Genomic DNA, 57,671 nt, shown 5'->3' on the forward strand with positions numbered 1-57,671 from the left:
CGTCGGGGCCCTGCAGCGTGCTGGAGTACCGGTGGCCCGTGGTGGCCAGCCGGATGAGCGGCGCGCTCTGGTTCATGCTCGCCGCCATCACCTTCACCGCGCTGCTGGCCGCGGCCTCCACGTTCGCCGTCATCTCCCCGCTGCTCAAGCGCGTCCGGCGGCTCCACGCGGCGGCCAGCGGCCTGGGCGGCAAGGCCTACGCCTCCACGAACGACGCCGCGCGCGACGAGCTGGGAGACTTGTCACGCGTCCTGGACGTGGCCCAGGCGCGGGTCCAATCGGATGCGGCGCGCATCCTGGGACAGCAGCAGGCCTTGGAGCGCTTCCTGTCGAACGTGGCGCATGACCTGAAGACGCCCATCGCGTCGCTGCAGCTCGCCCTGGAGCTGGCGTCGAGCGCACCCGCGGAGGAGCTGCCCGAGCTGCTGGTGCGCGGCCTCGAGGACACCGTCTATCTCACCGCCCTGGTCGACAACCTGCGGCTGGCCTGCCAGCTGGGCGAGGGTGTGGATCCACTGGACGGCGAGCCTCGCGCGGCGCTGGGGATGCTGGTGGAGCGCGTGGCGCGCCGACTGTCGCTGCTGGCCCGCCGCAAGCAGCTCACGCTGGAGGTCGCTCGCCCGGACCACGAGCTGTGGGCGCGCTGCCATCCGACGATGCTGGAGCAGGCGGTGAGCAACCTGGTCCACAACGCCATCGCCCACGGCACGCCGGGCGGCCACGTGGTGGCCGTGCTCGAGGAGCCGGCCCCGGAGCGCTTCCGCCTCACCGTGTTGGATGACGGCCCGGGCGTGCCCCCCGAGGACCTGGGGCGGCTCGGCGAGCGGTTGTTCCGGGCGAGCGGCGCCCGGGAGCGGGACCCGCGCGGCAGCGGGCTGGGGGTCGCCATTGCCCGCGAGCTGTGTCAGCGCGCCCACCTCACCCTGGACTTCAGCCGGAACGAGCCGTGTGGACTGAAGGTCGTGCTCGAAGGCGCCCGCGTCCCGGCGCCCTCGTGACGCCACGCGCGACGGCTCAGCCGCCCGCGACGAGCCCCGTGAGGTCCCGCACGATTCGTCCGTCGACGATGGGCAGACACTCCGGGGGACACTCCTGGGTGAACCGCACGCCTCGCTCCCGGGCCCGGTGGAGGAACCCGTCGAGCCCGTCCAGACAGGCCTCCGGGATGTCGTGCAACACCATCAGCGTGTGAGGCCTCGCGGCGCAGTCCTCGAGCGCCTTCTCGGGCCAGCCCTTCGCATCCAGCCAGTCCCCGGGCACGCTGTTCCAGAGCGCGCACGTGTACTGGTGACGGACCAGGTGCTCGACGGCGCGAGGGCTCAGCAGGTGAGGCCCCAGCTTGCCGCCGCCGCCGAACGGACGGAACCACTTCGCCGTGGAGACCAGGGGCGAGAGCAGCGCGTCCGTGGCGGCAATCTCCGCCTCCACCGCGTCAGGACGGGTGTCCTCGCCGAGCGGCGTGGCGTGCGAGAAGGAGTGGTTGCCCACCCGGTGGCCCTCGTCCCGCGCGCGGACCACGAGCCGGCGTCCCTCATCCGTCCCCAGGTGCTTGCCCAGCACGAAGAACCACGCGGGGATGGCGTGCGACGCCAGCAGGTCGAGCACCCGGGGCGTCACCACGGGGTCGGGCCCGTTGTCGAACGACAGCGTGAGCAGGCTCACCGGAACACGTTGTTGGACGTGCGGTCCCCGGACAGCCAGCGCTTCAGCTCCTGGTGGGCCTTCGCGCGGCGCGCCTGGAGCAGGTCCTGGGTGATGGCCTGGGGGCTGTCGTGGGTGAACTCGACGATCATCCCGTTGGGGTCCTTCACGTACAGCGAGCGGCAATAGCCATGCTCGAGCACATACGTGTCCGGCTCCTTGTAGCCCGCCGCGCGCAGGCGCTGCTCGATGCCCTGCTGCGTCTCCACGTCGACGTTCAGCGCGATGTGGTGGAACGGCGAGGACGGAATCTCCGGCCCGAAGAGCTGCTGGTCCTCGGGCTTCTCGAACTGGAAGAACGCGAGCGCGCTGCCGTCCGCGAGCTCGAAGAAGGTGTGACAGTAGGTGCGCATGGCGCCGAACAGCTCGTCGGACTCGCACCAGGTCGCCACCAGCGGAAGTCCAATCAGGTCCTCGTAGAACCTCCGCGTCGCCTCCAGGTCCTTGGTCACATAGGCCGTGTGGTGAAGACGGCTCGGCAGCTTCGCTTGCGTGGACATGGGTCCTCCCAGGGGTTGGTCCTCAACGACTCGAGCTCACGGCGCGCGGACGACGGGGTTCTTGAGCACGCCCACGCCTTCGACGATGACCTCACACACGTCACCCTCGCGCAGGAAGCGAGGAGGGTTGCGCGCGGCGCCCACCCCGCTCGGCGTGCCCATGGCGATGACGTCGCCAGGCTGGAGCGTCATGGCCACGGAGAGGTCCGCGAGGACGGTGGCGACGTCGAAGATCATGTCCGACGTGCTCGCGTCCTGGAGGACCTCGCCGTTGACGCACATCTGGATGCGCAGGCCCCGCGCGCCCGCGGGCAGCTCGTCGGGGGTGACGAGCTCGGGCCCCAGCGGGCCGGTGGCGTCGAAGTTCTTGCCCACGGTCCACTGGTGGGTGCGCTTCTGGTAGTCGCGAATCGAGCCGTCGTTGAAGAGCGTGTAGCCCGCGACCCACTCCAGCGCGCGCTCCTTGGGGATGTGCCGCCCCGGGCGCCCCACCACCACCGCCAGCTCCGCCTCGTAGTCGAGCTGGCTCGAACAGGTGGGCACCACCATCGGCTCGCCGTGGCCCAGCAGGCCCGAGGCCACGCGGGAGAAGACCACCGGGTGCTTCGGGGCCTCGTACGTGGCCTCCGCCGCGTGGGCGACGTAGTTGAGCCCCAGGCACAGGAACTTGCTCGGCTCCGGGACGAGCGGCCGATAGGTGAACTCCTCGTCGGAGAGCACCGGCGCTCTCGCGACGTGCCGGGCCAGGTCCGCCAGCACGTCCGGCCCCCGCTCGAGCAGCCCTCGCAGCGAGGTGCCGACCCCCGCGTCGAGCGCCGTCGCGTTGAGCATTCCCCGGGGCGTGCGCACACCCAGCGCGGGCTCCCCCTTCACCAGAATCGATGCAATCCGCATGGTCGCCGGTCTCCCTCGTGCGAGCGCAAGGCTAGCCAGATGGGAGGCCTCGCTCAACCGATTGTCGACAAAATGCGCTTTGCATCCAGCTTGACACCTTGTGTCAAATCCGCGGCGTGACGTATAGGTCGCCTGTCCGTGAGGAAATTGATGGCCGCCCCGTCCCGCATCCGGGTTCCCGTGTCGGAACCCACGCTCGCATCGACCGTGGTGGACCGGTTGCGAGCGGACATCCTGCAAGGTGGCCTCGCGCCGGGAGAGAAGCTGCGGCTGGAGCACCTGGCGCCGCGCTATGGCGTGGGGCGCACGCCGCTGCGCGAGGCGTGTTGCCGACTGGCCTCGGAGGGGCTGGTCACCATCGAGGACCAGCGTGGCTTCCGGGTGGCGCCCATCTCGCGGGCGGACCTGTTGGACCTGACGCGGACGCGGCAGCAGATCGAGACGCTCGCGCTGCGGGGCGCCATCGCCCAGGGGGACATCACCTGGGAGGGAGAGGTGACAGCGGCGCTCCATCGATTGCAGCGCCGCGCTCCGGCGTCCGGCAGCGGCGTGCTGGATGACACCTGGGAGCTCGAGCATGCGCGCTTCCACGCGACGCTGCTGAGCGCCTGCCAGTCGCCCTGGCTGCTGAAGTTCCACGCGATGCTGTTCGACCAGACGGAGCGCTACCGGCGCCTCTCCCTGGCCCATGGCAAGGCGGGACGGAACGTGGAGGACGAGCACGCCGCCCTGGTGAAGGCCACGCTGGACCGGGACGCGGAGCGGGCGTGCGCGCTCTTGACGGAGCACATCGCCAGGACGACCGAGCGGGTGCTCGCGAGCCACCCCGGGCTGCGCGCGGTGTCCGTCCCGGCCCAGAAGCCTTTGCCGACAAAAACCCGGCGGCCTCGCGCGAGGGATTGACGCCAGGCGCGGCCGCGCGTACTGGCCGGAGGCACATGGTACGCACGCGCTTCGTCGAGGGTTCAGGAGGGATTCGGCTCGCGGTGGATGAGTCGGGCCCGGCATCGGGTGCGCCGAGCATCCTCTTCGTGCATGGGCTCGCCCAGGGCCGTGGGAGCTGGGACGAGGTGCTGCGGGGGCGGTTGGCGGAGCGTCATCGCCTGGTCGCCATCGACCTGCGAGGGCACGGGGACTCCGACAAGCCCGAGGGCGATGGGCCCTATGTGGACGGGGTCCACTTCGCTGGGGATCTCGAAGCGGTCATCCAGCAGCTCGGGTTGGTACGGCCCGTGGTCGTGGCCTGGTCCTACGGCGGTGTCGTCGTCGGCGACTACCTGCGGCGCCATGGTGACGACGCGCTGGGCGGCCTGTTCTTCGTGGCGGCGTCGCTCAAGACGGGCAAGCCGGCGCGCGCGCTGTTCGGCCCGGGGATGATGTCCAACGCGCGGGGGCTGATGTCGGAGGACGGCGCGACCTATGAAAGCTCCGCGAGGGCCTTCGTCGAGGCGTGCGCGGCGGGCACGCTCGACGCATCGCGAGTCGACGCGAGCGTGCGAGCCATGCAGCGCGTGCCGGTGAATGTCCGACGCGCGCTGCTATCCCGGGCGGAGGACTACTCCGTGGAGCTCGAGCGCTGCCGTCGACCGGTGGCCACGCTCCACGGAGAGCTGGACCAGGTGGTGCTCCCCGCCATGAGCCGCGAGGTGGTGCTGGCGTGCGCCCGCTCGGGTCAGGGCACGTGGTTGCCCGGCGTGGGCCACGTGCCCTTCATGGAGGCGACACCCCGGTTCGAGGACGCGCTGGCGTCCTTCGTGGCTCAGGCGTCGAGCTGAGCCAGGACGGTCGGCTCCAGGAACGTCAGCGTCTGGAGCGTCGGCGCCGTCCTCCGGGCGAGGGACGAGACGACCTTGCTGTCCCCCACCTCCAGCACGCGTGTCACGCCCTGCTCGACGAGCGCCTGCATGCACTGCGTCCACAGCACCGGCCCCGTGATTTGGGTCAGCAGCGAGCGCCGGATGCAGACCAGCGTCTTCACCGGCTTCGCGGTCGTGTTGAGCAGCACGGGACATCGAGGCATCCGGAGTTGCAGGCCCGCCACCACGGACTTCCACGCCTCCTCCACCTGCCCCATCAGCGGCGAGTGGAACGCATGGCTCACGTCCAACAACACGCACTCCGTCGCCCCCGCCGACAGGGCCACGTCCTTGAACCGCTCCAGGACACTCCGGTCCCCGGACAACACGAACTGCCTCGGGCTGTTGTGGATGGCCATCACCACCACGCCCTCTCTCGCCGCGTCGTGACACAGCTCCGCCAGCCTCACCCCGTCCAGCCCCATCACGGCCAGCATCCCGCCCGGCGTCGTCACGCTCGCCATCAACTGCCCACGCTTGCGCACCGCGCGAACGGCCGCGGTCAACGGCAGGCACCCCGCCGCCACCAGCGCGGAGAACTCCCCCACGCTGTGCCCCACCACCACCGAGGGCCTCAGCCCCCGCTCCTCCAGCTCCGCCAGGCACGCCACGCTCACCGTCACGATGGCGGGCTGCGCGTTCTCGGTCGCTGTCAGCCGCTCGAACGGCCCCTCCAGGCACAGCCGCTTCAGGTCCTCGCCGATGGCGTCCGAGGCCTCCTCGAACACCCGCCGGGCCGCGACGGAGCGCTCCAGCATCTTCCGCCCCATCCCCACCTTCTGGGAGCCCTGCCCCGGGAACAGCCACGCCCACGCCGTGTCGCTCATGTCAGCCCACCGCCGCCGTGACACCAGGGCCCACCGCCATCCGCTCCACCTCCGCCACCCAGCGCTCGGCGAACTCACGCGCCGTCTCGTCGCGGACCGTCGGCGAGAGGTACTCGAGCACGCCGTGCACCTCGCCCCCCGAGTGGATGATGACGACACCGAAGCAGGGTCGACCCGTCAGGGAGCCACGCACCAGCACCCGCTCCGTCTCGACACCTTCGGGCAGGGCCAGCTCCTCGGGCTGACGGATGGTGCTCACGAGCAGCGAGTAGTTGAACGCGGAGGGGTCCGCGTCGTTGCTCCGAAGCCCCGCCCGGAACATCCCCGGGGGCATCAGCGTCAGCAGCCCCATGTTCACCATGAAGCTCACGGCCTCGTCCGGCTCCCTCAGCTTCCGGATGGACTCCGAGAGCGTCTTCTCCAGCGCGGGTGAGCGCAGGTCCTCGGGGCTCGCCACCACCTGCAACATCCCCAGGTAATTCCCCAAACCAGACGGCACCCCCAACGCGCTCCGCAGGTTCGTGGGAACGAAGGTCCTGAAGCGCAGCTCCGCCTGGCCCCGCTCGCGGCGCAGCGCGCTGGCGGCCCGGAAGACCGCGCCCACCAGCAGGTCATTGCGGCTCACGCCCTCCGCCGTGGAGACCGCCTTGAGTCGCCGCCACGTGTCCGCCGGAATCCGCAGCAGGTGGTGCCGCGTGTGCCTGGGCCGCGCGGCCGCGTCATCGGCGAGCACCGCGGAGGCCCCCTTGTCCGTGTCCCCCATGGAGAAGTGACGGCGCACCAGCCTCCACATCCCCGCGAAGCCCCGAGGCCGCAACAGCTCCCGCAGCCGCTGTCCCCCATGCACGGGAAGCCGCGGCGACAGGGGCCGCCCCGCGCGCAGCTCGTTGTATCGACGCACGAGCAGGTCCAGCATCAGCAACCCACCCTCGCCGTCGACCGCGCAGTGGTGCACCGTGAGGCACAGCCGGTAACCCCCTTCGGGCCGTGGCGCATGAATCACCCGCCACGGCGGCAGCCTCCTCAAGTCCATGGGCGCATCCAGCAGGCGTGAGTCCTCCGCCTCCACCGGCGCGTCGGACCAGCACAGCAGCCGCGAAGGCTCCACCCAGGGACGACGGGCGACGAACCTCGCCACGCCCAGCGTCGCCTCACGCACGAACGAGCGCGCCAACGGGAGCTCGCTCAACACCGCCGCGACCGCGCGCTCCAGCGACTCGCGCTCCAGCGGCGTGGCCGTGTCCACGAAGTGGTGCGAGTTCATCCGCGAGCCAGGGCCATCCTGCAGGTAGAAGTACCGGTCCAGGCCGTTGAGCCTCAGCGCCCCCGACTCGGGCGCGAGCGGAATCACCAGCAGCATCAAGGCGGCGGCCACCAGCGGAGGCCACGCGGGCATCACCAGCCACAACAACGCCGAGGCGACCGCCAGCTCCACGAGCAGCCCCCGCCGAGGCACGCGCAACAAGCTCAGCGCGCCCACCGCGAAGCCGAGCCAGGCCCACCCACCGAGCCACGCGGAGAGCCCACACAACAACAGCCCCGCCGCGCGGGTACCCACGACGAACGGCGTCTGAAAGAACGAAGAGGAGGACATGGGGCGAGTCATGACGGAGCCGAAGGGCTACACCCGTCCCGACATTCCTTTCTGGCGACCATCGAGGAGGGGCTTGAGCACCGGACCCAGATGTCCCAGCACACTGAAGCGCAGCCCCTCGACCTCGACGTAGACCTGACGCGTCCGGGGGTGGAAGGCCACGACGCGAAGCCTGGCGATTCCATCCTGCATCCCCAGGTACGTGCTGAGGACGGCGACCTCCTCACCCTGTGGGAGCGGAGCATGGAGCCGCAGGCTGTCGGCCCCCTCCGGGAGCACGAGCGACTCCAGCGAGTAATACGCCGTCATCCCCGCCGCGTGGTTGATGGCATCGAGCGCGAGCGGTGACACCCGCAGGCGCGGTGTGCTCGTGAACGAGAAGAGGTCGCGCGTCCCCATCTCCTTCACCCACGCCGCTTGCTGCGTGGCCGACACGAACCGGAGCTGACGGCAGCCCTGCATGCGAGGCCCCAGGTAGGCCTCCTCGCCCTGGTTGTAGAATGGACCGAAGTCCTGACGTCCCTCCGCCGTGAAGAGCGCCGCCGTGCTGGCCTCCACCGTCACGTCGCCCCCGTCCCGCCGCGCGCCGAGCAGCACCGTCCCCGTGTAGAGCTTGCGTCGCAGGGGCGGCAGGTCCGCGCGCGGCCGCAGCTCCATGTCCACCTGCACCGTCACCGCCACGCGTCCGAGCGCATCCGCGCCCCCTGCCCGCGCATCGACGAGCAGCCGCGTGCTCCGGCCCTCCCAAACCTTCGCGGCCTGGTGGTAGCGGACCGACTCCAGTCCCCTCACCTGGAGCCCTGGCCTCAGCAACAAGGCCGCCTCGGCCATCAGCTCCATTCCGAAGGTGCCCGGCAGCACGGCGACGCCATTCACCTTGTGCTCGCGAAGGTACGGGTCCGTCTCCAGACGCAGCTCACGCAGCGCGGTCAGCGACGTCTGGGTGCGCTCCAGCACGGCGCCCACCATCGGGAAGGTCTCGGGGCTCAGCGCCTCGTCGTCCTGGCGCCCCCGGTACTCCTCCACCACGAGGTGGTAGTTCGTGCCGCCCATGCCGAAGGCGCTGACGCCCGCCCGACGCGGCCCTCCATCCGCGGGAGGAGCCCAGGCGCGAGGCTCGGTGATGACCTCGAACGGCACCGTGTCCCAGGCGATGTCCGGGTTGGGGCGCTCACAGTGGAGCTGCGGCGGCATCACCTTGTGCTCCAGGCTCTTCAAGACCTTGACCAGGTTGATGACCCCCGCGGCCGAGTGCAGATGGCCAATCATCGACTTCACCGAGCCGATGCCCACCGAGCCCGGCGCGCGCCCCTGCATCACCTGCGAGTAGGTGGAGATCTCCGTGAAGTCCCCCACCGGCGTCGCCGTGCCGTGGCACTCGATGTACTGGATGGACGCAGGGGAGACGTCGGCGCGCTCCAGCGCACGGCGGACCGCCAGCTCCTGGCCCACGGGGTTGGGCGCGAGCAGCGACTTGCCCTTGCCGTCGCTGGAGGAGCCGATGCCCTTGATGAGCCCGAGGATGGTGTCCCCATCCCGCTCCGCGTCCTTCAGTCGCTTGAGCACGACGACGCCCGCGCCCTCACCCGGGATGAAGCCGGACGCGTCCGCGTCGAAGGGACGGCTCCCGGTTCCACTCATGCCCCGGAAGGTGCAGTTGATGGCATACAGCTCCGGCGCCAGGTCCGCGAAGGAGCCGCCCGCGAGCACGACGTCGGCCAGATCCAACTGAAGGTTCGCCACCCCCGCCTCGATGGCCGCCAGCGAGGACGCGCAGGTGCTCTCGTAGATGCCGGTGGCGCCCTTGAACCCATACACGTGCGCGATGAGCGTGGCCTCCGAGCTGCCCGCGTATCCCGCGTGCGTATACGGCGTCATGGGCGCCATGTGCGCCTTGAAGTTCCCCTCCGCGCGACGGGCGAGCCCATCGACGGCGCCAGCGGCCAGCCCGCTCTCCTCGAGCACGCGGCGGAACAACCCATCCATCTCCGTGTAGGCGATGCGCAGCTCCACCTCGCGCTCGCGCAGCCGGCCCGGCATGTCCGCCATGAAGACGGCCGTCCTCTTCGGGGCCTTCTGGGGCGCCGTCGTCTTGCGGAGCGCCTCCGCCGCGGCCGTCAGCGCGAAGACGTGTGAACGGTCCAGCTGGACGGCCAGCGTCGGCGGGATGAGGAACGCCTTCTCGTCGAAGGTGAAGTCCTCGACGAAGCCGCCGAGCGGGCAATAGATCTTCCCTGTCACGCCCTCCGGTCCGAAGTACCGGTCGATGTCGAAGCGCTCCTTCGGAATCCGGATGATGGAGTCCTGCTTCGCCATCACGTTCTCGAAGAACGTGTCGCTGTCGCGCGCACCGGGCGCGAGGGCGCCGTACGCGACGACGGCGACGGGCTCCCGCTTCGGCGGAGGACCGAGGCTCGCGACGAGCTGGGCGTGGTACTCGGGCAGGTACTCCTCCAGTGTGAGGTGGTAGGCCTGTCCTCCCATCGCCAGGGAGTTGATTCCGGCGCGACGCGGGACTCCGCCGGCGGGCGCCTCCCACGGCGCGGGCCGCGAGCGCACCTGGAACGGCGCGCCCTCCACGCGCAGCTCGTCCCGGAGCTCGCGCACGTGCGCCTGGGCCGGCAGCGTCTGGTGCTTGAGCGCCATCAACGTGCGGACGATGCCGGGCAGCGTGGAGGCCGACAGCAGGTAGCCCACCATGTTCTTCGTCGACCCCAGCGTGAGTCCACCCGGCGCATGGCCGTTGAACACCTTGCCCATGGCGGTCAGCTCGGAGGCCTCCAGGAACTCCACGCCGTTGGCGTGGCACTCCAGGTACTGCACGGACTCGGGCGCGTATCCCGCGAGTTCATAGGCGCGCTGGGCCGCGGTGACCTGCGCCTCCACGGGCGGGCTGATCAACGCGCCCCGGCGGCCGTCGTTCGCGCCGCTGATTCCGCGGATGACGCCGAGGATGGAGTCGCCCTGCTTGAGCGCATCATCCAGACGCCGCAGCACGAAGAAGCCCGTGCCCTCGCCCAGCAGCGTCCCGGAGGCGTTGGCGTCGAAGGGCCGGGGCTGCGCCTCGCGGGTGAGCAGGCGCATGCGCTCGAAGGTGACGAAGGGCGCGGGCGTCAGGTACGGGCTGGTGCCGCCCACCAGCGCGACGTCGTAGTCCCCCAGCGAGAGCCCGTTGACCGCGCTCTCCAACCCCAGGAGCACGGACGAGCACGCCGAGTTCACCACGAAGTGCGGGCCCTTCAAGTCGAACAGCGAGCAGGCGCGCCCCAGGGCCAGGCTCATGCCCGACACGGTGCCTCGGGTGAACTCGCGGTGGCTGACCTCGCGGAACGTCTTCTCCGAGGACTCCAGGATGCGACGGCGCGCCTCCTCGGGGAGCCCGGAGTCCTCGACGGCCTTCTGGATGGCCTCCATCAACTGCGGCAGGTGCCAGAGGAACGGATGGGTGATGCGCGAGTCGTAGCCCATCTCCGAACCACCCATGATGACGGCGGTCCGCTCCCGGGCGAACTCACGCTCCAGCAGGCGCGCATCCGCCAGCGCGCGACGGATGGCCTCCACGGTGTACAGCTCGCACCGGTGCAGCTCGTCGAGCATCTTCGGCCCGACCTTGTACTCACGCCAGGGCAGCTCCAGCTCGCCGAAGAAGGACGCCCTCCAGACCTCGCCCTTCTCCGTGTCGGACGCGTCCTGGCTGTAGAAGCTCTCCCACCGGAAGCGCGACTCGGGCACCTGCGCGAACCGGGGCGTCCCGGCGACGATGTATTGCCAGAGCTGCTCGGGCGTTTCGGTCCCCGCCACCATGCACGAGGCCCCGATGATGGCGATGGGCGTGGACTTCCGGTTGGCGGACTGCGGATGCGAAGTCATCTCACGGACTCGTTGAGCAAGCGGTGGACATCACTGAACGCCAGGAGGCGATGGAAGCGCGCGACTTCACCCGTCGAGGCCGGGTGCCCCAGTCGGACCACGTCCGGAAGCGCCTGGAGACATGCCCCGAGCGTCTCGCCAGTGCCGGCCTCGAGGAAGACCCGGACGCCGTCGTCGTGGAGGCGGCGCACGTGCGGGCCCAAGCGGGACGGCTGCGTGTCCAGCAGGGCGAGGTGCCGCGCGAGGAACGCCTCGGGCAGCGGTGCCTCGTAGTACCGACCATGGATGGCGGAGAGCACCGCGACCTCGGGAGCCCTCCACGTGAAGCGGGTCAGCTCCGAGCGGAGCTGCGGGAGGCCCTCGATGGCGTGGGCGGACGCGCCGAGGCTGGAGCGCAGACGCAGCGCGCTCAGCGCGTCCTTCGCGGAGAGCATCCCGCTCGCGACCAGCGCGCTGTACTCGCCCGTCCCCTCCCCCAGCAGGACATCGACACGCAGTCCGTACGAGCGCAGGAGGCGGTAGTACGCCACGCCCGCGAGCACCTCGGCCACGTCGGCGACGAAGGCGTCTTCGGCCCGCGAGGCCGCGTGGAGAGGCTGCCCCGTCAGCGACTCGAAGGCGGAGCCGACCTCCGTGAGCGTCTGCTTCACGGAAGCAAACCGCGCGGACAGCTCGCGCAGCATCGCCGCACTGCGTGCGCCTCGATGTGGAAACACCCACGCGACCCGACGCGCGAGCAGCCCGTCCCGCGGACGCGGCATCGACTCGCGCGGGGAGAACTCCTCCACCACGGCGTGGTAGCTGGTGCCTCCCAGGCCCAGCGAGGTGACCCCGGCGCGACGCGGCCCCTCGTCCGAGGCCGCCCAGGGCTCGATGTCCGTCGGCACCCGGAAGGGCAGCTCCCGCCAGGGGATGGCCGGGTTGGGCGTCGCGAAGCCCACGTTGGGTGGGACCTGTCCACGGTGCAGCGCGAGCGCGACCTTGAGCAGCGACACCGCGCCGGCCCCCGAGTTCAGGTGGCCCAGGTTCGACTTGATGGAGCCCAGCAGCACCGGCCCCCCGACGCGTCCCTGTCCGTAGACGGCGCGGTACGTCTCCACCTCGACGGGGTCTCCCACGGGTGTCCCCGTGCCGTGGCCCTCCAGGTACTGGAGCTCGTCTGGCGAGACGCCCGCCTTCTCCACGGCCCGGCGCACGGCCTGGACCTGTCCCTCCGAGGACGGCGCCCAGATGGAGGCGCTCTTCGGGTCCGTCGCTCCCGCCACCGCGCGAATCACGGCATAGACGCGGTCCCCAGCGGCCTCCGCGTCGGAGAGCCGCTTCAGCGCGAGCATCGCGGCGCCCTCGCTCGTCACGTAGCCATCCGCGCGCGCATCGAAGGGGAACGAGCCGCTCTGGGACAGTCCTCCGAATGAGCACCACTGGACCAGCCCATCCACCCCGAGCGACGCATACATGCCGCCCGCGAGTACCAGGTCACACTCCCCCGTGCTCAGCCACTGAGCGCCCAGCTCCACCGCCGCGAGGCTGGAGGCACACGCGGACTCCACCATCATCGCCGGGCCCTGGAAGTCCCGGTGGTGCGCGACGCGTCCCACCGCGAGGCTGCCCAGGTAACCGGGCAGCGTCTGGTCGGTGATGGGGGGCAGGTCCTTCTTGTAGTCCCGCTCCACCTCGCCCCGGATGAGCGCAGCCGTCGCGTCGTCGACGCCGCGCTGGCGCAGATGCTCGGCCAGGCGTCCGTCGAACTCGGCGTGGTACACGCGCGCCTGCGTCTGGAACTCGCGCTCCAGGGGAGGCATGTAGCCCATCGCGAGACCCACGCGCTTCGCGTCGACCGTCCCCGAGTCCTGGAGCGCCTGCAGCGCGGCCCGCATCGTCCAGCTCTGCCCCCGGTCGATCTGCGCCGCGACCTCGTCGGGGATGCGGACCTGTTCCTGGGGCCAGCTCCCGTCGACGATGGTGCCCACGAGGTTCGTGTAGGGCCGGGCCTTGCTCTTGCGCGTGGGGTCCAGGTAGCGCGCGGTCTCCGCCCGCTCCGGCGGCATGGCGCCAATCGCGCAGTGCTTCGCCAGCAGGTTGCTCCACAGCTGCTCCACGTTCGCGGCGCCAGGGAACACACCGCCCAGGCCCACGATGGCCACCGGCTCGGAGGGCCGAGGAGGCGGCAGCGTGCGCGCCAGTCTCGAGTGGGTCTCGGAGGAGAACTCCTCGAGCGTCAGGTGGAAGCTCAGCCCGCCGAAGCCGAACGCGCTGACGGAGGCCCGTCGCAGTCCGCCCGCTACCGCCGGCCAGGGCGTGCCCTGCTTCGCGAAGTAGAAGGGAGTGCCTTCCAGCGAGATTCCTTCCGCGCCCGCCGCGAAGGAGCGCTGCGCAGGCAGCACCTGACGGCTCAGCGCCAGCGTGGCCTTGAGCAGCCCCGCCGCACCCGAAGCGGCCTGGAGGTGGCCCGTCAGCTCCTTGACCCCTCCCAGCATGACGGGAGCGGCACCCGCTTCCTCTCTCCAGAGCGTGCGCAGGCTCTGGAACTCCGTCGCGTCCTCGCTGGGAATCCCCGCCGCATGGCACTCGACGTACTGCACGTCACGGGGCCCGTAACCCGCCTGGGCGTAGGCCCGGCGCATCGCGAGCACCTGCCCCTTCGACTCCGGCACCACCAACGATGGGCCCTGTCCCTCCGAGGCCGCGCCGATGCCGCGGATGACCGCGTGGACCTTCGCCTCCGCGGACACCGCGTCGTCCAGGCGGCGCAGGACGAACACCCCGACGCCCTCGCCCAGCAGCGTGCCGCTCGAACGACGGTCGAACGGCGCCAACACGGTCGTGCCCAGGCCGCCCAGCTTGCTGAACGCGACCAGGTCATGCGGCGTCAGCAGCTGGCTGCATCCCGCCACCACCACCGCGTCACAGTCACCGGCGTTGAGCTGCAGACTGGCGCTCTGGAGCGCCGCGAGCGAGGAGGCATACCCCGCGTCCACGGCGAAGTGCGGGCCACGCAGGTCGAAGAGCTTGGCGGCCCTCCCTGCCCAGATGCTGCTGAAGGACGCGGTCGCCTCCGTCTCACTGGTGCCGCCCAGCTCCGCGTCGAGCTGCCGGGTGAGCACCTCCGCGAGCTCGGAGGCGAGCCCTGGGTGACGCGCGCTCAACGTCGTCGACGCAGCCAGCGAGCGCAGCATGTCCACCAGCCGGGCCTGCACCCGCGAGCCCGGGCGAAGGCCACCGCCCAGAGAACCCAACACCAGGCCGATGCGCTCCGGAGCCACCGCGCCGAGCCCATCGCGCGCATCGTCGAGCGCCTGCGCCGTGGCCTCGATGAACGCCAGCTGCATCCGGTGCATGTCCCGGAGCACCTTGGGCGGAATCCGGTACTTCTTCGCGTCCAGCCGGGGCTCCTCCACGAGCGCGCCGTGGAGGCTGTGCGTGCGGTCCGGGGCCGAGCGCTCGGCCGCGAAGTACCACTCCGACGGGAACTCCCGAGCGTCCAGCGGGCCCAGCGCCGAGGCCCCCGTCATCACCTGCGTCCAGAAGGACTCGACGTCGTTCGCGCGCGGGAGGACACAGCCGACTCCCACGATGGCGACAGGCCTGAAGCGAGGGGTGCTCATGGCACCTCCCGCACGGAGAACCCGCGGAAGAGCGCGACCCGTCGTCCCTGCTCGTCCCACGCGACGACGTGGAAGGTCTGCAGGTCATCGTGGGCCGAGGTCCTCCGCGCGAACACCTGGACCTCTCCGCGCGGAATCGCGTGCAGTTCGCCGGACGCGAGTTCCAGCGGGAGCACCGTCCGCTCGCGGCACAGCACCCCCAGCGAGAAGGCGACGTGCAGGATGGCGTTGAGCAGGGCCGCGGGCCAACCCGGCGCCCTCGGGTCCTCCTGCCAGCCGGACTTGGAGTGGCCCGGCGGCGCGACCACGGCGAGGAGCTGGTCTTGCGCGGGACGCCGATACCGCAGGCCCGCCAGGAACGTGGGCCCGTGCTGAATCTCACGAGGCAGCCGGTACAGCGCCTCGTAGCTCTCCGCACCCGTGAAGTCCAAAGGCCGGAAGCGCGCGGGCGATTCGGCGCGCTCCCCCATCCGCACCTCGCCCGAGGCATGCGTCCTGTGGATGCGCGGGAAGCCCTCGCGAGGCGGCGCCATGCTGGAGGAGATGCCCACCGTGACGCGGTTCGCCTCCGCGGCCTCCGCCGTGACGGAGAACTGCAGCGCCCGGGTGTCCTTGAAGCGCGCGGCCTGCACGAAGCGCACGTCGCGCACGCCGAGCACCTGCCGCTCCGGTTGCATCCGGTGCGCCGCCTGCGTCATCAGCCCCACCAGATACGCGGCGGGGAACACCGGTGCGCCCTCGACGACATGGTCCAGGAGATAGGGGTCCGTGCGGATGTCGACCCCGCGCTCGAAGCGCCAGCTCCCGTCGGTGGCGCTCACCTCCCCCAGCGTCGGCCCCTGCGCGCTCATGTCGAGGCCGCTCCCGGGGCCAGCCGCCACCCCTGCCCCACCCGACGCCAGTCCTCGCGCGTGTCGTGGAGGACCGCCAGCGCATAGCCCTGCCCCGCCACGAGCACTCCGGAGACGGCCTGCTCCCGCCGCCCTGGGACGTCCAGATGGATGGAGCGGACGAGCGCATCCGCCCCGCCCGTCAGCGGCGCGAGCCGGAGCTCCTCCACCTCGGCCTCCCTCCAGCCGGAGAACGTCACCTGCTGCAGCGCCGCCCTCAGCCCTTGTCCCGTGCACTTCACCAGCGCCTCCTTGAGGCACCAGCCCAGGTTCCACAGCTCATCCGGCGACCGTTGCCAGAGCCGGGCCCGCGCCTCGAGCCACACGCGCTCATCCCGGGTGAACACCTCGTCCTGGAACGCCGCGCCCCGAGGCACGACGCGCTCCAGGTCCAACCCCACGCGGCCATGGCTCGTCACCACCGCCATCGCGAGCTCGCGCGAGTGGGTGATGGACACGTCACACGCGGGCACGCCAGGGGGCAGCTGCGCCACGGGGCGCCCCTGCTCCGGCCCGGCCAGCATCTGCGTGAGGCCCACGTCCTGGGGTGACACGCCGTGTCCCTGCGCGTCCAGATGCGCGCACAGCGCCAGCTTCGCGGCGATGCGGCCCGCCAGGTGCGCCACCCGCCGCGCGAGCACCACATGCATCCCGCTCACCGCCAGCTCCGCCGGAGTGAGGACGCGGGAGATGAGCCCATCGGGCCGCGCGGGCCAGGCACGGCGCACGTGCGCCAGCGGCACCACCATCAACGTGACGCGCTGCCCACCCGGCAGCACCACGGCGACAGGGCCACTCGCGGGCTCCCAGTCGAGGTCAGGGAGCGTCACGGTACTCCTCGAGGATGAGGTGGTAGTTCGTGCCACCGAACCCGTACGCATTGACGGCCGCGCGTCGGGGCGCGTCGCCCACCTGCCAGGGGCTGGCGTCGCGAGCGAAGGACAAGGGCCCCTCGCACGAGGCCAGCCGCGCGTTCAGCTCGGCCCCCGTGAGGAGCGGAGGGAACACGCCTCGCTGGAGCGCGAGCACCGCGCGGAGGACACCTGCTCCAGCGGACGCGATGTACGAATGTCCGATGTGCGGCTTGATGGCGCCAATCCGCACCGGCCGGGCCTCGCGGCCGTAGACCTCCACCAGCGCGCCCGCCTCGGGCAGGTCTCCCTCCAGCATCCCCGTCGCATGCGCCTCGACATACTGGATGCTCTCCGCGCCGACGCCGCTGTCCCGCAGGGCCCGACGCATCGCCAGCGCCTGGCCGCGAGCCTGGCTCGCGAAGATGGACTTGCCGCGACCGTCCGTCGAACCGCCGACGCCGCGAATCAAGGCGTGGATGCGGCTGCCGTCCCGCTTCGCATCCGAGAGCCGCTTCAGCACGAAGATGCCGCAGCCCTCGCCGTGCACGAACCCGTCCGCCTCTTGCGAGAACGGCCGCATCCGCCCCTTCGGGGAGATGGCGCCGACGAAGCACATGTTCACGCAGTAGGGCGCGGTGATCTGCGACCACACGCCGCCCACCACGGCCACGTCCCACCGGCCATCGCGCAGCCCCTGGATGGCCAGGCTCAGCGCGGTGAGCGTCGACGCACAGGCGGACTCCACCGTGAACGCGGGGCCTCGGACATCCAGGGCCCGGGCCACGCGGGTGGCCGGCGCGCTGTTGAGGATGCCCGGCAGCGAATCGGAGGAGATGGGCGGCTGCTGTCCCTGGAAGGCCTCGCGCGCCTGCGTGATGAAGCGCTCCACGCGGTCCGTGGGCAATCCCGAGCGCGACATCACCTGTCGGTAGACGCCCGCGAGCTCCGGGAACGCCAGCCGCGTCTCCACGGCGATCTCCTGCAGGTTGCCCGGCGTGGTGGCCACGATGACGGCCGTGCGCTCCGAGGGCAACGCACGACCCGCGTCGGCGACAGCGGCCTTCGCGACCTCCAGCGTCCAGCGCTGCGCCGGGTCCATGCGCGCCACCGCGTTCGGAGGAATGCCGAACTCCGTGAAGCGGAACGGCGCCTCCGCCACCAGCGCGGCCCTGGGCGCGTACACGCGGAAGAACGTCTCCCGACTCGTCCCACCCCAGGCCCGCGAGGCGTCGTGGTAGAGCGACACCGGCCAGCGCGACTCGGGGATCTCGCCCACCGCGCAGTGCCCCTTCAGCGCGTTCTCCCAGAGGGCCTCGGGGCTCGGCGCGTCGGGGTATTTGCACGCGAAGCCCACCATCGCGATGGGCTCCGCCGGAGCACGCGGCGCGCGGCCACGGACCTGGGGCGCCTGTGCGTCATACGCCTCCACCACCGCGTGCCACGCGACACCTCCGAAGCCCGCCGCATGGACGGCCGCCCGGCGTGGACCTCGCGTCAGCGCGGCCTGCTCCGTGAGGACCCGCGGCGACGTGCCACCTGGCGCGACGTCCGGATGGAGCGTCCGGAAGGAGCGCTGCGGAACGAGGGTCCGCTCACGCAAGCCCAACAGGACCTTGAGCATCGCGGCGAGGCTCGACGCCGTCTGCAGGTCCCCCACCGACTCGGAGATGGCGCCGAGCGACACACCGTTGGAGCCCCTGTATGCGTCCGACAGGCCCTCGACGAGGTGGGCATCCCACGAGGGGACACCCGTGGCGCCCGTCTCCACGAAACAGACCGAGTCGGCCGCCACCGCCGCGCGGCGGAGCGCCTCTTCGGCCGCCCTGCGATGCGCCTGCGCGTCCGTGGCCGTCATCGAAGGGCCCGCGCCCCGGTTCACTCCGCCCACGCCTCGGAGCACGCCCTGGATGGGGTCACCATCCCTGCGCGCGACCTCCAGCGGCTTGAGCAGGAACATCACCGCGCCTTCTCCCAGCGCGGTGCCATCCGCCCGAGCGTCCAGCGGAAACACGCCGCGCTTCGACAGCCGGCGCAGCTTGTCGTGCAGCACATACTCCATGGGCGACAGTGCGGGGCTGGCCGCGCCCACCAGCGCCATGTCCCACTCCCCGCTCATCAGCCCCTGCACCGCCGTCTCCAGCGCGGCGAGCCCCGACGCGGCGTGGGCATCCACGCAGAAGTGCGGCCCGTGCAAGTCGAAGAGGCTGCACACGCGCCCCAGCACCGGGCTCATGAAGCCCCAGAACGCCCAGTCGTCCGAGCCGTCGATGTGCTGCCGGACGAGCTCCTCCTGGACCTGCCGAGCGACGAGTCCGGCCTGCTCCGGGGAGAGCTCCTTCCAGGCCTCCGTCTGGCTCGCGGCGCGCAGCAGCTCGGGCAGCCGCCACTTGGTGTTGAAGCCCAGGTTGCTCTTGCGCCCCATGCCGCTGGAGCCGGCAATCACCGCGACCCGGTCCCGCGCGAACTCGCGCTCCGGGGTGTAGCCCGCGCTCGTCATCGCCTGGACGGCGGACTCCAGCACCATCATCTCGATGGTGTGCAGCAGGCGCGTCTCGATGGGCGGGACCTTGAACTTCTTCCAGTCGAACTTCAGCCCCTCGACGGGCGCGCCGAGGAAGGACGTCGTCCGGTCGACCGCGTTCGGGTCGTCGCTGCCATACGCGCTCCAGTCCCAGCGCGCGCCGGTGAGCGGCCGCACCGCCACGTGTCCCGCCAGGAGGTTCTGCCAGAACGTGGGCACGTCATGGGCGTCCGGGAGGACACACCCCATGCCGATGATGGCGATGGGCGCCTGAGCTTCAGCTGGCATGCGCGCGCACCTTCGGCTCGGAGGAATGCAGCCCACCGGAAGGGTCCAGGGACGTGCGCAGGTACACCTTCTGCTCGGGGGTGTACGCGTCCACGCTGATGGAGCAGTAGTCGTGCGCCTCCAGGCAGATGCGTCCCGCCTCGTCCCAGACGGTGAAGTCGTAGAACAGCAGCTCGCCCACCTCGCGGTTCAGCCGCGCGCGAACGCCGAGCCGCTCACCCGCCCCAGGCGTGCGCCCAAGCACCAGCCGGTGCACGCCCTTGGGGACCGGAGCCCGGAGGTTGTGGAGGATGCCCAGCGTCCCCGCGAGCTGGAAGCAACCGTCCAGGACGAAGGGGTCCAACCAGAAGCGGGCCCTCGGCACGGAGGCGAAGTAGCCCGTCGGCTCGGGGACCCGCAGGCTCGCGACGGCGTCGCGCGGCCCGGGGTAGCTGATCCAATCCACGATGCGGAACGGCGCCCCGACGTGGAAGTAGGCGTCCTTCACGTAGGAGCGGCTGAAGGGCAGCTCCCCTTCCGCGCCGCGCGCCTTGGCGAAGCCGGGAGGAATCACCCGCGGGTGGCGAGCCCCCAGTCGCACCTGGGCGCGGTAGTGCAGCACGTCCGAGCGCAACACCGCGCCTCGGGGGTTGAGCAGGTCCGCGTACGCACAGACCTCCCACACCTCGTCGCGGCGCACGGCCCGGACACAGGCCTCGGTCGGACGCTCGGGCCGGACGCGGATGAACTTCTCCAGCGACACGTCGCGCACTTCGCACACGTCGCCCTCACCCGCGACCGCGGCCACCTCCGCGAGCCACTCGATGGCCGCGGCGCCGGGCAACACGGGGATGCCGTTGACCCGATGCTCCTCCAGGTACACGTCCTCCTGGAGCGCGAACGTCCGAGCCCAGCAGCCCTGCTCCCGCGCGCTCCCGAGCATCGGGAAGCCGCCCTGCTCCCGAGCCTCGGGCGCGGCGCCCTGGAACAAGGGCCCCAGTTGCAAGCGTCGCCGCGTGGCCAGCGCGGCCGGGATGGCCCCCGCCGCGAAGTCCAGCGTCAGCGACTCCGGCTCGTACGCCATGCTCAGCGCGTTGTCCGCCCGGCAGATGGACTTCATCGACGGGGTGGCGCCCTCGCTGTCGCGCAGGAAGTCGACGGCGGTGTCGAGCGTGAGGTCTCCGCGCCGCTCACGGACCAGGTGCTCCAGGCGCCGATAGCGATGGAGCGAGTCCTCCTGCATGTCCTGGAGCATCTCCAGCGCCACGGCCTCGTGGCCCCGAGCCGCCTTGTGCGCGACGCGCAGGTGGTTGGTGGAGACGACGAAGTCCTGCTCCGGCGGCGCCGTGTACTGGCCGGAGTGCGCCCCCACCTGCTCCCAGACCATCGCCTGTCCCGAGCGATGGGTGAGCATCAGGTTCCAGCTCCCACCGCGCGCAGTCGCCTCCAGCACGGCGCGGGCCTCTTCGAGCGAGTGCGCGCGCGACAGCACCTCCCGGTTCTGGAACGTGAGCGGATAGAACACGCGCGGGTCCAGCGGCGCGACGGGGACGTTGACGCCCAGGCTCAAGCCCGCCGCGTTCATCCCCGAGCACACGCCCAGCGCCGCGGGCCAGAACGTGACGGACACGTACGGGATGCGCCCCTCCAGGCGGTACACGACACACGTGGGGCGCAGGAACTTCGCCAGCGACGGGTACGGCACATCCAGGTTGTGACCGTGGAGGACCTTCCCGCCCGTCGTCGCGCGCCCGAAGGCCGCGAACTGCGAGCAGCCGATGGGCGCGCCCGAGAGGATGTCGAGCACGAGCGTGTGGTAGAGGATGGTCTCCCTCGGGAAGCCGCTCGCGTCCGAGACGCCTCGGACCTCCTCGTGGATGTCCTCGGGCAACAGCGCCGCGAGCGCCGCCATGCGCTCCCGCATGGCCTGCTCCGTCACACCAAGCTTCTCCAGCATGGGACGGATGGACTCGTCCTCGATGGAGACGGCGTGGGCGATCTCCTCCCGCATGAGAGCGCCGTACTGCCGGCCGACCTCATGGGGCCGGCCCGACAGCACCACCAACGGGAGGGATGCGGACGAATCAGATGGCATAGCGGGTTCCGCCAGCCTCCTTGCCGACGACGCGGAGCGCCTCCTTGTCGTGGCGGGGCAGGTTCAGCGTCTCGAAGGTGCGCTCGTCCGCGATGACGACCTCGCCCGCCGAGCCGCCGTACAGCAGCTCCCCGACGAACCAGTACGCGCCCTCGTCGACGTGGATGACGCAGATGCCCATGGCGCGCAGGCGCTCCAGGTAGTCCGCGTTGTTCTCCACGATTCCGGCGCCCACCCACACCGGCCAGTCGACCGTCACGCTCCGCACGCCGGGCCGCAGCGTGGAGTAGACGAGCCCCGCCTTGGCGACGAGGTAGTTGGCCAGCGAGTAGTCCGTCTGCCCCTTGTTGCCGTAGCGACCGCTGCCCGAGCCGAAGTTGATGAAGAACTGGAGGTCGTCGTTCCAGGTCTCCTGCGCGAGCACCTGCCACAGGTGCGCCTTCGACGCGAGCGTCCGGACGAACGCGTCCGAGGACTTCATCGGCAGGCTCTTGGACTCCTCGATGGTGGCGCCGTGGACGATACCGTCGATGCGGCCGTGCTCGCGGCGCACGTCGGCCAGCAGGGCCCGCACCGCGCCCACGTCGGTCATGTCGCAGACCTTGTACTCGAGCGAGATGCCCTGGCTCCGGCAGTCCTCGAGGTTGCGGTGCAGCTCACGCCGGTTGGCGATGTCGGAGTCGAAGACACGCCGCGCCTGCACCGGCGTCTTCCCCGGGTGCTCCGCGAGGTAGCGTTTGATGAAGGACATCCGATAGGCGGGCAGCTCCGCCTCGGGCACCTTCAGCCACTCCTCGCTGCCGCTCGGCGGCACGGTGCGGCCCGTGATGATGACGCGGGCGCCGGTGGACTTCGCGAGCAGCTTCGCGCACGGGTAGACGACGCCGCGGCCTCCACCCGAGACGACCACCACCGAGCCGGTCCGGAGCGACACCGGCGCGGACTCCTTCGGGAAGGACGTCTCGATGTCACGGAAGACGTAGCGACGGCCGCCGGTGTAGCCGACCTCGACATCGAGGTCCGCGCTGACCAGCTCGTTCCAGACCTGCCGCGCCCACTGCGACGCGTCCTGGCCATCCAGGTCCACGACCTTGCAGCGCGAGCCGGGCAGCTCCCGCCGCAGGCACTTGACGAAGCCGCCCGCCGCGCCGGCCAGCGGGATGCGGCCCTGCGCATTGGCGTGACCGAAGAGGCCTCCGCCCGCCGTGGCCACCAGGTACCAGCCGCCCCCGGGCAGCGCGCCAATGCGGTCGTAGACGGCGAGCGCGCTCTGGTACAGCCCCAGGGAGAAGGTGTTGACGGTGGACGCCCAGGCCGAGGCCTCCTGCTCGTCCAGCTTCGCGGTGGGCGCCGTGGTGTGCAGGAGGATGAGGCCATCCAGCGGCTGCTTCTCCTGGAGCTCCTTCAGCGCGCGGCCGGCGCTCTCGGGGTGACGCCAGTCCAGGGACACGCCCTGCTCCGGCGCGGGGCCGGAGGACAGGATGACGACCCGCGCGCCCGCGGCTTCCAGCATCTGCGCCAGGGCCTTGTAGGCGCCATGCGCGTCCGTGGAGATGCCGAGCGTCTTGCCCTTCAGGTGCGCGACGCTCGGGGCATCGACCTGCGGGGCCAGCTCCACGGGGTGGACCTCGTAGCGCTTGCCCGCGAGCTGGGCCGGCGGCGACACCGACTGCGACGCGGACTTCAAGCGCCCCTCGAGGTGCTCGGCCAGTCGCCGCAGCGACGCGGTGTCCCCGCTCGCCTCGCAGCGGGCGATGAAGCGACGGACGTCATCCAGACCGAGCGTGCCCTGCTTCGCGGCGGGAGCCGCCTCCGCTAACGCGGGCGCCACCACGGCGTTGGCGACCAGGTACTCCGACATCTTCCGCACGGTGTTGTAGTTGCGGACCCGGAACTTCTCGTTGCGCGCCACGCCGAACTTCTCGCGGGCCATGGCGAACGCTTCAATCTGCGTGACGGTGTCCACGCCCAGGTCGACCTCCAGGTCGAGGTCGGGCTGGATGAGCTCGATGTTGTAGCCCGTCTTTCCCTGGAGCACGGAGACCAGGAAGGACTGCACCTCCTGCACCGTGAGGCCCGGGGTGGGAGCGGCGGTCGCCACGGGAGCCTGGGGCGCGGGGGCCGCCGCGGCGGGCGCCCTGCTCGTCAGGTACTCCACCATCTTCCGCAGCGTGTTGTGGTCCCGCAGCCGGAAGTTCTCGTCCTTCTCCACGTTCAGGTACACCCTCGCCATCGCGAAGGCCTCCACCTGTTTCACCGTGTCGATGCCCAGGTCCGCCTCGAGGTCCAGCTCCGCCTCGAGCATCTCCGCCGGGTATCCCGTCCGCTCCACCAACGCACCCACCAGCAGCTTCATCACCGAGTCAGCATCCACGGTGCTCGCCTTCGGCGCCGGAGACGCCACCGGCTGGGACACGGCGGAAGCGGACGCAGCGACCACGGGCGCTCGCGCAGCCTCGGTCACGAAGGCGGAGGGCTTCACGTCCTCGGTCGACGACCTCGCAGCCTGCACCGGCGGCGATGAGCCGACGGATTCCCCCCACGCGGCGCGCGGCGCCCCGGAGACGGACGCAGCGGGCGACCGCGAGGCGTCGGGCGAAGCCTTCGCGGCTTCTCCCACCGGCGCGGAGGCCGCCCCCGTGGAGGCAGCGGGCACCCGCGAGGTGTCGGACGAAGCCTTGAGGGCCCCGCCCTCCAGCGCGGATGCCGTCACGGTGGAGGCCACGGAGGACCGCGAGGAATCAGGCGAAGCCTTCGCGGCTTCTCCCACCGGCGCGGGTGGCACCACGACGGAAGCACTCGTCGCGACAGGCGTGGTCTTCGCAGGCACAGGCCCCGCGACCGCGGCGGCCCTGCCCGCCAGGTACTCCGCCATCTTCTGCAGCGTGTTGTAGTGACGCACGCGGAACTTGTCATCCCGCTCCACCCCGTAGGACATGCGCGCGTGGGCGAAGACCTCGACCTGGGTGATGGTGTCGATGCCCAGGTCCACCTCCAGGTCCAGCTGCGGCTGGAGGATGTCCAGGCTGTAGCCGGTCTTCGCGGCCATCGCGTCGCGCAACAGCTGCAGGATGGCGTCCGCGCTCGGCGCACTCGAAGCCGGAGCAACAGCCGCCACGGGAGCCTGGGGCGCGGGGGCCGCCGCGGCGGGCGCCCTGCTCGTCAGGTACTCCACCATCTTCCGCAGCGTGTTGTGGTCCCGCAGCCGGAAGTTCTCGTCCTTCTCCACGTTCAGGTACACCCTCGCCATCGCGAAGGCCTCCACCTGCTTCACCGTGTCGATGCCCAGGTCCGCCTCGAGGTCCAGCTCCGCCTCCAGCATCTCCGCCGGGTATCCCGTCCGCTCCACCAACGCCCCCACCAGCAGCTTCATCACCGCCTCACCATCCACTCCGCCCGCCTGCTTCACGGGCTCGGCGGCGGCGATGGCGAGCGCGGGACGCGCGGACGCGGCATCGAGCCGGGCGAGCGCCCCTCGCGTCTCCACGAGGACCGTCTCCAGGACGGGCCGGTCGCTTCGAGCCGCGCAGTCATCGACGAAGGCCAGCACCTGCTCCAACGAGACTTCCACGTCCCTCTCCACGGTCGTTCCTTTGTCCAGGTGCTTCGAGAGTCCCTTGGCGAGCAGCGCCACCGTCGTGCCGTCCACGCGCGCGCCGACCGGGACCTGCAACTTGCGCTCGACGGAGGACACCGCGTCCTGGACCTCCGAGGGCGTCAGCCCGAGGTCCTCCACGAGTCCGACATGGGGCGCGAAGAGCTCCGGCACATACCCGGTCCTCTCCACCAACGCGGCCACGAGCTGCTGTTGAACTGCTTCCTGATGGGAGACGTTCATCTCGAGAGACCTATTCGCGGAGCAGATGGTGGGCGTAGCTGAAGGCGAGGAGGCGGTGGAACTGCTCGACCTCGCCCAGCTTGGGGTGATTGCTGGCCTGAGCCAGGTACGGCAGACCCTTCAACGTGGACTGGATGAACGCCGTCAGCGACCACTTGGGCCCGGCTTCGATGAACAGCCGCGTGCCCTCGTCGTGCAACCGCCGCACGTGCTGACCGAAGTGGACCGGCAGCACGTATTGCAGCGCGAGGTGCCGGGCCATGAAGCGCGCGTCCGTCTCGGGCGCGTAGTAGCGCCCATGGACGCTGGAGAGGACCGGGAGCTGGGGAGCATTCCAGGTGAGCCGCTCCAGCTCCGCGCGCAGCAGCGGCACCGCGCCGGCGATGATGCGTGAGTGGTACGCGTGCGACACGGGGAGCACGCGGACCTCGAACCCGTTCGCGCGGCACCAGCGCGCGACGAACTCGACGGCCTCGACCTCGCCCGCGACGATTCCCTGCCCCGGAGCATTCTCCGCGGCCACCGTCACGTAGCCGCCCGCCTCGGGCAACACCCGGCGCAGCCGGTCGAAGTCCCCGCTGACGCTGAGCATCCTCCCGGGGGACTCCACGCGCAGCCCGGTCACCGCGCGGGTGCGCCGGTACACCGCGCGCAGCGCCTCTTCGAAGGAGAGCACCCCGCTCGCGGCCAGCGCCGCGTACTCCCCCGCGCTCTGTCCCAACAGCACATCCACCCGGATGCCCTGCGCGCGGATGAGCCGGTAGAGCGCCACGTTCGCCACGAAGACGGCGGCGTGCACGGTGTCGTCGTCCTGGCGATAGCCCTCCTCCGTGCCAGGAGGCACCCAGAAGGTGCTCGAGAGCGACTGCCCCGTCATCGCCGAGAATGCGGCATCCGCCTGCGCGAGCGTGCTCGCGACCAGCGGGTACTCCACCGCGAGCTCGCGCAGCATGTTCGCGTACTGCGGCCCCTGTCCCGGGAACACCGCCGCCACCTTCCCCGTGTGGAGCTGGCGCGCGTCGCGCACGTCGTAGAAGAAGAGGCCCTGCTCCGGAAGGCTCGGCGAGCCCGTGCCCGCCAGCAACGTCCGGGCGCGCTCCAGCGCCTTGCGAGCCTCCTGCCCCCGAGGCAGCGTCATCGCCAGTCGGCACGGCAGGGCCGCATCCGCCCTGGGTCCACCCCGCGGGTCCCACCCCGGCTCGCGCACCAGCGCCTGGAGCAGCCGCTCCACCTGCCGCCCCAGGTCCTCGCGGCTCGCGCCGGAGAGCGCGAGGAAGGGAGGCCGTGACGGCTCCGCGCTCGTCACCTCCACCGGGGCGCGCTCGGGCTTGGGCGAGTACTCCTCCAGCACGGCGTGGAAGCTCGTCCCACCCAGGCCGAAGGACGTCACGCCCGCGCGACGAAGCCCCGGCCCATCCATCACCCAGGGCTGGACCTCCGTGGGCACCTCGAAGGACACCTGCGACCAGGGGATGCGCGGGTTGGGCGTCTCGAAGCCGATGTTCGGCGGCACCTGCTGGTGGTGCAGCGCCAGGGCGACCTTCGTCAGCGCCACGGCGCCGGCGCCCGAGTTCAGGTGGCCGACGTTCGACTTCACCGAGCCCAGCAACAGCTTCCCCTCGGAGGCGGCCCGGCCGTAGACGGCCTGATACGTCTGGACCTCGATGGGGTCACCGACGGGCGTCCCCGTGCCGTGGCCCTCCACGTACTGGACATCGGTGGCGCGGATGCCCGCCTTCTCCACCGCCCTGCGGACCGCCTGGACCTGTCCTTCCGAGGAAGGCGCCCAGATGGAGGCGTTCTTCGGGTCCGTGGCCCCGGCCACCGAGCGCACCACGGCGTAGATGCGGTCCCCCGCTCCTTCCGCGTCCGACAGGCGCTTCACGGCGATGAGCGCCGCGCCCTCGCTCGTGATGTAGCCGTCCGCCCTGGCGTCGAACGGGAACGAGCCCTTCTGCGACAGACCGCCGAAGGAGCAGCACTGGCTCAGCGCATCCACGCCGAGCGACGCGTACATCCCCCCCACCAGCACCAGGTCGCACTGCCGGGTGCGCAGCTGGTTCATCGCGATGTCGAGCGCCGCGAGGCTGGAGGCACATGCGGACTCCACCATGAGCATCGGCCCCTGGAAGTCCAGGTGGTGCGCGACGCGTCCCACGGCCAGGCTGCCCAGGTACCCGAGCAGCGTGTCCTCGGTGATGGGCGGCAGCTCGCTCTTGTAGCGCGCCTCGGCGGACGCGCGGAGCTTCGTGGCCGTGGCCGCGTCGACCCCGTGGCGCTCCAGCTGCTCGGCCAGGCGCGCGTCGAACTCGGCGTAGTACACGCGGGCCTGGGTCTGGAACTCCCGCTCGAGCGGCGGCAGGTAGCCCATCACCACGCCCACGCGCGACGGGTCGACCTGCTGCCGCGTCGCCCCGGCGTCCTCGAGCGCCTGGAGCGCGGCCTTCATCGTCCAGCTGTGTCCCCGGTCGATCTGCGAGGACATCTTGGGCGGCACGCGGATGCGCGCCTGGGGCCAGGCGCCGTCGACGATGTAGCCGGCGAGGTTGGTGTAGGGCCGCACCTTGCTCTGCCGCGTGGGGTCCAGGTAGCGGTCGATGGGCGCGCGCTCGTCCGGAATCTCACCGATGGCGCAGCGCTTCTGGAGCAGGTTCTCCCAGAACGCTGCGGGGTTCTCCGCCTGCGGGAAGACGCCGCCCAGGCCGACGATGGCGATGGGCTCGGCCACCTGCGGCGCCCGGAGCGTGCGCGCCAGCGCCTGGTGGTACGCGGGCGAGAACTCCTCCAGGGTCAGGTGGTAGTTGATGCCGCCGAAGCTGAACGCGCTGACCGAGGCACGACGCGGCCCCTCCTGGACCTCCGGCCACGGCCGCCCCTGGTTGGAGATGTGGAAGGCGGAGCGCGAAAGGTCGATGCCCTCCGCGGCCTCCCGGAACGAGTGCTGCGGCGGCAGGAACTTGTGGTGCAGCGCCAGGGCCGTCTTCATGAGCCCCGCCGCGCCCGAGGCCGCCTGCAGGTGGCCCGTCAGCTCCTTCACGCCGCCCAGTCGGATGGCGCCCCGCGGGGCGCTTGCGCCGAATACCTCCTGGAGGCTCTGGAACTCCGTGAGGTCGCCCAGGTTGGTGCCCGTGGCGTGGCACTCCACGTATTGGACGTCCTGGGGCGCATAGCCGGCCTGCGCGTAGGCCCGGCGCATCGCGAGCACCTGGCCCCGCGAGTTGGGCGCCATGAGCGACTTGCCCTTGCCATCCGAGGCCGCGCCGAGGCCGCGCAGCACCGCGTAGACCTTCTCGCCGCGCGCGAGCGCGTCATCCAGGCGCCGGAGCGCGAAGACCCCCACGCCCTCCCCCAGGAGCGTCCCGTTGGCGCGGCGGTCGAACGGAGCCAGCGTGGAGTCGGACAGCCCTCCCAGCTTGCTGAACGCGATGAGGTCATGCGGGGTGAGCAGTTGGCTGCAGCCCGCCGCGAGCGCGACGTCGCAGTCGCCCGCGTTGAGCTGGTCGCACGCCGTCTGGATGGCGGCCAGCGCGGAGGCGTAGCCCGCGTCGACCGTCGCGTGAGGCCCCCGGAGGTTGAAGAGCTTGGCGGCCCGCCCCACCCAGACGCTGCTGAAGGAGGCGATGGCCTCGTCCTCGGTGATGCCCGCCAGCTCGCGCTCGACCTGCTGGGACGTGGCCTCGAGCAGCTCGGAGGCCAGGGACGCCGGGAGCGCCGCCTCGGCGAGGGCCCGGGAGAGACACTCCCGCATGTCCAGCAAGCGGGTGCGCACGCGCGTGTCCGGACGAAGCCCTCCGCCCAGGGAGCCCAGGGTGAAGCCGACGCGCTCGGGCGCCACCGTGTCCATCACGCCCCGCGCATCCTCGAGCGCCTGCGCCGTCGCCTCCAGGAACGCGAGCTGCGTGCGGTGCATGTCCTGCGCGACCTTCGGAGGGATGCGGTACTTCCGATAGTCGAGCGTCAGCTCGTCCAACGGCGCGGCGTGCCTGCAATAGGTGCGGTCCGCGGCCGTGCGGTCCGCCGCGTAGTACCCGTCCAACCGCAGCTCACGCCCGGTCAGCTCCCGAATGGCCGTGGGCCCCGTCAGCACCCGCTCCCAGAACGCCTGGGGATTGGATGCCTTTGGGAATACGGCACCGATGCCGACAATGGCAATCGGCCGAAAAAGGCGCTCCTCCATGAATACCCTCTGACGTCCCCAATGGATGCGCTCGGCGAGCGCCGGGCCAATGCCTTGTCGCAAGCGCACGGGCCCTCCCCTCGATTACAAGGTAGACGAGATTGTTCAGGCAGATCAATCCCTCCGTTCATTTCCTCCCCTCGGACAAATGGCCTTTCACGAGGGTGGAATTTGTAGCGCGGAGAGACACACGCGTTTCAACTTCCCTGAGAATGTCACGGCTCGGCGAGCACTCGAGGTGACATCAATGACACATCAGACACCATCCAGGTCGACCCAACCCGCGCGTGCGGCCCCACCCCTGGCATCGGCCCCTCCTCGGAGAAGCCAGACACCGCGAGGTCACCGCGCGGGGACGTCATGGATTGTGTCCGCCCCACCTTGGAGCCCCACGCGGCTCAGGGCTGGGTTTCGGCGGAGCCCGGCGCGGCGGGCGCCTGGGGCAGCTTCTTGAGCAGGTCGATGTTCGGCCCGCCGATGGCCAGCAGGGTTCCGGCGATGTACTTGCTGGCATGCCGCCGGGGCAGGCCGCGCATCCACGTCGGCTGCTCGGGCATGGCGCCGCCGGTGGACTGGCGGTCGTCGATGGTGACGCCGCGCTCCCAGAGCATCGTCAGCATGGAGGTGGGACAGGGCGTGGCCAGCTCCTGCTGGAGCTCCGCGTAGGCCGCGCGATACGACGGCTCGGCGATGGGCTGGAGGTATCTCGCCGAGTTGCTGGCCTCGACCAGTCCCGTGCAGCGGGTGATGGCCGAGCCGCAGCTTCGGGCCCTGCGGGCCACGTCCACGGGCGCGACGATGCTGGAGAACGACGTGCTCGCCCAGAACACGGCGCGCATGCGGTCGCCCTGCGCCTGGCTCATCGGGGTCCACTCGGCGGGAGGCTGCTTCATCAACGCGTGCGCCTGGCGCTCCTGCCCCAGCAGGGCGTTGCCAATCATCGCGCCGATGAGGGTGTCCGTCCGATACGACAGCCACGCCAGGTGGCGCACGTCCCGGGCGGCCTCCAGGGGCTGCCCTGTCTTCACGCCGTGGAGGAGCCGGAGCTTGGACCACTCCAACAGCGCGATGAAGTGGGGCACCGGGGCCGTCATCATGTTGTACGGCTCCTCATGCCGGAACGGGAGGTTGCGCGCGAGGTCCCACCGGTCGAAGCGCTGGAGCTCGCGCATCCACTCGAAGCGCAGCGAGGACAGGTCCGGGTCCGCGGCGAACCACTCCTCCAGCGTCTTCTTCTCCTTGAGGTGCGCGGGAAGCTGGAGCGGTGAGTCCGCGGGCATCGCGGGGCCCGGGCTCTCCCAGTGCACCCAGGCGTTGAGCACGGGGCCCGCGTCCCCGTCAGGGCGTGGCTCGCGGAACCACGGGTCGGCGGCGAGCTTCTCCTGCTCCCGGCAGAACAGGTCCAGGTGCGCGACGACGTCCTGCCGCTGCGCGTCCAGCGTGGGCTCGTATCGCGAGCGCATGAACAGGTCGAACGCGACCAGGGCCACGACGATGAGCACGACGAGGAGACTGACGAACCAGACCAGCACTCGCGACACGCTTCCCCGGGACCACCGCACGCTCGGACGCATGTCTCGACTCTAGCAATCCCTCGCACCTCCCCGAGAATCCAATATTCAACTTAATCAATTTTTACAGCTATTTACTGTTTATGCCGGAGAGATGCTCCCGGAGCGTCGCCCGGTGGCATGGGACTCCAGGCCGGCGGCGCGCTCCCCGCGGTCAGAGATGAGAGGGCCCCATGTTCAAGAAGGCAGCAGTCCTCGCTGTCAGCTGTGGTGCGTTGTGGGTCGGCTGCGGTGTCGACCCGGAGATGGAGAACGAGGAGATCGTCTCCAACCTGGTGGAGGCCGGCTTCCGCGTCGACGACCTCCTCATCGCCGACGGCAAGGTGTACGTCGGTCGTGACGCGCACGTCACGCTGGAGGCCTCCCGGGAGATGCTCCAGTCCCTGGACGAGAGCTCGGAGCAGTACCGCACGACGAACCAGGTGGGCACGGGCGTGACGAAGATCTGCGTCAACCCCACGCCCGATTTCAACACCTACAGCATGCTGAGCCAGGGCCTGGACCTGGCCATCGCCAACTACAACGAGCGGGGGCTGCGCCTCACCTTCGCGCGTGGACCGACCACCGGCTGCACGGCGAACATCACCGCGCAGACGACGACGGGCACGGGCGGCTCGGCGGGCTTCCCCTCGGGGGGCCTGCCCTATGGAATCATCAACATCGGCACCGGCCTGCAGGCCTACAGCGCGGACGTGAACGAGCACGTCATCACGCACGAGCTGGGGCATGCCATCGGCTTCCGCCACACGGACTACTACAACCGCAGCATCAGCTGCGGCGCAGGCGGTGACGAGGGCGACGCGGGCGTGGGCGCCATCCACATCCCGGGCACGCCGACCACGGCCACCGTGGGCGGCTCCGTCATGAACTCCTGCTTCCGCTCGACGGAGACGGGCGAGTGGACCAGCTCCGACATCACCGCGCTGGACGCCCTCTACGGCACTGGCGGCGTCGCGGCCTGCTCCACCTACAGCTTCACGTCCTACCGCGGGCAGAACGGGACGCAGATCCGCTGCAGCTGCCCCGCCACCAGCAGCGGGACGGTGTGGGGCACGGACATCTACACGGACGACTCGAATGCCTGCGCGGCCGCGGTGCACGCGGGGGCGATTGCCTCCAGCGGCGGCACGGTGACGGTCGTCATCCAGCCGGGCCAGGGCAGCTACGCGGCCAGCACCCGCAATGGCATCACCACGCTCTCCTACGGCGCCTGGCCGGGGAGCTTCACGTTCACGAACACGACGCCGGTGCAGGCCTGCTCCACCTACGACTTCACGTCCTACCGCGGGCAGAACGGGACGCAGATCCGCTGCAGCTGCCCCGCCACGAGCAGCGGGACGGTGTGGGGCACGGACATCTACACGGATGACTCGAACGCCTGCGCGGCCGGCGTGCACGCGGGGGCGATTGCCTCCAGCGGCGGCACGATGACGGTCACCATCCGACCCGGGCAGAGCAGCTACACGGCCAGCACCCGCAACGGCATCACCACGTTGTCCTACGGGGCCTGGGCGGGGAGCTTCTCCACCAGTCCGTAGTCGTCACAGCGGCCCGATGCGCCGTGGCCCGGGGGTGGCTCGATGATGAGCGCCTCCGGGCCCTGCCCGGTTGGGAGTTCTCCGCCCGCCCGCCGGAGTCGAGCGCGCCCGGTGAGGAGCGAGCCGGAGGTGGCTCGCTGAAGCGCCCCTCGGTCCATCGGGAGTCGAGACTCCTGGATGACCGCGTGCACGGCGCCAGCGAGTCACTCCACCGGCGTGACCGTCCTTCCCGCACACGAAGCGTTCAACGTGGCGCCCTTGGGACAGGGAGACCTCGCGGCCTTCGTCGGGGGCGGCTTCGAGAAGACAGAGCCCGCGGAACGCGGCGAGATGCGCTGATACCGCGCATACGCCTCCACGAGCGCCGTGCGCAGGGCGGTGGGCTCCGTGGGCCCATGCCGCGCCACGGTGCTGGCCAGCGCCTCCAGCAGATAGGCCTCGGGCGCCATCAACGTCCGCGTGAGCGCGATGGGGGTCGAGCCCAGCGCCTTCAACACCGGACCGAAGTACTGCTCGCTCATGCAGGCCAGGACGACCACGGGCCGGGGCGTGGCGCCCGGTGGCACCTTCACCTGGGGAGGCTCGCGGTCCATGAGCCGGTCATGCCCGGCCCACACCAGCAGGTCGGCGCGACTGGCGCCCGCCGCCGCGCGCAGGAAGTCCTCCAACGCCGTGTCGATGGCGTCGCCTGCGTAGGCCAGCAGCTTCAGCCGCACGGGTCGCTCCCCCTTCGCGGGGGTCCGCTCGAGGATGAGCTCACGCAGCACCACGCTCCCCTCGGGCCCCGGCTCGCGGCTCATCACCTTGAAGCCAGGAGCCCGGGACAGGTACCGCTCCGCGCCGTACATCGCGCCCCAGTAGAGGTTCGTCTCCAGCGCGCGCGGAGCCCCGGCGGCAGCCCGGCCACACTCGATCAACGCGTTGTCACACAGCGGGACGAAGACCTCGACCTCCACGGGAGGCGCGGCCAGCAGGGTCAGCATCACGAAGGTCAGCACACGAGGCCTCCAGGGGCGTCGCCTTCAGACACCCCGGGTCCTGCCTTGCGTTCCACCGAGTGGGCCGCTCCCTCATGCGGGCCCGCGGCTCAGCCTCCGCCCCGCGGCGCTGTCACGCGCCTGGCCGACAGCACACCCGCCAGCGCCATCACGAGCCCTCCGGCGAGCGGCACCACGAGCAACCCCAGGCGCAGCCCCACCGCGTCGGCGATGAGCCCCACCACGGGGGGCGACAGCAGGAACCCCAATCGCATCAACCAGCTCACCACCGTCAAGCCCGTGCCGGGCCGCAACCCGGGCAGCTCGTCCGCGCCGTGCATCGCCGCGGGCACCAGCGTGGCCACACCGAAGCCCGCGAACGCGAAGCCCACGATGGTGGCGGGCACCGAGGGGAACAACAGCGCGCCCCCCATCCCCAGCGCCGCGAGCGCGCCGCCCGTCCGCGCCACGGCCCGCTGTCCGAACCGGTCGACGAGCCGGTCCCCGAACAGCCGCCCGATGAACTGCGCCCCCACGAGCGCCACGTAGCCGAACGAGGCCACCGCCACGCTCGCCCCGAGCGTGCCCGAGAGATAGACCGCCGCCCACGTCATCCCCGCGTCCTCCACGAGCACGCCACTGCTGGCAATCAGGACCAGCGCCGCCATCGAGAGCACGAGCCGCAGTCGCCCCGCTCCCCGCTTCACGGAAGCCCCCTCCGCGTGCGCGGCGGCCCCGGAGGCCTCGGTGGGCTCCGGCCCCGGCAGCAGGAAGCGCAAGGCCGTCAGCGAGACGCCGGAGAAGAGCAGCGCGGAGAGCCCCAGGTGGAGGCTCCGTGGAACAGCGAGCCCCGCCGCCAGCCCGCCCATGAGCCCGCCCACCACCGCGCCCACGCTCCACAGCGCGTGGAACGAATTGAGGATGGAGCGGCCATAGAGGCGCTGCACCCGGAGGCCATGCGCGTTCTGCGCCACGTCGGTGATGGCGTCCATGCTGCCCGCCAGGAACAACGTCACGGCGAGCGCGGCCCACGAGGGCGCGAGGCCCGCGAGCAGCAGGCCCAGCCCCGTGAGCACCGTGCCGGCGACAGCGACCCGGGACGAGCGGAAGCGACGGATGATGGCTGCCGCGGCGAGCCCCGCCATCAACGCCCCGAAGGGGAAGGACGCGATGGCGAGCCCGTACTGCGCATTGGTGAGCCCCAGGTCCGCTTTGATTTGCGGATAGCGCGGCAGCAGGTTGGCCAGGATGGCGCCGTTGGTGAGGAACAGCACCGCCACGGCGGCGCGGGCCGCGCGGTGCGCCCGAGGCACCGACGGAGGGAGGGAGGAGTTCATGAGGCGGCTCTAGGGGGAGAGGAATCGGAGCACGGCGTCGCGAGTGACATCGCGGCCATGCGGTGTGGCGTCGAGGCTGACGTGGATGAACAGCCCTTCGATCAGCGCATCGAGCTTGTGGGCCGTCCGCGAGTCGACGTGGCGCTCGAGCACCGCGCGGCTGCGGCGCATCCAGTCGTGGGTGATCTGCCTGAAGGCGGGCTTTCGCGCCGCCAGGGTGTAGAGCTCGAGCGTGAGCACCAGGTCATCCGGCCCCGCCACCAGGTCCTCGTGCACCAGCTCGACGATGGCCGCCGCCAGCTGCTCGCGGTCTTCCACCGCCGACAGCCGCGCCGCGAAGCGCTCGCTGACCCGCTCGGCGAAGCGGGTGAAAGCCTCGCGAAGCAGCTCATCCATGCTGGTGAAGTGGTAGGTCATCGACCCCAGGGGCACGTCCGCCCGCTCGGCGACACGCCGATGCGACGTCCCCGCCACGCCCCCCTCGGCGATGACACTGAGCGCCGCATCGATGATGCGGTCGCGTCGGTCCGGGTCATTGCGGCGCTTCACCACGGAGACTCCTGACGCGGCAGGGCCTCGACGTGGGCGCCCCGGAGCGTGAATCGAAGGTTCGAACGAGCACCCCACACGGGACAGCTCCCGCATGTGTACGTTCGTACATATCGACACGGACCGGAACGACTTTGTTCCCGAGAACGGCCAGGACGGAGGGACGAACCAGACGCCTCCGTCCCGGCCGCGCCCCCTCGGCTACCTGCGGATGCGCAGCGTGACGGAGTTGAACACCTTGATGTTCTTGCCGTCCTCGCGGATGACGACGTAGTCATCATTGGGAGGCACCGGCCGGATGAACAGGCCTTGCACCTCGTGCTCGTTGACGGACTCGGCGCCGAACCGCGCCATCACCATGGTCCCCATGGCCATGCCCGTGCAGCCCACGCACTTGGGTGCGCGATAGACGAACACCGTGCCGCCCTCGATTTGATTCGAACCATTGAGGCGCGGCTTCGGCACGGCGATGAACAACCGCTGGTCCGTGCCGGGGATGTCCCAGACGGCCCCCAGCGGGTGGGGGTTGCTGCTCTCGGCGTTGCGCCCCACCGGCCGGAGCGTGATGTCGACGGTGCCCCCGTTGTCGACGACGGAGTTCACCTGGACCAGGTCCTCCTTCTTCGTCCACCCCAGCCAGTGCAGCTGCGGGAGGTTGTAGTTGTCCGAGCCGTTGCTGCCCATGTACGTGCTCGAGTCACCGTAGTGGTCGACCTCACCCGTCGTCGGGTTGCGGGTGTTGCCGTGCGCCAGCCCCAGCACGTGGCCGACCTCGTGGGCATAGTCACGGAACAGGCCCCCCTTGAGGAAGACGCGGTTGGAGCCCGCGTTCGAGACGGAGCACATGCCGCTGGGCATCGAGTACACGGTCAGGAACGCGTTCGAGCGGGCCTTCTGGACCGCCTGGTTCTTCGCCTTCGAGCAGTTCGCGCTCGTCACCTCCACCGTCTGCGACGCGGTGATTTCCAGCCCCACCTGCCCGCCCGAGGCGACGCCGAAGAACGAGTAGAGGTCGCGGACGTTGTTGCGGATGTCGGACAGCGAGGGGGTGCTCCGCCCCGCGTAGGTCACACGGACGACCTTGACGGTGTGCTTCTTGTTGATGGCGCCCAGCCGCTTGTTGTGGTTCTCGACGCACGCCGGCTCCGACGCGGAGCAGGTGTACCGGTAGGGCGAGGCGGGCGCCTCCACGTCCTGGACCCGGTACGAGCGCACGCCGTCGTTCGCGCTCGCGCCGCTCGCGAACGAGGTCTCACAGAGGTTGGCGCTGGTCTCGACGGTGACCGAGTCCCCGGAGCAGTCCGCCCCGGCATGCAGCGTCACCGCCTTGCCGATGGCCACGTCGACGTACGAGGCCCCCGCCCCGGCGGGGAGCGCGTAACAACCGTTGGCCGAGGACTCCTGGAGGATGGTCGAGTCGCCGTGACAGTCGTCGCGCAGGACCACGGGCGCCAGACGCGGGGCGAGCAGTTTCGCGCGCAGCGCGGCCCAGTTGTCCGCCGTACAGGCGTCCGACTGGACCTCCTCCAGGAACAGGCCGTCCTCGAGCTCCGCGTGCTCGTACGTCCTGCACGTCTCCCACATCTCGCTCCAGTGCGCCCAATCACACGTCCCCGCCGCGACGTACCCCTCGACACAGGCGAGCGCCGCCTCGAGCGCGGGGGAGACCACCGCCTGGCGGTTGGAAGAGACGGAGGCCGCGGTGCCACCAGCGCCCCCCAAAGGAGGCTGGGACATGGGCTCCTGGAGCCCGCCATCGCAGCCTGAGACCCATGCTCCGCACAACATGACGCCCACCATGGACAGCTTGCGCATACCGCTCCCTGCCGCGGCCCGGGCCGGGGGGCGCCAGGACACGTGCTCAATGAGGGTGATTGTGGAGTTCCGGCTTTTACACGGAGTCAGAATAAAAAACCATCCGTTCAATATGGTTTTCGGACCGCCCCCGACGCAACTCCCGCGGGCTGATCGCGATAATCCCGGCAAGTTCCTTCTTTTTTTGAATTCGTGAGGCCCCACCATGGGTTTCGACATCCGGAAGACCATCAACACCGTCCGCACGAACGTCCAGAAGACGGTGCAGGACGTCAAGAAGACGGCTGAGGACAACAAGGAGCTCATCAAGGGCGCCACGGCGGTCGCCACCCAGAGCGCGAAGGCCTTCGGGTACGGCAAGGACGCCTTCCAGCAGATCAAGAACATCAAGAACGGCGCCGAGGGCCTGCTGACGGGCAAGAACCTCGATTTCGTCAGCAACCCCACCTACAAGGCGGGTGAGTTCAAGGGCCTGACGAAGCTGGGCGCCGGCATGAAGGCCGCCGCGCGCTACGCGGGCATCCCCGGCGCGGTGATGTCGGGCGCCACGGCCATCAAGGACATCCGCCAGGCCATCCGCACCGGCAGCAAGGACGACATCCTCGCCGCCACGCGCTCCTCGCTGGACGCGACCAAGGCGGGCATCACGGCCGCGACGGGCGGAATCCTGGGCGGCAAGGTGATGGGCGGCGTGCTCGGCGGCACCGTCTTCAAGGAGAAGCTGGAGGCGGGCAAGAAGGCCGTCGACGCGTTCAAGAAGACGCTCCCCAACGCCAGCGACGACGTGCTCAAGGCCGTCAAGAACGCGGCCACCACCAGCCTGTTCGAGGGTGGCACGGCCAAGGGCGTCAGCCGGGCCGTCAAGGCCGCCGCCTCCGAGACGGCGAAGGCGACCAGCACCCTGGCCCAGGGCCTGGGCACCGGTCCGCGCACGGCCGCCAAGGCGCTGCTGAAGACGGCGGGCTCCGAGGTCGGTGAGGCCGCGCTCAAGCAGGGCGCGAAGGCCGCCGCCGGCACCGCCGCCAAGACGCTGGGCCGCTTCGCCCCGGGCGTCAACGTGGCCATCGCCGCGGTCGACGTGGCCAACGCGGGCGCGACGCTGATGGACAAGAACGCGAGCACCGGCAAGAAGGTGACGTCGGTCATCACCGCGGTGGGCTCCATCGCCGCCGCCACCAACATCCCCATCGTCAGCCAGGTGGGCGCCGCGGTCTCCACGGTGTCCAGCATCGTGGGCGCCTTCTTCTAGAGCAGCGACCCCATCGCGGGGTTTGTCAGAGCGGCTCGGCTGGACTATGCCCTGGTCCATGCCGAGCCGTCGCTTTTCCCCCCATTGGCGCGGACGCTGGCAGGCCTATCTCCCGGGAGCATTCGTGAGCAGCAAGCAAGGGTCTCAAGGAGCAGGTCAGGGCGTCGAGCGGCTCCTCAAGATGAGCCCGGTGGTCAGCCTCGTGTCCGCCAAGGCGCTGGAGCTGCCCACCGTGAGCGCGCCCTCCCTGGAGGGCATCTCCGTGCTGGTCCCCACGCCGCCGGACCTGACGGAGGAGGACCTGCTGCGCGCCTTCCACGAGAAGCACCGCGCCGTGTCCCCCTCGCGCGAGCGGCAGGCGGGTGAGCCGCTGGCCCTGGGCGACGAGGTGAAGCTCAACATCGTGGGCTACTGCGATGGCCGGCTCATCCCCTTCTCCTCGCGCTTCGGCCTGACGACGGAGCTGGCGCCCATCGAGATGCTGCCCGGGCTCAGCGAGTCGCTGGCCGAGGGCGGCAAGGTGGGCGAGTCCCTGCAGGTCGCGCTGGAGCTTCCGGACACCTACCCGGTGGAGTCGCTGCGGGGAAAGCCCGCGCGATTCCTGGTGGACGTGCTGGGAGCGCACGAGGTGACGCCGCTGCCGGACAGCGACCCGGAGTTCCTCGCGAAGCTGGGGATGGGCGCCACGCTGGACGAGGTGATGAACCACCTGCGCGAGGAGCTGGAGGACCAGGGAGCCGCCGAGCTCTGGGTGCAGGCGCGGGACCTGGTGCTGGACGAGCTCATCCAGCGCGCCCCGGTGGAGCTGCCGCGCGCGCTGGTGGACGAGGAGCTGCGCCGCCGCTGGGTCCAGGCCGAGGGCCAGGGCCTGGTCGACCACCAGTTCGACGTGGACGAGCAGCGCGAGGCGCTGGAGGGCTGGCTCACGGACGACACCACGCGCGCGGACGTCGAGCGGCGGCTGCACATCGGCATCGTGCTGAAGGCCGTCACCGAGGAGCACAAGCTCCAGCTGACGCCGGAGAAGCTCGAGCAGCTGGTGGCCCTCCAGATGGAGCCCTTCGGGCTCACCGCCGCGGATGCCCACGCCGCCCTGCGCGAGTCTCCGGAGACGACGAAGCGGCTGGCGGAGATGGGCTGGTACCTGCTCGCGGTGGAGTACGTGATGAACCGCGCGAAGGTCACCTTCGAGGGCGCGGACCAGGCGGGCTGAGCGCCCCCTCGGGGCTCAGCTCTCGCTGAACCACAGGCCCGCGGCCCCCGCCAGGCCCAGCCCCACGAACAGCGCGGCCAGGCCCCAGGTCTTGCCGCGCGACATGCGCAGCGACTCGCCATACCGGTAGCCGCACACCAGCACGAGCAGGGCCAATCCCAGACAGATGGACGCGGGCCCCAGCGCGACGAGCACCTTGCGCGGCGTCCCGCTCACGTCCAGGACTCCCAGCAGCGCCAGCGGCCAGAAGCCGATGACGAGCAGGCCGAGCACCAGGCCCCACCCCCACTTCCCCTCGGGGGAGGTCAGCTCCATGAAGTCCAGGAAGCGCGCCCACGGGCCCTGGGGTGGCTCTCGACGGGGCGGGGCGGACGTCGGCACGGGCGGGGCTCCTGGGACAGGGTGCGGTGCACCGGGGATGCACCGCGCGAGGATAGGACAGCGCCCCCCAGCCAACCAGGGCACGGGGGCCCCGTGTCTCAGCGGCGGCCGAGGAACTGGGGGTCGGTCCAATCCCAGAGCCGCTCCGGGTGCTCGTCCACGTCGAGCGGCAGGCTGTTCCAGCGATACACGGCGCGCGAGCTGGCGCCATGGATGTGGATGAGCAGGCTCAGCGTGGCCAGCACCGCGAAGGTGGCCGTCAGTCCGCGCCGGGCCTCGGGGCCCTTCCACTGGAGCGAGCGCACCACGGGGACGAGGAAGAAGACGAGGTAGGGCACCATGTCCGTGAAGAAGCGCGGGCCATACGAGTGCCCTCCCCACCAGTGCGGGAAGGTGGAGATGGAGAACCAGTGCAGCGCCACCACCGTGAGCAGCACGGCGTGCAGGCGGGTGAAGGTCCGGGCGCGCACGTCCAGCCACAGGCCCCAGGCGCTCAAGAGCAGCACGGGGGTGAAGACGAACAACCCGCGGCCGGGGGACACGAGGTTGCCGGCCAGGGCCTCGGCCACGCGCGAGGAGGACCACTCCAGGCGCTGCGGCTCGTAGTAGGGCGCGAGCACGGAGCCGTAGTGGACCTGGTTCACCGCCACCCAGGGGATGGCCACCAGGAGCGCGCTCGCGAAGAACCTCCAGGCCTGACGCGGGTAGGTCCACACGACGTAGAGCGACAAGAGCAGCACGGACAGCCCGTTGGTCGGCCTCATCACGTAGGCGAGCGCCAGCGGGAGGCCCGCCCAGCCGACGACGGCGGGATTGTCCCGTGCGCGCACGAGGCAGACGAGCGTCAGGGTGAGGAACAGGAGCGAGGGGCCGTGTTGCCACAGGGCGCGGCTGGCGGTGGAGAGCAGCGGCGTGCAGAAGACGAAGACGGCGGCGAGCAGGAGCGCGCGACGGCGGGACAGCTTCAGCGACATGCCGAGCACGAACATGGCGACACCCGCCAGGGCCGTGACCGCGGAGGCGAAGTAGCGCTGCGGCTCGTTCCACGCGTTCAGGTCCACCAGGCCGGTGGTGTCGTGGAGGTGGCGCCAGTGGGCCAGGGACCTGCCCAGTGACGGGTGGAGGCCGCCCACGGGGGTGACGAGCCGCACGAAGCCATCCACCAGCGCCACCATGGGCACGGCGACGAGCGAGGGGCCCAGGGGGAAGTAGTTGTAGTAGTGGCCGTCGCGCTCGAAGAGGCCGTTCTGGTGCACCTGGAAGGTGGGCGCGTATTCGTCCAGGGCGATGTTCCCCTCGCGCAGGAGCGACAGCGTGGTGGGGAGCGTCAGCTTGGAATCGAAGGGGGTGTAGACGGGGAACGCCGCCAGCACCGCGAAGAAGCCCAGGAAGAGCAGCGCGTATGTCGCCCAGGGACGGGACATGGAGGCCCCTCTTAGTGCCTCGCGCCACGGGGGTCACCCGAAACCAGCGGCGGGTCAGGCCCCTGCCCACTCCAGCCTCGTCCTCCAATCCCTATCAATGACAAGTCATTCCACCGCGTCCCGGACACGGGAGCGCACGCGCATGGCATCGCCCGTGCGCCTCCGCGCCACGCGGAGCCAGGCCCGGCCCCCCGGGCGTCCGGGCGGGCGTCCGGCGCCGGCCCACCGAGGAGGCGTCCGAGCGGTGGACGCCCGGAAGATGCCTGTTCGTTGACTCCTGGCGACGCCAGAATCTTTGTGACACGGCCGACCCGGCCGGGCTGATAACCCAGGGCCACGCGAGCGGGGTACCGAGGAGGCACATTTGGGTGGGGCTGGAACAGCCAGGGGCACACGGGACGCGGAGCTCTTCGACGCAGTGGATGTCTCCCTCTGGGTGGAGGACTTCACCGCCGTGACGAATGCGCTCGACGCCCTGCGCGCATCGGGCGTCACGGACCTGCGCGCCTGGCTCGCGGAGCATCCCGGCTTCGTGATGGAGGCCGCGAGCTGGGTGGAGGTCCTGGACGTGAACGAGGCCACCGCCCGCCTGCTCGAGGCGCGCGGCCGTGACGAGGTGATGGGCAGCCTGTCCCTCTCCCGCATCTTCCTCCCGGAGACGGCCGCGGCATTCACCGACGAGCTCGTCATGTTCTGGGAAGGCGGCACGCGCCTGGAGCTGGAGACCGTGCTCAAGACGCTGCGAGGCCGCCACGTCGACGTCATGCTCACCCTGACCCGGCCCTCGCCGGAGCACAGCGACCGGGTCTTCGTCACCATGCGGGACGTCACCGCCCAGAAGGCGTCCCAACGCGCCCTCCAGGAGAGCGAGGCCCGCTTCCGGAACATGGCGGACCACGCCCCCGTCATGCTCTGGGTGACGGACGTCACCGGCCGCTCTCTGTATCTCAGCCGCAGCTGGTACGAGTTCACCGGGCAGACGGAGGCCGAGAGCCTGGGCTTCGGCTGGCTCGGCGCCGTGCATCCGGACGACGCCGAGCGCGCGGGCACCGTCTTCCTCGCCGCCAACGCCGACCACCTCCCCTTCCAGCTCGACTACCGGCTGCGACACAAGGACGGCCGGTACCGCTGGGCCATCGACTCGGCCAGCCCCCGCTTCGGACCGGCGGGCGAGTTCCTGGGCTACATCGGCTCGGTCATCGACATCTCCGACCGCAAACAGGTCGAACAGGAAAGAGAGCGACTGCTGGTCGCCATGGACGAGGCCATCCGGATTCGCGACGAGTTCCTCGCCGTGGCCAGCCACGAGCTCAAGACGCCCCTGACGCCGCTCCACCTGAAGCTCCAGACGCTGGCCCGGGTGGCCCAGGAAGGCCGCGGCCCGCAGCTGCTGGAGCGGCTGCCCGCGGACCTGGAGGTCATGCAGCGACAGGTGAAGCGCCTGTCGACGCTGGTGGGCGAGCTGCTCGACGTCACGCTCATCAGCGGAGGCCAGCTGCGCCTGGAGCCGGAGCCGGTGGACCTGGGCGCGCTGCTCCACGAGGTGGCCCTGCGCTTCGACGCCGAATCCCAGCGCACCAGCACCCCCATCCACACGGAGCTGGGCGAAGTGGTGGGCCAGTGGGACCGCGCGCGGCTGGAGCAGGCCGTGTCGAACCTGCTCGCCAACGCCCTCAAGTACGGCGAGGGCCACCCCGTCCACCTGCGGACCGGACGCACCGCGGAGCACGCCTGGTTCAGCATCCGGGACGAAGGCATCGGCATCCCTGCGGAGGCCATGGACCGCATCTTCGAGAAGTTCGAGCGCGCCGTCTCCGAACGCCACTACGGCGGCCTGGGCCTGGGCCTGTACGTCACCCGGCAGAACGTCCGGGCCATGGGGGGCACCATCGACGTGCGCAGCGCGCCGGGCCAGGGCGCCACCTTCACGGTGCACCTGCCCTGCCGGGTGTCGGGTGAGAGCGCCGCGGGAGGACTGGCGCGATGAGGGGCCCCCGAGCCGTGGAGGAGGTGCTGCGCGGCGGCGGCGAGTGCGGCGCGTTGCTCCGACGCATCGACTGGGAGAAGACGCCCCTGGGCCCGGTGGAGCGCTGGCCGCAGTCCCTGCGCACCACGGTGGGAATCGTCCTGGCGTCCAACTACCCGCTCTACCTGGCGTGGGGCCCGCGCTACGTGCAGATGTACAACGACGCCTACCGTCCCATCTGCGGCGCGACGAAGCACCCCGCCGCGCTGGGACAGGAGGCCTCCATCACCTGGCCGGAGGTGTGGGACACCATGCTCGCCCCCGGCTGGGAGCGCATCCAGGCCACCGGCGAGCCCATCCGCGTGGAAGATTTGATGATGCCGTTGGACCGCAACGGCTACGTGGAGGAGTGCTACTTCTCCTACAGCCACAGCCCCATCCGCGACGAGTCCGGCGGCGTGGGCGGCATCTTCGCCGCGCTCACCGAGACCACCGAGCGCGTGCTCAACGAGCGCAGGCTGCGCACGCTCTCCGAGCTGAGCGCCGCGGCCCTGGGACAAGCGACGCCGGAGCTCACGTGCCGGGAGATGGCGCGCGTGCTCGCGGGCAACCTGAATGACGTGCCGCTCGCGCTGCTCTACCTCACCGATGACGCGGAGCGCACGGCGAGCCTCGTGGCGCTCAGCGGCCTGCCGTCGGACAGCAGCGCGGCCCCCGCCCGAATCCTCCTGGACGAGGAGCCCCGCCCGGACACCTGGCCCCTGGCCCGCGTGGCACACACCGGAGAGTCGCTGCGGCTCGAGCAGCTCCCCGAGTCCCTGGGGCCGCTGCCCGGTGGCCCCTGGCCCGAGGCGACCACGTCCGTGGTGGTGCTGCCCATGCCCCGTCCCGGACAAGCCCTGCCCCTGGGCTTCCTGGTGTTGGGCATCAGCCCCCGTCGGGCGCTGGACGAGGCCTATCGCCGCTTCCTGGAGCTGGTGGCCAGCGGCGTGACGACGGCGGTGACCACCGCGCGGGCCCGTGAAGAGGAGCGCCGCCGCGCGGAGGCCCTGGCCGAGCTGGACCGGGCCAAGACGACCTTCTTCAGCAATGTCTCGCACGAGTTCCGCACGCCGCTCACGCTGATGCTGGGCCCGGTGGAGGACGGCCTGCGCGACGCCGAGGAGCCGCTGGGGCCGCGCCAGCGGCATCGCCAGGAGACGGTGCACCGCAACGGGCTGCGGCTCTTGAAGCTGGTCAACACGCTGCTCGACTTCTCGCGCATCGAGGCGGGCCGGACGCGGGCCTCCTTCGCGCCCACGAACCTGGGCGCGCTCACGGCGGACCTGGCCAGCGCCTTCCGCTCCACCGTGGAGCGCGCCGGCCTGAGGCTCGTCGTGTCGTGTGAGCCCCTCCCCGAGCCCGTCTGGGTGGACCGCGAGCTGTGGGAGAAGGTCATCCTCAACCTGCTCTCCAATGCCTTCAAGTTCACCCTGGCCGGGGAGATTCGCGTCGCGTGCGCGGCGAAGGACGACGGGGTGGAGGTGTCGGTGACGGACACGGGCACCGGCATCCCCGAAGCGGAGCTGCCGCGCATCTTCGAGCGCTTCCACCGCGTGCAGGGCGCGCACGGGCGCAGCTACGAGGGCAGCGGAATCGGGCTCGCGCTGGTGCAGGAGCTGGTGAAGCTGCACGGGGGCAGGCTCGCCGTGCGCAGCGTGGAGGGGCATGGCAGCACCTTCACCGTGTGGCTGCCCCTGGGCCATGCGCACCTGCCCGCCGGGCACCTGAAGCCCCAGGAGCCAGGCCACACCACCCACCTCCGGGCCTTCGTGAGCGAAGCGCGGACGTGGCTGGAGGCTCCGGCCTCCATCGAGGTCACCGACGACGAGGCGCCCCCGCTTGCGCGCCGTGAGGACCGGACGTCCCACGCCAGCGAGACGGTGCTCGTGGTGGATGACAACGTGGACATGCGCGACTACGTCCAGCGCCTGCTGGGCGGACGCTACGCGGTGGAGACGGCCGCCAACGGGCATGAGGCGCTGGAGCAGGTGCGGGCCCGACGGCCGGACCTGGTGCTCAGTGACGTGATGATGCCGGGGATGGATGGCTTCGGGTTGCTGCGCGCGCTGCGGGCCTCGCCCGTCACGGCGGACATCCCCGTCATCCTGCTGTCGGCCCGCGCGGGCGAGGAGGCCACCGTCGAGGGGCTGGAGGCGGGCGCCAACGACTATCTGGTGAAGCCCTTCTCCGCGCGGGAGCTGCTCGCGCGCGTGGAGGGCAACCTCGCCGTGGCCAGGGCACGCGAGGAGAAGCGCCAGGTCGAGCAGGCGCGGCAGGCCCTGGCCGTCGTGGTGGAGCAGAGCTCGGATGCGATTGGCATCGCGGACACCGAGGGCCGCATCACGTATCTCAACGAGGCCGGCCAGCGGATGCTCGGCGTCCCGGGACAGGAAGCGGCGCGCCACACGTCCCTGCTGGACTACTTCCCCGAGGAGGACCGTCCCTTCGTCCAGGACACGCTCCTGCCCGGCGTGGCGACGAAGGGGCGCTGGGAGGGGGAGCTGCAGGCGCGAAACCTCCGGACGGGGGCGCGGCTGCCCGTGCGCTACGCCATCTCCACCCTCACCCACGCCCGGACGGGCCAGCCGGTGGGCGTGGCCGTCATCGCGCACGAGCTGTCCGAGCAGAAGCGCCAGGAGGCCGAGACGCGCCGGCGCGCGGAGTTCGAGCAGCAGCTCATCGGCATCGTCAGCCATGACCTGCGAAACCCGCTCAGCGCGATTCAGCTGGGAGCGTCGGTGCTGGCCCGGCGGGAGGAGCTGAGCGAGCGCAACCTGCGCTCGGTGCTGCGCATCCAGGCCTCGGCGGAGCGCGCGGTGCGGATGACGCATGACCTGCTGGACTTCACCCAGGTGCGCCTGGGCGGAGGTCTGCCCATCCACCGGCGGCCCGTGGACCTGCATGAGCTGTCACAGCAGGTGATTGAGGAGTTGCAGATGGGCCACCCGGAGCGGGAGCTGCGCGTGGAGTCGGACGGGGATGCCTTCGGTGAGTGGGATTCGGACCGCATCGCCCAGGTGCTGGGCAACCTGGTGAGCAACGCGCTTCAATACAGCCCCGCCAGCTCGCGCGTGACGGTGCGTGTCCAAGGCGAAGCACCGCGCGTCGTCCTGTCCGTCCACAACGAGGGACCGCCCATTCCCGACGACGCCCGCGAGCGGCTCTTCCGTCCGCTCCAGCGCGCCCGCACGGCGGACAGCAACACGGGGCGCAGCATCGGCCTGGGGCTCTTCATCGTGAAGCACATCGTCGAGTCCCACGGGGGCACCGTCGACGTGACGTCCCAGGACGGCCAGGGAACGACGTTCATCGCCGTGCTGCCCCGGCTGGCGTCAGACCAGGGTACGAGCTGAGCTGGCCCCATCGGGTCCGTCGAAGCAGCGGCCGTCACCCCACGCACGGCGGCCCGCCAGAACGCGTCGCGGCGCACCGTGGACACCCTCGACTTCCGGCGGCGCGTCCAGCAGGCGCGGAGGCCCCGCTCCGTACGAGCAGCGGGGCCTCGGGTCATCCCCTACGGACGCTGCTGCGCGAGCAGCCACTCATAGAGGTTCGGGGAGTGGTACGTGTGGTCCGTGTAATAGGCCCGGGAGTAGGCCTCGTGCCCCACGTTCTCGTAGCGCGTCACCACCGGCGCCGACGGGGGCGAGCAGGCGTTGAGGCCGTTCACCGCCGCAGCCGTGTCGCTCACGTGCACCGTGCCGTCGTCCGCCGCGTGGAAGGTCCACACGGGCACGTCCTCGGTGGCCAGCCGGCAGATTCGCGACACGCCGTTCACGCTGTGGACGCGCCCTCCCGAGAAGGGAACGATGGCGGCGACCTGTCGGGCGTTCGCGTCCGAGCGCTGCGGGAAGCCAGGTGCCTTTGATGGCCAGCCCAGAGAGAGGCGGACCTGCGCCTGCGTGTCCGTCGTCCCCTCGTTGGTGCCGATGAAGAACGTGTCCCGCGTGGCCGACGCGGGATAGCCGGTGCTCGCGGTGGTGCCGCCGCCGCTGCAGGCGCCCGTCCAGCCCTGCCAGAACCCGTCCGTCAGCTGGAGCGACAGCCCCGAGCCCACACCCGCGCCGTCCACCAGGTTGCTCAACGACGAACCGGTGGAGCCGGAGTGGAGGTTGTTCCACCCCGGCGTGGCGGCGGGCCCGTCACCGAAGTCGACCAGGAAGCGCCACGCGGCGCCTTGGCCCCGCCCTGGACGCGAGATCCACGCTCGCCTCGCGGGTTCAGGGCGGTTAGAAACACCCCCTCCATGGCGCCTCCTGGCCTCGCTCCCCCCGCTCCCCTGCCCCCCGTCTCCGGAAGCGGGGGCGTCCGCGTGAAGGTCGAGGGCCTGCGCCGCACCTTCCCGGGTGACGTCGCCGTGCTGTCGGGGCTGGACCTGGAGGTCGCGCCCGGCGCGTTCGTGGCGCTGCTCGGGCCCTCCGGCTGCGGCAAGTCCACGCTGCTGAGGCTGGTGGCCGGGCTGGACCGCGCGGAGGCCGGGCACATCACCTTCACGCCGTCGCTGGAGCGCACGCCCGGTGAGCGCGCCCCCATCGCCTATGTGTTCCAGGACGCGCACCTGCTGCCCTGGCGCACGGTGCTGGACAACGCGGCGCTGCCGCTGGAGCTGACCGGCGTGCCGGAGTCGGAGCGACGGGCCGCCGCGCGCGCCGTGCTCGAGCAGGTGGGCTTGGGGGATGCCACGGACCGTCACCCCGCCGAGCTGTCCGGCGGCATGCGCATGCGCGTGTCCCTGGCGCGCGCGCTCGTCACCCGCCCCCGGCTGCTGCTCCTGGACGAGCCCTTCGCCGCGCTGGACGAGCTGACGCGCGGCCGGCTGGATGACCAGCTCCGCGCGCTGTGGCGCCAGCTGGGGATGACGGTGCTCTTCGTCACCCACTCCATCTCCGAGGCCGCCTACCTGGCCGAGCGGGCCGTGGTCCTGTCGCGGCGGCCGGCGCGCGTGGTGCTGGACCGGACGCTGGAGCTGCCCACCGAGCGCGGCGCGGCCCTTCGCACCGAGGCTTCCTTCGCCCGCGAGGCCCGGCTGCTCCACGAGGCGCTGGAGCAAGGAGAGCGCTGGTGAACCGCCCGGCCCTTCGCGCGGCGCTGCCTCCGCTGGTGGCGCTCGTCGTGCTGCTGTCGCTCTGGGAAGCCGCGGTGCGCCTCTTCGAGGTCCCGGTCTGGCTGGTGCCGCCGCCCTCGGCCGTGGGGGCGGTGGGAGCGCGGGAGGCGGGCTCGCTCTTGGGCGCGGCGCTCACCACGGGGCGCGCGGCCCTGGTGGGCTTCGGGCTGAGCGCGGTGCTGGGCGTGCTGGTGGCGGTGGCGCTTGCGTCCTCGCGCATGATGGAGCGCGCGCTCTACCCGTACACGCTCTTCCTGCAGACGGTGCCCATCGTGGCCATCGCGCCGCTCCTGGTGCTGTGGTTCGGCCCGGGCCCTCGCGCCGTGGCGGTGTCGTCCTTCATCGTCTCGTTGTTCCCGGTCATCGCCAACACGCTCACCGGGCTGCGCTCGGTGGAGCCGCCGCTGCGGGACATGTTCCGGCTGTATGGCGCCGGGCGCTTCGCGACGCTGTGGAAGCTGGAGCTGCCCGCGGCGATGCCGCACCTGTTCACCGGGTTGAAGATTGCCTCGGGGCTGTCGGTCATCGGCGCCATCGTCGGCGAGTTCGTCGCCGGCTTCTCCGAGGGCACGGCGGGGCTGGGAATCCTGGTGCTGGCCGCGTACCGTCAGCTGCGCACGGACCTGTTGTTCGCGGCGGTGCTGGCGGCGTCGGGGTTGGGGCTGGTGTTGTTCGGGGCGGTGAGCCTCACGGGGGCGCGGCTGCTGCGGCGCTGGCACCCGTCGGCGCAGGGGAATTGAGTCACGTGGGAGGGAGGCAGAACGTGAGCGGACGTCTGGTGAAGCTGTTGGGGTGCGTGGGGCTGCTGGTGGCCGCGAGCGCCTGTTCGCGCCAGAAGGAGGAGCCCCCCCAGGGCGCCCAGGCAGGCACCCCGGCGCCACGGAAGGCCGCTCCGGCCAAGGTGAAGCTGGCGCTCAACTGGGTGGCGGAGCCCGAGTTCGGCGGCTTCTACGCGGCGCGCGAGTCGGGGGCCTTCACCCGGCATGGGTTGGAGGTGGACATCCTGGGCGGCGGCGCGGGCGCGCCGGTGCAGCAGATGGTGGCCACGGGCAAGGCCGAGTTCGGCATCAGCGGCGCGGATGAAATCATCACCGCGCGCGCTCGCGGCCTGGATGTGATTCCGCTGTTCGCGGTGTACCAGACGTCGCCGCACGCCATCATGGCCCACGCGTCCCGCGGGGCGAAGGGCATCCAGGACGTGTTGTCCTCGGGCACGGTGGCGCTGGAGCCGGGCCTCTCGTATGTGGCCTTCCTCAAGAAGAAGTACAGCTTCGACAAGGTGAAGGTGGTGCCCTACGACGGCGGCGTGGCGCGCTTCCTCGCGGACAAGGACTTCGCCCAGCAGTGCTTCGTCACCGCCGAGCCCATCGCCGCCAGGCGGCAGGGCGCCACGCCGGCGGTGTTCCTGGTGGCCGACGAGGGCTTCAATCCGTACATCGCCGTGGTCATCACCCGGCGGCAGTACTGGAAGGAGCACCCCGAGCAGGTGAAGGCGTTCGTGGCGGCGGTGCGCGAGGGCTGGCGCGCGTATCTGGACAACCCGGGGCCGACCAACGCGGTGATGGGCAAGCTGAACACGACGATGGACGCGGAGACCTTCGCCGCGGGGGCCGAGGCCCAGAAGCCGCTCATCGAGACCGAGGAGACGAAGGCCCGGGGCCTGGGCGCGATGAAGCGCGAGCGGTGGGAGCAGCTCTCCCAGCAGCTCGTGGAGCTGGGCCTCATCGACAAGGCCCCCTCCGCGGACGAGTACCTGCTGCCGGAGTTCACCGGCGCGCGGGAGTGAGGGCCGCGTCACCGGGCCACGCGCGGCACCCGTCAGAGGATGATGTGTGTGATGGGTGACCAGACGGGCTGGAGGTCCCGGGTGACGCTCTGGGCCTCGGGCACCACCAGTACTTCGGTGTGCACCAGGTAGGGGCCTCCCTGGGGGCGCTTTCCGACGAGCAGGTACGTGTAACGGCCCGCGGGCAGCGCGTCGTAGACGACCTCGGGAGAGGACGGCTTCGGCGGAGCGGGTACGCCCTGCTCACGCATGAGCCGCTCGAAGCCTGAATAGGTGCGCACCTGCGGGACGGTCCCCGGGATGAGCACCGCCGCGTGAGGAGCGACATCCTCGGGAGCGACGCCCGTGAAGCGGGGCATGCGCAGACGCAGCGAGGAGCGCCCATCCTGCTCCTGGATTTGGAGCACCCGCTGCTCCTCGGGCGCCAGCGTGACCCTGCGTGGGACATAGCGGCCGGAGCGTTTCTCCGACCAGGCATTCCCCAGGGAGTCGTGCACGGAGAGGACCTTGAAGACGTACTCCCCGGGCTCCAGCCCCGCCACGTCGAAGCTCCCATCCCGGACCTGCAGGATGCTGGGCGAGTGGCCCTGGTGGTCCCCCAGGGGAAAGACTCGCAGCACCACGTCCGCGGGCCGCCCCTCGCGGTCCTTCACGGTGCCCGACACTCGCGCGCCCGAGGAGAGGCGCAGCTCCAGCGGCTCCTCGCTCACACGCAGCGAGCCTCGCAGGGGCAGGTAGCCGGAGCGGGAGACATCCAGGCGCAGTGAGCCGGGCTCCACCGGGGCGAGCTCGAAGCCCCCTGTCGCGTCCGTCCTCGCGCTCGCCAGCTCCGGGGCCTCCGTGCCCCCGGAACCCGCCTGCGTGTGCTGGACGGCGACCTTCGCGCCCTCGATGGGAGCGGAGGTCCTCGTGTCCAGCACCCGTCCGCGGATCCGCTTCCCACCTTCGAGGATGAGGTCGCCCAGGTCCACGTCCTGACCGGGCTCGACTCGCACCTCACGGAGGGTGCGCAGCAGGTCCGGGGCGTCGAACGTCAGCCAGGTCACGCCCGGCTGCTGGATGGGAAACCGGAAGGCCCCGTCCTCGTGCTCGAAGGGCTCGTCGTTGAGGGTGAAGCGGGTGATGGGCGTGCCGTCCGAGCGCCGGAGTCGCCCCAGGATGCTGCCCTGATAGCGCATCACCAGCGTCACGTCCTTCGCGCCCGCCAGGACGGTGCGCCGGGAGTCCTCGCCATCGCGCTCACGCTGCACGTAGCCAGGCTTCTCCACGGAGAGGAGGCAGTTGCCCGGTAGCAGGTGGTGGACCGTGAACCGCCCCGAGGCATCCGTGCGCGCGGACGAATCCGACACGCGGTGACCATGCTCTCGCTCGTACAGCTCGGCGTGGGCTTCCGGGTCCGACCGGGCCGACACCTCGGCGTGAGCCACGGGGCGCCCGGCTTCATCCACCACGGTGCCGGACACGGAGCGCCCCGTGTCCATCCGCAAGGTCACCGTCGTCGGCTCCGAGGGACGGACATCGATGACGCGCGACACCCGATGCGGGGCGCCCGTGTCGAAGATCGCTTTGAGTGTGTATCGGCCGGGCTGCACGGTGCGCAGTTGGAAGCGCCCCTGCTCATCGCTCGTGGCCTCGGCGACATGGGTCTGTTTGCCCTCGGCGAACAGGAAGAGATTCACCTCCGGGAGCACGATTCCCGAGGCGCTGACCACGCTGCCCACCACCTGCCCACCGGCGCGCAAGACGAGCCGGAGGTCCTTGGCGGGCGCCGAGACGTCCACGCGTGTGACGACGTAGCCCTCTGCTGAGGCGACAAGGAAGTGGGGCCCCGCCTGGGCCACCTCGAGGACAAAGTGGCCCGCGTCGTCGACCTCCGTCTCGAACCGGTCGGAGACGTAGTCTCCGAACCGCTGCGTCACCCCTCCGGCCAACTCCACGAGGTCCGGCTCACCGGCAGGTCGAGCGACATCCTTCATCAGTCGGGGCGGCGTCATCGCGGCCACCGTGGCCCGCGTCACCGGCTGGTCGTCCTCGTCGAGGACGACCCCCTCCAGGAGGACAGCGGGGGCAAGACGCGGAGTTCCGCCATCGTAGGGTGCCTCGGACGGACCCGGGGTCGACGGCGCTTCGTCGGGCCGTGTCACGGTGGACGGCTCGCGAACCTCGGGCACGGTGGGCAGGGCGGCAGGACGATTGAAGGAGAAGAGCGCCCCGGCCACGACCAGGGCGAGCACCCCCAGAATGATTGCCACCACGGATGACCTGCGCATGCACCCTCCCGGGGAGATGACGCTATCAGGCGATGGCCCCCCTGCCGGCGTCCTTGATGACCCACAGGTCTCGGAAACAGATACGCCCGCCTTGCGGGGTTGGTGTCGCGCCCTACCCCGTGTGACAAAGACTGTTGACGCACTCGCCCGAGACATCCCAACCGTGGAGCGTCAGGGATTGCGGGCCGAGCCCGGCTCCGTGACATGTCGCATCAATCACTCGAACCCATATCACCGAGCCTGTGCATCGGTTCAGTCGCTTGACGGCTGATTACAGGTGCAATTGAATCCCGCCCTCCAGCCGCGAGCGACTCACCCGGTCACCGCGAGACTGGAGCTCACGCAGCACCCATCAGGAGCAGACCATGCAGATCAAGACCAAGGTTCGCGGTGGTCCCCGTACGTGCGGTGGTGGCGTCATCATCGTCGGGCCCTACAACCCCAACAACCCCTACGAGCAGATTCCGTAGCACCGCTCGCCCCTCATCCGGGCGATGACGACTCGGGTCGCCAGCGGGAGGTCCTCTCCTGCTGGCGATTCGTCGTTTCCGCCGTCGGACGCGCTCGAACTCCGGCCTGAACCTCCACCGGCAGGCACGCTATCTTCCCGCTCTGCTTCCCTGGAGCGTGCGCTCGAGGGAGCGCCACCGAGGCGAGCATGACTCCCGAGATTCGACGCAAGGCCCGTCAGAAGCTGGTGCTGGACCACTTCCGCGACGAGGTGCGGCAGCAGTGGGACGACGTCCTGTCGACGTTCCCTCATCCCCACTACGAGCTGGTCCCCACGATGACGGTGCACGACGGCGGCTCCTCGGTGCGCGAGTACTACCGGAACACCCGCATCGCGTTCCCCGACCAGCACCACGAGCTCATCTCCCTACGGCACAGCGACGACGCGGTCATCGTCGAGTTCTGGCTGATGGGGACCCACCTGGGCCCCCTGGGGAACATCCCCCCCACGGGCAGCCGCTTCCGCGTGCGCATGACGGGGTTCTTCATCTTCGATGCGTCGGAGACCCTCGTTTGTGAGCGCGTCTATTTCGACACGCTCAGCATGCTCAAGCAGCTCCTGGGCGGCCTGGACATGCGCGCGCCCAGGAACTGGCTGCTCGCCGTGCGCTGCTTCAAGGGCCTGTTGTCCATGACCCGCGGCGAGCCCCCGGCGGTGCTCACCCAGACGACACCTCCGGTGCTCGAGGACTGAGGGCGCGACCCGCTCACGAGGAAGGTGGCTTCGGAGCAGCCGGAGCCACGCCCGCGGCAGCGGCGGCGGAGGCTCCCACGGGCGCGGTGCCTGCCGCCGCCGTCGCTGTCGACGCACCTGTCGCCCCCGCGGCAGGAGCGGAGGGCTGACCCTCCGAAAAATCCGAATCATCGTATTGGTAGATCAACGCAAACACTTCGCGTGGCATGGCCTGGCGCTCGAGGCTTTCTCCTATCCCTGCCTTGATAGCCCCTTGCCTCCCGAACTTTTTCCGCCGAGCATTGAATGGGCCGATGTGAACTCCACAACTCCCAAGCATATCGAGAGTCTTCGCATAGGCTTCGTCGAAACGGCCGGCGGCCTCCAGCGCGCTGATGCCCGCGAACTTCTCCCCGAAGACAGGGAACTCCTGGGCCAGTGCGTGGCGGTTCATCCGTACCCAGTATCGTTTGACGAATCCCCGGAGGCGAGGCGCGATGTCGTATGTCTCCGCAAGCCCCGCCGCGAACTCGGAGTACTGCGCCAGGAATTGCTCGCTGTTACAGTCCTCGATGATCTTCGCCAGCTCGCCAGGGTTCAATTCATTCTCGGGGTAGTTCGCGCACCGGACGATGAACTCTGCGATGTTCCCTGCCTGCTTGACGAAGCTGTCGTACAACGCCTGCTTGTGCGCAGTCCCCTTCGTGCGCCAAAGCTGATAGGCCATGGGAATGCCGGCCGAGATGGCTTCACTGAAGGACTGATCTCCTTCCGCGATGGTGAAAGACCTATCCGCGGCGCGCCATAGCTGCTGCATGTCAGAGTAGGCAATCACCTGCTTGGGCTTCATGGCCACGACCTTGAACACCCTGTTACCCAGACTCAGGGTCTCGACGGTCAGCGTGTCGAACTCAACGGCCTTGCCCCTCTTGAGCTGGGCCAAGGGGCCCTTCCGTTGCTCGAGGTATCGCTCAAGATACGTGATTCCAAGCCGACTCTTCTTGCTGTCCTCCCCCACGGTGTGATGGTTGACGGGGAGCACGATGGCATGGGTGATGCTCGGGTCGAAGAGGACTCGATCCAGGAGGAGGTCGTAGCGAGCCCTCTCCTTCTGGCCGGCACCATAACCAAAGAAGAACCGCCACTCCTGGCCATGCTTCGGGAGCACCTCTCGCAGGTGTGGCTGGGACAGGTCCAGCTTGCTCAGCGCGAGCGGCTGCCTCAGCGCCAGGTTGCTCATGATACCGATTTCATGTTCACGCAGCCCCGAGCTGCGCGTGTACTCGTTCAGCTCCTTCGCCGTGCGGTAGCCATACTCCGTGACAACCAGCCGGTCCTTCGTGCCGACCATGCCGGGAGTCTCCAAGGCGACCTCGTGGTACTCGTCTTCAAGAGCGCCCTTCTCGACCCCGGCGAAGCTCGGCAGCATCGTGGCGAGGTCCGGGTGGTTGGAGTCGATGGCGACCGTCCACTTCGTGCCCACCATGAGCATCCTGCAGGTCTGCAGGCCGTTGATCAGGTCACCGAGGCCATTTTGATTCGCGGAGCGGACCAAGAGGTCCAGATGCGGGATGTCCAGGTTTCTATACGGCTCATCCATCTTCTTCTGCTGGAGCGCCGTCAACTTGCTCGGCGCGCAGGGCTCCGCTGCTGCTGCTGCCGCCTCCTTGGGACTCTTCCCGACAGCCTTCTTGCGCGCCTTGGATGTCGGGGCGGAGCCCGAGCCGGCGGCCGACTGGGCAGCTGACTTCTTGTGCAACCCGGTGAGCATCGCCACGCTCACCAACACCTTGCCTTTGAACCGGTTGCATTCACTCGCGGCCCATCCGAGAGGGACGCGTGCTTTGTTCAGCCCCTCCGTGCAGGTGGCGCAGAACACAGGTTGCGCGCTCGAGGCTCCAGCCAGAGGCTTCCCACAACTTGCACAAGACATGTATCGGCTCCATCCCGAGGACTTCGCGCATGAGGTTGATGCGGGAGCTTCGTGTCGCCCCTGGCGCAGGGCAGGCACGAGGGGGGCCTGCGCCAATCCCGAGCGGCACGACGCGATGTCTCGCGGTGCCACAGCGGGCGACTTTCCGAAAATGCATTGCAGGTGCCATGCCGCAACACCTGACGTCGCCAGATGCGAGGGAGCGAACACTCCGTGGCGCCCCGGGTCCCTGAGGTCCGCGTTCACCCCGGACGCGCGCGCGTCCTCGTCGGACGTCCTGCGCGAACAACCGAGGCCACTACACGCGCGGCCCCAGGTCGGCTACGAAGCGGGGCTCCTCGCGGACACGAAGGGACATGACATGGACCTCATCGGACAGCTCTCCCAGCAGCTCGGAGTCGACGGCACGCAGGCGCAGGGACTGGCGGGCGGCCTGCTGAAGCTGGTGCAGGGCACGGTGAAGGAGAAGCTCGGCGCGGACACCGCGGACCAGCTGGGCCAGGCCATCCCGGAGATGGACACGTGGCAGAAGGCCGCGCCTCCCGCCGAGCCGGAAGGTGGCGGGCTCATGGGCGCGCTCGGCGGGCTCATGGGCGGACAGAGCGGCGCGGGAGGGCTGCTGGGCGCGCTGGGCGGCGCCGCGGCGCAGGGCGCGGAGGTGGCCGCCGTCGTCTCGCTGCTCGGCCGCTTCAACCTGGACGCGAGCAAGGCCACCCTCGTGGCGCCCCTGCTGCTCGACTTCCTCAAGTCGCGCCTGGACCCCGCGCTCGTCGGCAAGGTCCTCTCCGTCCTCCCCCTGCTCACCGGTGGCGGCGCCTCCGGCGGCGGGCTGGGAGGTCTCGGAGGGTTGTTCGGCGGACGCTGAGGTCGCCCGCCAGGGAATCCCCGGTGTCCCGCTGGGCACGCACCGGGACTCCAGCGGCGCTGAGACCCGGAGTCCTGGGCGAGCCCGCGCGTGCAATCGCCCGCGCGCGGCGCCGTAGGACGGCACTCGCCCCCGAGGTTCCCCCGTGCCCGCGCTGCTCGAGGATGTCCGCTTCGCCGTCCGGCTCTTGCTCAAGAGCCGGGGCTTCACGCTCGTCTCGCTCCTGACGCTGGCCCTGGCCATCGGGGCGAACACCGCGCTCTTCAGCGTGGTCAACGGCGTGCTGTTGAGACCGCTGCCCTACCCCGAGCCCGACCAGCTGATGCAGGTGGTGCGCATCAACAAGGACCACGGGCGCTCGGCGTCACAGTCCATCGCGGCCTACACGTGGATGACCGCGGAGGGCTCACCCTTCTCGCGCGTCTCGGCCCACGAGCAGCTGCTCTCGGGCTTCAGCGTCGTGGGTGACGGTCTGCCGGAGCGGCTGCCAGGCGCCCGGGTGACCGGGAGCTTCTTCGAGACCTTCGGCACGAGGCCCACGCTGGGACGCGGCTTCCTTCCGGAGGAGGACGTGGTGGGCGGCCCCCGCGTGGTCGTCCTCAGCGAGGGGCTGTGGCAGCGGCGCTTCGGTGGCGCACCGGACGTGGTGGGCCGCTCCATCGTCCTCAACGACGAGCCCTACACGGTGGTGGGCGTGGCCCCCGCCACGTTCGCCCATCCCCGGGGCGCACTCCTGTGGACGCCACTCCAGCTCGACCTCACCGACCACGCCGACGTCAACTTCCTCTTCGTGACCGGACGGCTGCGCCCAGGCATCACCCTCGACGGCGCGACGGCCATGCTGCGGACGCTGGGTGGACGCGTGCGCACGCAGAGCCCGGGCCTGCTCGACGAGGGCCAGGAGTACGTCCCGGTGGAGCTCAGGACGTTCCTCGCGGGCGACCTGCGACTGGCGCTCTGGGTGCTGCTGGGCGCCGTG

37 protein-coding genes (2 of these 37 only partly in view) are annotated in these 57,671 nt (G+C 70.6%); 14 read left to right on the plus strand and 23 right to left on the minus strand.

The features are described from left to right. A protein-coding gene (locus VZQ01_RS06290) for a sensor histidine kinase (protein WP_426748934.1) crosses the window boundary here: on the plus strand, positions 1-998 show its 3' portion. 373 nt of this gene lie to the left of the window's left edge; 998 of the gene's 1,371 nt are visible here — the last part of the coding sequence; its start codon lies beyond the left edge, outside the window; it ends in the stop codon at positions 996-998. 16 nt (positions 999-1,014) lie between these two features. Here the strand turns inward: VZQ01_RS06290 and VZQ01_RS06295 are convergent, their stop codons facing one another. The 3 genes from VZQ01_RS06295 to VZQ01_RS06305 are packed head-to-tail and all read right to left on the minus strand — an operon-like array spanning position 1,015 to position 3,095. Then, on the minus strand, positions 1,015-1,662 hold the full coding sequence (locus VZQ01_RS06295; RefSeq protein WP_426747165.1) for a polysaccharide deacetylase family protein: 648 nt from the start codon (positions 1,660-1,662) through the stop codon (positions 1,015-1,017). Next, positions 1,659-2,201, minus strand: coding sequence for a VOC family protein (locus VZQ01_RS06300; RefSeq protein WP_223748868.1), 543 nt, complete (start codon positions 2,199-2,201; stop codon positions 1,659-1,661). The genes VZQ01_RS06295 and VZQ01_RS06300 overlap by 4 nt, the downstream gene beginning before the upstream one ends. Positions 2,202-2,237: 36 nt before the next feature. Then, positions 2,238-3,095 carry a fumarylacetoacetate hydrolase family protein gene (locus VZQ01_RS06305; RefSeq protein WP_426747166.1) on the minus strand — a complete coding sequence of 286 codons (858 nt, stop codon included), beginning with the start codon at positions 3,093-3,095 and terminating at the stop codon, positions 2,238-2,240. Between the two features lie 150 nt (positions 3,096-3,245). Here VZQ01_RS06305 and VZQ01_RS06310 point away from each other — a divergent pair, with 150 nt between their 5' ends. Together VZQ01_RS06310 and VZQ01_RS06315 are read left to right on the plus strand one after the other, a co-directional pair. Further along, complete coding sequence (locus VZQ01_RS06310) at positions 3,246-3,998, plus strand: GntR family transcriptional regulator (protein WP_426747167.1); 753 nt, start codon at positions 3,246-3,248, stop codon at positions 3,996-3,998. A gap of 35 nt (positions 3,999-4,033) precedes the next feature. Continuing rightward, on the plus strand, positions 4,034-4,870 hold the full coding sequence (locus tag VZQ01_RS06315) for an alpha/beta fold hydrolase (protein WP_426747168.1): 837 nt from the start codon (positions 4,034-4,036) through the stop codon (positions 4,868-4,870). Here VZQ01_RS06315 and fabD read toward each other — a convergent pair. The 11 genes from fabD to VZQ01_RS06370 form a co-directional block, all read right to left on the minus strand. Next, positions 4,855-5,778, minus strand: a complete 924-nt coding sequence (gene fabD, locus VZQ01_RS06320) for an ACP S-malonyltransferase (RefSeq protein WP_426747169.1) — start codon at positions 5,776-5,778, stop codon at positions 4,855-4,857. The two genes, VZQ01_RS06315 and fabD, sit on opposite strands and share 16 nt — an antisense overlap. Before the next feature lies 1 nt (position 5,779). Then, complete coding sequence (locus VZQ01_RS06325) at positions 5,780-7,372, minus strand: hypothetical protein (RefSeq protein ID WP_426747170.1); 1,593 nt, start codon at positions 7,370-7,372, stop codon at positions 5,780-5,782. A 27-nt stretch (positions 7,373-7,399) separates the two neighbouring features. Continuing rightward, positions 7,400-11,242, minus strand: a complete 3,843-nt coding sequence (locus tag VZQ01_RS06330) for a polyketide synthase family protein (RefSeq protein WP_408891128.1) — start codon at positions 11,240-11,242, stop codon at positions 7,400-7,402. Continuing rightward, positions 11,239-14,847, minus strand: coding sequence for a beta-ketoacyl synthase N-terminal-like domain-containing protein (locus VZQ01_RS06335; protein WP_426747171.1), 3,609 nt, complete (start codon positions 14,845-14,847; stop codon positions 11,239-11,241). The genes VZQ01_RS06330 and VZQ01_RS06335 overlap by 4 nt, the downstream gene beginning before the upstream one ends. Next, the gene (locus VZQ01_RS06340) at positions 14,844-15,698 is read right to left on the minus strand and encodes a polyketide synthase dehydratase domain-containing protein (protein WP_223748860.1); all 855 of its coding nucleotides are present in this window, start codon (positions 15,696-15,698) and stop codon (positions 14,844-14,846) included. Before VZQ01_RS06340 ends, VZQ01_RS06335 begins: the two co-directional genes overlap by 4 nt. Beyond that, positions 15,695-16,567 carry a 4'-phosphopantetheinyl transferase family protein gene (locus VZQ01_RS06345; protein ID WP_426747173.1) on the minus strand — a complete coding sequence of 291 codons (873 nt, stop codon included), beginning with the start codon at positions 16,565-16,567 and terminating at the stop codon, positions 15,695-15,697. The genes VZQ01_RS06340 and VZQ01_RS06345 overlap by 4 nt, the downstream gene beginning before the upstream one ends. Then, the gene (locus tag VZQ01_RS06350) at positions 16,554-19,400 is read right to left on the minus strand and encodes a beta-ketoacyl [acyl carrier protein] synthase domain-containing protein (RefSeq protein WP_426747174.1); all 2,847 of its coding nucleotides are present in this window, start codon (positions 19,398-19,400) and stop codon (positions 16,554-16,556) included. Before VZQ01_RS06350 ends, VZQ01_RS06345 begins: the two co-directional genes overlap by 14 nt. After that, positions 19,390-21,390 (minus strand): C45 family autoproteolytic acyltransferase/hydrolase, encoded by a 2,001-nt coding sequence (locus VZQ01_RS06355; RefSeq protein WP_426747175.1) that lies wholly within the window; start codon positions 21,388-21,390, stop codon positions 19,390-19,392. The genes VZQ01_RS06350 and VZQ01_RS06355 overlap by 11 nt, the downstream gene beginning before the upstream one ends. A 73-nt stretch (positions 21,391-21,463) precedes the next feature. After that, positions 21,464-25,312 (minus strand): KR domain-containing protein, encoded by a 3,849-nt coding sequence (locus tag VZQ01_RS06360; RefSeq protein WP_426747176.1) that lies wholly within the window; start codon positions 25,310-25,312, stop codon positions 21,464-21,466. A gap of 10 nt (positions 25,313-25,322) precedes the next feature. Further along, on the minus strand, positions 25,323-29,489 hold the full coding sequence (locus tag VZQ01_RS06365) for a beta-ketoacyl synthase N-terminal-like domain-containing protein (RefSeq protein WP_426747177.1): 4,167 nt from the start codon (positions 29,487-29,489) through the stop codon (positions 25,323-25,325). A gap of 398 nt (positions 29,490-29,887) precedes the next feature. Then, positions 29,888-31,063, minus strand: coding sequence for a hypothetical protein (locus tag VZQ01_RS06370; RefSeq protein ID WP_223748854.1), 1,176 nt, complete (start codon positions 31,061-31,063; stop codon positions 29,888-29,890). Between the two features lie 170 nt (positions 31,064-31,233). Between VZQ01_RS06370 and VZQ01_RS06375 the strand changes: the two genes are divergently transcribed. Beyond that, the gene (locus tag VZQ01_RS06375) at positions 31,234-32,598 is read left to right on the plus strand and encodes a M57 family metalloprotease (RefSeq protein ID WP_426747178.1); all 1,365 of its coding nucleotides are present in this window, start codon (positions 31,234-31,236) and stop codon (positions 32,596-32,598) included. Between the two features lie 203 nt (positions 32,599-32,801). On the opposite strand, the gene VZQ01_RS06380 is transcribed toward VZQ01_RS06375, so the two are convergent. From VZQ01_RS06380 to VZQ01_RS06395, 4 genes are all read right to left on the minus strand, one after another. Beyond that, the gene (locus VZQ01_RS06380; RefSeq protein ID WP_426747179.1) at positions 32,802-33,596 is read right to left on the minus strand and encodes a hypothetical protein; all 795 of its coding nucleotides are present in this window, start codon (positions 33,594-33,596) and stop codon (positions 32,802-32,804) included. A gap of 89 nt (positions 33,597-33,685) precedes the next feature. After that, positions 33,686-34,912 (minus strand): MFS transporter, encoded by a 1,227-nt coding sequence (locus VZQ01_RS06385; RefSeq protein ID WP_426747180.1) that lies wholly within the window; start codon positions 34,910-34,912, stop codon positions 33,686-33,688. 9 nt (positions 34,913-34,921) lie between these two features. Then, the gene (locus VZQ01_RS06390) at positions 34,922-35,461 is read right to left on the minus strand and encodes a TetR/AcrR family transcriptional regulator (RefSeq protein ID WP_426747181.1); all 540 of its coding nucleotides are present in this window, start codon (positions 35,459-35,461) and stop codon (positions 34,922-34,924) included. Positions 35,462-35,662: 201 nt separating this feature from the next. Then, positions 35,663-37,198, minus strand: coding sequence for a hypothetical protein (locus VZQ01_RS06395; RefSeq protein ID WP_223748850.1), 1,536 nt, complete (start codon positions 37,196-37,198; stop codon positions 35,663-35,665). Between the two features lie 283 nt (positions 37,199-37,481). Here VZQ01_RS06395 and VZQ01_RS06400 point away from each other — a divergent pair, with 283 nt between their 5' ends. Further along, on the plus strand, positions 37,482-38,525 hold the full coding sequence (locus VZQ01_RS06400) for a hypothetical protein (protein WP_426747182.1): 1,044 nt from the start codon (positions 37,482-37,484) through the stop codon (positions 38,523-38,525). Between the two features lie 124 nt (positions 38,526-38,649). After that, on the plus strand, positions 38,650-39,738 hold the full coding sequence (locus tag VZQ01_RS06405) for a trigger factor (RefSeq protein WP_223748848.1): 1,089 nt from the start codon (positions 38,650-38,652) through the stop codon (positions 39,736-39,738). A gap of 15 nt (positions 39,739-39,753) precedes the next feature. Here the strand turns inward: VZQ01_RS06405 and VZQ01_RS06410 are convergent, their stop codons facing one another. Beyond that, on the minus strand, positions 39,754-40,119 hold the full coding sequence (locus tag VZQ01_RS06410; RefSeq protein WP_223748847.1) for a hypothetical protein: 366 nt from the start codon (positions 40,117-40,119) through the stop codon (positions 39,754-39,756). Positions 40,120-40,217: 98 nt separating this feature from the next. After that, a complete protein-coding gene (locus VZQ01_RS06415) occupies positions 40,218-41,543 on the minus strand; it encodes a hypothetical protein (protein WP_426747183.1) in 1,326 nt (441 codons plus the stop codon). 418 nt (positions 41,544-41,961) lie between these two features. Here VZQ01_RS06415 and VZQ01_RS06420 point away from each other — a divergent pair, with 418 nt between their 5' ends. Together VZQ01_RS06420 and VZQ01_RS06425 are read left to right on the plus strand one after the other, a co-directional pair. Continuing rightward, entirely contained in the window at positions 41,962-43,530 is a 1,569-nt protein-coding gene (locus tag VZQ01_RS06420; RefSeq protein WP_426747184.1) for a sensor histidine kinase, read from the plus strand. Further along, positions 43,527-46,904 (plus strand): ATP-binding protein, encoded by a 3,378-nt coding sequence (locus tag VZQ01_RS06425; protein WP_426747185.1) that lies wholly within the window; start codon positions 43,527-43,529, stop codon positions 46,902-46,904. The genes VZQ01_RS06420 and VZQ01_RS06425 overlap by 4 nt, the downstream gene beginning before the upstream one ends. A gap of 161 nt (positions 46,905-47,065) precedes the next feature. Here VZQ01_RS06425 and VZQ01_RS06430 read toward each other — a convergent pair whose 3' ends face one another. Next, on the minus strand, positions 47,066-47,635 hold the full coding sequence (locus tag VZQ01_RS06430) for a hypothetical protein (protein WP_426747186.1): 570 nt from the start codon (positions 47,633-47,635) through the stop codon (positions 47,066-47,068). A 228-nt stretch (positions 47,636-47,863) separates the two neighbouring features. Here VZQ01_RS06430 and VZQ01_RS06435 point away from each other — a divergent pair, with 228 nt between their 5' ends. The 3 genes from VZQ01_RS06435 to VZQ01_RS06445 are packed head-to-tail and all read left to right on the plus strand — an operon-like array spanning position 47,864 to position 50,441. After that, entirely contained in the window at positions 47,864-48,616 is a 753-nt protein-coding gene (locus VZQ01_RS06435) for an ABC transporter ATP-binding protein (RefSeq protein ID WP_426747187.1), read from the plus strand. Then, positions 48,613-49,395, plus strand: coding sequence for an ABC transporter permease (locus VZQ01_RS06440; RefSeq protein WP_267697130.1), 783 nt, complete (start codon positions 48,613-48,615; stop codon positions 49,393-49,395). The genes VZQ01_RS06435 and VZQ01_RS06440 overlap by 4 nt, the downstream gene beginning before the upstream one ends. 23 nt (positions 49,396-49,418) lie before the next feature. Beyond that, entirely contained in the window at positions 49,419-50,441 is a 1,023-nt protein-coding gene (locus tag VZQ01_RS06445) for an ABC transporter substrate-binding protein (protein ID WP_267697131.1), read from the plus strand. A 32-nt stretch (positions 50,442-50,473) separates the two neighbouring features. Here VZQ01_RS06445 and VZQ01_RS06450 read toward each other — a convergent pair whose 3' ends face one another. Further along, positions 50,474-52,693 carry an MSCRAMM family protein gene (locus VZQ01_RS06450; protein ID WP_426747188.1) on the minus strand — a complete coding sequence of 740 codons (2,220 nt, stop codon included), beginning with the start codon at positions 52,691-52,693 and terminating at the stop codon, positions 50,474-50,476. Between the two features lie 676 nt (positions 52,694-53,369). On the opposite strand from VZQ01_RS06450, the gene VZQ01_RS06455 reads away from it, so the two are divergent. Continuing rightward, positions 53,370-53,915: an ester cyclase gene (locus tag VZQ01_RS06455; RefSeq protein WP_426747189.1), complete on the plus strand. Its 546-nt coding sequence runs from the start codon at positions 53,370-53,372 to the stop codon at positions 53,913-53,915. A 13-nt stretch (positions 53,916-53,928) separates the two neighbouring features. On the opposite strand, the gene VZQ01_RS06460 is transcribed toward VZQ01_RS06455, so the two are convergent. Next, complete coding sequence (locus tag VZQ01_RS06460; RefSeq protein ID WP_426747190.1) at positions 53,929-55,671, minus strand: hypothetical protein; 1,743 nt, start codon at positions 55,669-55,671, stop codon at positions 53,929-53,931. Between the two features lie 517 nt (positions 55,672-56,188). On the opposite strand from VZQ01_RS06460, the gene VZQ01_RS06465 reads away from it, so the two are divergent. Beyond that, positions 56,189-56,692, plus strand: coding sequence for a DUF2780 domain-containing protein (locus VZQ01_RS06465; protein WP_426747191.1), 504 nt, complete (start codon positions 56,189-56,191; stop codon positions 56,690-56,692). A 145-nt stretch (positions 56,693-56,837) separates the two neighbouring features. Further along, a protein-coding gene (locus VZQ01_RS06470) for an ABC transporter permease (RefSeq protein ID WP_426747192.1) crosses the window boundary here: on the plus strand, positions 56,838-57,671 show its 5' end (the start). Its footprint extends 1,635 nt past the window's final position; 834 of the gene's 2,469 nt are visible here — the first part of the coding sequence; the start codon lies at positions 56,838-56,840; the stop codon falls past the right edge of the window.

This window comes from Myxococcus faecalis (assembly GCF_050039385.1).
In the GTDB taxonomy this organism is placed as follows: Bacteria; Myxococcota; Myxococcia; order Myxococcales; family Myxococcaceae; genus Myxococcus; species Myxococcus fulvus.

Excerpts from the sequence above, each read along its gene's own strand:
- VZQ01_RS06300 (WP_223748868.1), bottom strand. The coding sequence starts at position 2,201 with ATGTCCACGCAAGCGAAGCTGCCGAGCCGTCTTCACCACACGGCCTAT.
- VZQ01_RS06305 (WP_426747166.1), bottom strand. The coding sequence starts at position 3,095 with ATGCGGATTGCATCGATTCTGGTGAAGGGGGAGCCCGCGCTGGGTGTG.
- VZQ01_RS06310 (WP_426747167.1), top strand. The coding sequence starts at position 3,246 with ATGGCCGCCCCGTCCCGCATCCGGGTTCCCGTGTCGGAACCCACGCTC.
- VZQ01_RS06315 (WP_426747168.1), top strand. The coding sequence starts at position 4,034 with ATGGTACGCACGCGCTTCGTCGAGGGTTCAGGAGGGATTCGGCTCGCG.
- fabD (WP_426747169.1), bottom strand. The coding sequence starts at position 5,778 with ATGAGCGACACGGCGTGGGCGTGGCTGTTCCCGGGGCAGGGCTCCCAG.
- VZQ01_RS06325 (WP_426747170.1), bottom strand. The coding sequence starts at position 7,372 with ATGTCCTCCTCTTCGTTCTTTCAGACGCCGTTCGTCGTGGGTACCCGC.
- VZQ01_RS06330 (WP_408891128.1), bottom strand. The coding sequence starts at position 11,242 with ATGACTTCGCATCCGCAGTCCGCCAACCGGAAGTCCACGCCCATCGCC.
- VZQ01_RS06335 (WP_426747171.1), bottom strand. The coding sequence starts at position 14,847 with ATGAGCACCCCTCGCTTCAGGCCTGTCGCCATCGTGGGAGTCGGCTGT.
- VZQ01_RS06340 (WP_223748860.1), bottom strand. The coding sequence starts at position 15,698 with ATGAGCGCGCAGGGGCCGACGCTGGGGGAGGTGAGCGCCACCGACGGG.
- VZQ01_RS06350 (WP_426747174.1), bottom strand. The coding sequence starts at position 19,400 with ATGCCAGCTGAAGCTCAGGCGCCCATCGCCATCATCGGCATGGGGTGT.
- VZQ01_RS06355 (WP_426747175.1), bottom strand. The coding sequence starts at position 21,390 with ATGCGGGAGGAGATCGCCCACGCCGTCTCCATCGAGGACGAGTCCATC.
- VZQ01_RS06360 (WP_426747176.1), bottom strand. The coding sequence starts at position 25,312 with ATGAACGTCTCCCATCAGGAAGCAGTTCAACAGCAGCTCGTGGCCGCG.
- VZQ01_RS06365 (WP_426747177.1), bottom strand. The coding sequence starts at position 29,489 with ATGGAGGAGCGCCTTTTTCGGCCGATTGCCATTGTCGGCATCGGTGCC.
- VZQ01_RS06370 (WP_223748854.1), bottom strand. The coding sequence starts at position 31,063 with ATGCGTCCGAGCGTGCGGTGGTCCCGGGGAAGCGTGTCGCGAGTGCTG.
- VZQ01_RS06375 (WP_426747178.1), top strand. The coding sequence starts at position 31,234 with ATGTTCAAGAAGGCAGCAGTCCTCGCTGTCAGCTGTGGTGCGTTGTGG.
- VZQ01_RS06385 (WP_426747180.1), bottom strand. The coding sequence starts at position 34,912 with ATGAACTCCTCCCTCCCTCCGTCGGTGCCTCGGGCGCACCGCGCGGCC.
- VZQ01_RS06395 (WP_223748850.1), bottom strand. The coding sequence starts at position 37,198 with ATGTCCCAGCCTCCTTTGGGGGGCGCTGGTGGCACCGCGGCCTCCGTC.
- VZQ01_RS06400 (WP_426747182.1), top strand. The coding sequence starts at position 37,482 with ATGGGTTTCGACATCCGGAAGACCATCAACACCGTCCGCACGAACGTC.
- VZQ01_RS06415 (WP_426747183.1), bottom strand. The coding sequence starts at position 41,543 with ATGTCCCGTCCCTGGGCGACATACGCGCTGCTCTTCCTGGGCTTCTTC.
- VZQ01_RS06425 (WP_426747185.1), top strand. The coding sequence starts at position 43,527 with ATGAGGGGCCCCCGAGCCGTGGAGGAGGTGCTGCGCGGCGGCGGCGAG.
- VZQ01_RS06455 (WP_426747189.1), top strand. The coding sequence starts at position 53,370 with ATGACTCCCGAGATTCGACGCAAGGCCCGTCAGAAGCTGGTGCTGGAC.
- VZQ01_RS06465 (WP_426747191.1), top strand. The coding sequence starts at position 56,189 with ATGGACCTCATCGGACAGCTCTCCCAGCAGCTCGGAGTCGACGGCACG.